This window comes from Streptomyces sp. NPDC051315, assembly GCF_044455165.1.
Taxonomy (GTDB): Bacteria; Actinomycetota; Actinomycetes; order Streptomycetales; family Streptomycetaceae; genus Streptomyces.
The window spans coordinates 1-57,172 of record NZ_JBITEN010000018.1 but is presented as its reverse complement, the minus strand read 5'-3'; the positions used below and the strand labels follow the sequence as shown (position 1 = coordinate 57,172).

General features: G+C 70.6%; 49 protein-coding genes, 4 pseudogenes and 1 riboswitch (1 of these 54 cut by a window edge). Of the genes and pseudogenes, 27 read left to right on the top strand and 26 right to left on the bottom strand.

The genetic code is table 11. The annotated features are described in order from the left end of the window. From ACIBBD_RS29705 to ACIBBD_RS29695, 3 genes are all read left to right on the top strand, one after another. Positions 1-277: the 3' portion of a M16 family metallopeptidase gene (locus tag ACIBBD_RS29705; protein ID WP_399422642.1), read on the top strand. 1,112 nt of this gene lie to the left of the window's left edge; the window shows 277 of its 1,389 coding nt (coding positions 1,113-1,389); its start codon lies beyond the left edge, outside the window; the stop codon is at positions 275-277. A 225-nt stretch (positions 278-502) separates the two neighbouring features. Next, positions 503-670, top strand: a riboswitch (cyclic di-AMP (ydaO/yuaA leader). Positions 671-683: 13 nt separating this feature from the next. Then, positions 684-1,439, top strand: a complete 756-nt coding sequence (locus ACIBBD_RS29700) for a M23 family metallopeptidase (RefSeq protein ID WP_399422641.1) — start codon at positions 684-686, stop codon at positions 1,437-1,439. Between the two features lie 188 nt (positions 1,440-1,627). Continuing rightward, positions 1,628-2,320 (top strand): GntR family transcriptional regulator, encoded by a 693-nt coding sequence (locus ACIBBD_RS29695; RefSeq protein WP_399422640.1) that lies wholly within the window; start codon positions 1,628-1,630, stop codon positions 2,318-2,320. 214 nt (positions 2,321-2,534) lie between these two features. Here the strand turns inward: ACIBBD_RS29695 and ACIBBD_RS29690 are convergent, their stop codons facing one another. After that, positions 2,535-2,816, bottom strand: a complete 282-nt coding sequence (locus ACIBBD_RS29690) for an HPr family phosphocarrier protein (protein ID WP_145866789.1) — start codon at positions 2,814-2,816, stop codon at positions 2,535-2,537. Positions 2,817-2,994: 178 nt separating this feature from the next. Here ACIBBD_RS29690 and ACIBBD_RS29685 point away from each other — a divergent pair, with 178 nt between their 5' ends. From ACIBBD_RS29685 to ACIBBD_RS29670, 4 genes are all read left to right on the top strand, one after another. After that, positions 2,995-5,805, top strand: a complete 2,811-nt coding sequence (locus ACIBBD_RS29685) for a GNAT family N-acetyltransferase (RefSeq protein ID WP_399422639.1) — start codon at positions 2,995-2,997, stop codon at positions 5,803-5,805. Positions 5,806-5,869: 64 nt separating this feature from the next. Further along, positions 5,870-6,466 carry a DUF5998 family protein gene (locus tag ACIBBD_RS29680; protein ID WP_399422726.1) on the top strand — a complete coding sequence of 199 codons (597 nt, stop codon included), beginning with the start codon at positions 5,870-5,872 and terminating at the stop codon, positions 6,464-6,466. Beyond that, positions 6,466-7,713, top strand: coding sequence for an alkaline phosphatase family protein (locus ACIBBD_RS29675; protein ID WP_399422638.1), 1,248 nt, complete (start codon positions 6,466-6,468; stop codon positions 7,711-7,713). Before ACIBBD_RS29680 ends, ACIBBD_RS29675 begins: the two co-directional genes overlap by 1 nt. 43 nt (positions 7,714-7,756) lie before the next feature. Next, entirely contained in the window at positions 7,757-8,404 is a 648-nt protein-coding gene (locus ACIBBD_RS29670; RefSeq protein WP_399422637.1) for a thymidine kinase, read from the top strand. An 83-nt stretch (positions 8,405-8,487) separates the two neighbouring features. On the opposite strand, the pseudogene ACIBBD_RS29665 reads toward ACIBBD_RS29670, so the two are convergent. The 4 genes and pseudogenes from ACIBBD_RS29665 to ACIBBD_RS29650 all read right to left on the bottom strand — a co-directional run. Beyond that, positions 8,488-8,880: pseudogene (locus tag ACIBBD_RS29665) on the bottom strand (PhzF family phenazine biosynthesis protein); the annotation flags it as partial. A gap of 26 nt (positions 8,881-8,906) precedes the next feature. Further along, on the bottom strand, positions 8,907-9,920 hold the full coding sequence (locus ACIBBD_RS29660; protein WP_399422636.1) for an EcsC family protein: 1,014 nt from the start codon (positions 9,918-9,920) through the stop codon (positions 8,907-8,909). Between the two features lie 144 nt (positions 9,921-10,064). Further along, positions 10,065-10,187, bottom strand: coding sequence for a hypothetical protein (locus ACIBBD_RS29655; RefSeq protein ID WP_399422635.1), 123 nt, complete (start codon positions 10,185-10,187; stop codon positions 10,065-10,067). A 572-nt stretch (positions 10,188-10,759) separates the two neighbouring features. Next, positions 10,760-11,563: a VOC family protein gene (locus ACIBBD_RS29650; protein WP_399422634.1), complete on the bottom strand. Its 804-nt coding sequence runs from the start codon at positions 11,561-11,563 to the stop codon at positions 10,760-10,762. 291 nt (positions 11,564-11,854) lie between these two features. Here ACIBBD_RS29650 and ACIBBD_RS29645 point away from each other — a divergent pair, with 291 nt between their 5' ends. Next, positions 11,855-12,706: a sulfurtransferase gene (locus tag ACIBBD_RS29645; RefSeq protein WP_399422632.1), complete on the top strand. Its 852-nt coding sequence runs from the start codon at positions 11,855-11,857 to the stop codon at positions 12,704-12,706. Positions 12,707-12,999: 293 nt separating this feature from the next. Here the strand turns inward: ACIBBD_RS29645 and sepH are convergent, their stop codons facing one another. The 3 genes from sepH to ACIBBD_RS29630 all read right to left on the bottom strand — a co-directional run bounded on the left by sepH (position 13,000) and on the right by ACIBBD_RS29630 (position 16,967). After that, positions 13,000-14,034 carry a septation protein SepH gene (gene sepH / locus ACIBBD_RS29640; RefSeq protein WP_399422631.1) on the bottom strand — a complete coding sequence of 345 codons (1,035 nt, stop codon included), beginning with the start codon at positions 14,032-14,034 and terminating at the stop codon, positions 13,000-13,002. A gap of 415 nt (positions 14,035-14,449) precedes the next feature. Then, positions 14,450-15,769 carry a D-arabinono-1,4-lactone oxidase gene (locus tag ACIBBD_RS29635; RefSeq protein WP_399422630.1) on the bottom strand — a complete coding sequence of 440 codons (1,320 nt, stop codon included), beginning with the start codon at positions 15,767-15,769 and terminating at the stop codon, positions 14,450-14,452. Then, a complete protein-coding gene (locus ACIBBD_RS29630; RefSeq protein WP_399422629.1) occupies positions 15,729-16,967 on the bottom strand; it encodes an MFS transporter in 1,239 nt (412 codons plus the stop codon). The genes ACIBBD_RS29635 and ACIBBD_RS29630 overlap by 41 nt, the downstream gene beginning before the upstream one ends. Positions 16,968-17,224: 257 nt before the next feature. Between ACIBBD_RS29630 and ACIBBD_RS29625 the strand changes: the two genes are divergently transcribed. After that, positions 17,225-18,352, top strand: a complete 1,128-nt coding sequence (locus tag ACIBBD_RS29625; RefSeq protein WP_399422628.1) for a ferrochelatase — start codon at positions 17,225-17,227, stop codon at positions 18,350-18,352. Positions 18,353-18,360: 8 nt separating this feature from the next. Then, positions 18,361-19,176, top strand: coding sequence for an inositol monophosphatase family protein (locus ACIBBD_RS29620; RefSeq protein WP_399422627.1), 816 nt, complete (start codon positions 18,361-18,363; stop codon positions 19,174-19,176). Positions 19,177-19,250: 74 nt separating this feature from the next. Here ACIBBD_RS29620 and ACIBBD_RS29615 read toward each other — a convergent pair whose 3' ends face one another. After that, the gene (locus tag ACIBBD_RS29615; protein ID WP_194039889.1) at positions 19,251-19,424 is read right to left on the bottom strand and encodes a hypothetical protein; all 174 of its coding nucleotides are present in this window, start codon (positions 19,422-19,424) and stop codon (positions 19,251-19,253) included. 416 nt (positions 19,425-19,840) lie between these two features. Between ACIBBD_RS29615 and ACIBBD_RS29610 the strand changes: the two genes are divergently transcribed. From ACIBBD_RS29610 to ACIBBD_RS29595, 4 genes are all read left to right on the top strand, one after another. Further along, positions 19,841-20,494, top strand: coding sequence for a response regulator transcription factor (locus ACIBBD_RS29610; RefSeq protein WP_007387794.1), 654 nt, complete (start codon positions 19,841-19,843; stop codon positions 20,492-20,494). Between the two features lie 6 nt (positions 20,495-20,500). After that, a complete protein-coding gene (locus tag ACIBBD_RS29605) occupies positions 20,501-21,736 on the top strand; it encodes a sensor histidine kinase (RefSeq protein WP_399422626.1) in 1,236 nt (411 codons plus the stop codon). Between the two features lie 396 nt (positions 21,737-22,132). After that, positions 22,133-22,429, top strand: coding sequence for a DUF4193 domain-containing protein (locus ACIBBD_RS29600; RefSeq protein WP_003993510.1), 297 nt, complete (start codon positions 22,133-22,135; stop codon positions 22,427-22,429). Between the two features lie 13 nt (positions 22,430-22,442). Continuing rightward, complete coding sequence (locus ACIBBD_RS29595) at positions 22,443-23,396, top strand: hypothetical protein (RefSeq protein WP_399422625.1); 954 nt, start codon at positions 22,443-22,445, stop codon at positions 23,394-23,396. Between the two features lie 33 nt (positions 23,397-23,429). On the opposite strand, the gene ACIBBD_RS29590 is transcribed toward ACIBBD_RS29595, so the two are convergent. Continuing rightward, on the bottom strand, positions 23,430-23,894 hold the full coding sequence (locus ACIBBD_RS29590; protein WP_399422624.1) for a DUF3093 domain-containing protein: 465 nt from the start codon (positions 23,892-23,894) through the stop codon (positions 23,430-23,432). Between the two features lie 113 nt (positions 23,895-24,007). Here ACIBBD_RS29590 and ACIBBD_RS29585 point away from each other — a divergent pair, with 113 nt between their 5' ends. The 7 genes and pseudogenes from ACIBBD_RS29585 to ACIBBD_RS29555 all read left to right on the top strand — a co-directional run bounded on the left by ACIBBD_RS29585 (position 24,008) and on the right by ACIBBD_RS29555 (position 28,600). Further along, positions 24,008-24,592, top strand: a complete 585-nt coding sequence (locus tag ACIBBD_RS29585; protein ID WP_399422623.1) for a PaaI family thioesterase — start codon at positions 24,008-24,010, stop codon at positions 24,590-24,592. Continuing rightward, the gene (gene dut / locus ACIBBD_RS29580; protein WP_399422622.1) at positions 24,589-25,140 is read left to right on the top strand and encodes a dUTP diphosphatase; all 552 of its coding nucleotides are present in this window, start codon (positions 24,589-24,591) and stop codon (positions 25,138-25,140) included. Before ACIBBD_RS29585 ends, dut begins: the two co-directional genes overlap by 4 nt. 1 nt (position 25,141) lies before the next feature. Beyond that, positions 25,142-25,906, top strand: a complete 765-nt coding sequence (locus ACIBBD_RS29575) for a DUF3710 domain-containing protein (RefSeq protein ID WP_399422621.1) — start codon at positions 25,142-25,144, stop codon at positions 25,904-25,906. 120 nt (positions 25,907-26,026) lie between these two features. Continuing rightward, positions 26,027-27,232, top strand: coding sequence for an alginate lyase family protein (locus ACIBBD_RS29570; protein ID WP_399422620.1), 1,206 nt, complete (start codon positions 26,027-26,029; stop codon positions 27,230-27,232). 58 nt (positions 27,233-27,290) lie between these two features. Continuing rightward, a pseudogene (locus tag ACIBBD_RS29565) lies at positions 27,291-27,383 on the top strand (DNA-binding response regulator); the annotation flags it as partial. Positions 27,384-27,445: 62 nt separating this feature from the next. Continuing rightward, complete coding sequence (locus ACIBBD_RS29560; RefSeq protein WP_360347242.1) at positions 27,446-27,844, top strand: OB-fold nucleic acid binding domain-containing protein; 399 nt, start codon at positions 27,446-27,448, stop codon at positions 27,842-27,844. A 3-nt stretch (positions 27,845-27,847) separates the two neighbouring features. Next, positions 27,848-28,600: a DUF3159 domain-containing protein gene (locus tag ACIBBD_RS29555; RefSeq protein WP_399422619.1), complete on the top strand. Its 753-nt coding sequence runs from the start codon at positions 27,848-27,850 to the stop codon at positions 28,598-28,600. A gap of 135 nt (positions 28,601-28,735) precedes the next feature. Here the strand turns inward: ACIBBD_RS29555 and ACIBBD_RS29550 are convergent, their stop codons facing one another. Continuing rightward, positions 28,736-29,413: a potassium channel family protein gene (locus ACIBBD_RS29550; RefSeq protein WP_399422618.1), complete on the bottom strand. Its 678-nt coding sequence runs from the start codon at positions 29,411-29,413 to the stop codon at positions 28,736-28,738. Further along, positions 29,413-30,081, bottom strand: a complete 669-nt coding sequence (locus tag ACIBBD_RS29545) for a potassium channel family protein (RefSeq protein WP_399422617.1) — start codon at positions 30,079-30,081, stop codon at positions 29,413-29,415. Before ACIBBD_RS29545 ends, ACIBBD_RS29550 begins: the two co-directional genes overlap by 1 nt. 394 nt (positions 30,082-30,475) lie before the next feature. Here ACIBBD_RS29545 and ACIBBD_RS29540 point away from each other — a divergent pair, with 394 nt between their 5' ends. Together ACIBBD_RS29540 and ACIBBD_RS29535 are read left to right on the top strand one after the other, a co-directional pair. Continuing rightward, positions 30,476-32,539, top strand: coding sequence for an APC family permease (locus tag ACIBBD_RS29540; protein ID WP_399422616.1), 2,064 nt, complete (start codon positions 30,476-30,478; stop codon positions 32,537-32,539). 92 nt (positions 32,540-32,631) lie between these two features. Then, the gene (locus ACIBBD_RS29535; protein ID WP_399422615.1) at positions 32,632-33,999 is read left to right on the top strand and encodes a class I SAM-dependent RNA methyltransferase; all 1,368 of its coding nucleotides are present in this window, start codon (positions 32,632-32,634) and stop codon (positions 33,997-33,999) included. A 526-nt stretch (positions 34,000-34,525) separates the two neighbouring features. Here the strand turns inward: ACIBBD_RS29535 and ACIBBD_RS29530 are convergent. Both ACIBBD_RS29530 and ACIBBD_RS29525 read right to left on the bottom strand, forming a co-directional pair. Then, complete coding sequence (locus ACIBBD_RS29530; protein ID WP_399422614.1) at positions 34,526-35,824, bottom strand: RICIN domain-containing protein; 1,299 nt, start codon at positions 35,822-35,824, stop codon at positions 34,526-34,528. A 100-nt stretch (positions 35,825-35,924) separates the two neighbouring features. After that, positions 35,925-37,355, bottom strand: a complete 1,431-nt coding sequence (locus ACIBBD_RS29525; RefSeq protein ID WP_399422613.1) for an endo-1,4-beta-xylanase — start codon at positions 37,353-37,355, stop codon at positions 35,925-35,927. A gap of 1,634 nt (positions 37,356-38,989) precedes the next feature. On the opposite strand from ACIBBD_RS29525, the gene ACIBBD_RS29520 reads away from it, so the two are divergent. Continuing rightward, complete coding sequence (locus ACIBBD_RS29520) at positions 38,990-40,417, top strand: non-reducing end alpha-L-arabinofuranosidase family hydrolase (RefSeq protein ID WP_399422612.1); 1,428 nt, start codon at positions 38,990-38,992, stop codon at positions 40,415-40,417. A gap of 613 nt (positions 40,418-41,030) precedes the next feature. On the opposite strand, the gene ACIBBD_RS29515 is transcribed toward ACIBBD_RS29520, so the two are convergent. From ACIBBD_RS29515 to ACIBBD_RS29475, 9 genes and pseudogenes are all read right to left on the bottom strand, one after another. Further along, positions 41,031-41,495, bottom strand: coding sequence for a hypothetical protein (locus ACIBBD_RS29515; RefSeq protein WP_399422611.1), 465 nt, complete (start codon positions 41,493-41,495; stop codon positions 41,031-41,033). 858 nt (positions 41,496-42,353) lie between these two features. Continuing rightward, a complete protein-coding gene (locus ACIBBD_RS29510) occupies positions 42,354-42,704 on the bottom strand; it encodes a hypothetical protein (protein WP_399422610.1) in 351 nt (116 codons plus the stop codon). A gap of 14 nt (positions 42,705-42,718) precedes the next feature. Next, a pseudogene (locus tag ACIBBD_RS29505) lies at positions 42,719-43,078 on the bottom strand (putative T7SS-secreted protein); the annotation flags it as partial. A 2-nt stretch (positions 43,079-43,080) separates the two neighbouring features. Then, entirely contained in the window at positions 43,081-43,740 is a 660-nt protein-coding gene (locus tag ACIBBD_RS29500; protein WP_399422609.1) for a hypothetical protein, read from the bottom strand. Further along, on the bottom strand, positions 43,730-44,002 hold the full coding sequence (locus ACIBBD_RS29495; RefSeq protein ID WP_399422608.1) for an SseB family protein: 273 nt from the start codon (positions 44,000-44,002) through the stop codon (positions 43,730-43,732). The genes ACIBBD_RS29500 and ACIBBD_RS29495 overlap by 11 nt, the downstream gene beginning before the upstream one ends. A gap of 827 nt (positions 44,003-44,829) precedes the next feature. After that, positions 44,830-44,967, bottom strand: coding sequence for a hypothetical protein (locus ACIBBD_RS29490; protein ID WP_399422607.1), 138 nt, complete (start codon positions 44,965-44,967; stop codon positions 44,830-44,832). A gap of 1,095 nt (positions 44,968-46,062) precedes the next feature. Beyond that, a complete protein-coding gene (locus tag ACIBBD_RS29485; protein ID WP_399422606.1) occupies positions 46,063-46,908 on the bottom strand; it encodes a carbohydrate ABC transporter permease in 846 nt (281 codons plus the stop codon). Then, the gene (locus tag ACIBBD_RS29480) at positions 46,905-47,861 is read right to left on the bottom strand and encodes a carbohydrate ABC transporter permease (protein WP_399422605.1); all 957 of its coding nucleotides are present in this window, start codon (positions 47,859-47,861) and stop codon (positions 46,905-46,907) included. Before ACIBBD_RS29480 ends, ACIBBD_RS29485 begins: the two co-directional genes overlap by 4 nt. A 129-nt stretch (positions 47,862-47,990) precedes the next feature. Further along, positions 47,991-49,310 (bottom strand): ABC transporter substrate-binding protein, encoded by a 1,320-nt coding sequence (locus ACIBBD_RS29475; protein WP_399422604.1) that lies wholly within the window; start codon positions 49,308-49,310, stop codon positions 47,991-47,993. A 270-nt stretch (positions 49,311-49,580) separates the two neighbouring features. Between ACIBBD_RS29475 and ACIBBD_RS29470 the strand changes: the two genes are divergently transcribed. Then, positions 49,581-52,055 carry a glycoside hydrolase family 2 protein gene (locus ACIBBD_RS29470; protein ID WP_399422603.1) on the top strand — a complete coding sequence of 825 codons (2,475 nt, stop codon included), beginning with the start codon at positions 49,581-49,583 and terminating at the stop codon, positions 52,053-52,055. Next, positions 52,052-53,092, top strand: a complete 1,041-nt coding sequence (locus ACIBBD_RS29465; RefSeq protein ID WP_399422602.1) for a LacI family DNA-binding transcriptional regulator — start codon at positions 52,052-52,054, stop codon at positions 53,090-53,092. The genes ACIBBD_RS29470 and ACIBBD_RS29465 overlap by 4 nt, the downstream gene beginning before the upstream one ends. Before the next feature lie 58 nt (positions 53,093-53,150). Here the strand turns inward: ACIBBD_RS29465 and ACIBBD_RS29460 are convergent, their stop codons facing one another. Continuing rightward, complete coding sequence (locus ACIBBD_RS29460; protein WP_399422601.1) at positions 53,151-54,491, bottom strand: cellulase family glycosylhydrolase; 1,341 nt, start codon at positions 54,489-54,491, stop codon at positions 53,151-53,153. Between the two features lie 348 nt (positions 54,492-54,839). After that, positions 54,840-56,060, bottom strand: coding sequence for a mannose-6-phosphate isomerase, class I (gene manA, locus ACIBBD_RS29455; protein WP_399422600.1), 1,221 nt, complete (start codon positions 56,058-56,060; stop codon positions 54,840-54,842). Positions 56,061-56,360: 300 nt separating this feature from the next. Between manA and ACIBBD_RS29450 the strand changes: the two genes are divergently transcribed. Next, on the top strand, positions 56,361-56,657 hold the full coding sequence (locus ACIBBD_RS29450; protein ID WP_399422599.1) for a family 1 glycosylhydrolase: 297 nt from the start codon (positions 56,361-56,363) through the stop codon (positions 56,655-56,657). A 169-nt stretch (positions 56,658-56,826) separates the two neighbouring features. On the opposite strand, the pseudogene ACIBBD_RS29445 reads toward ACIBBD_RS29450, so the two are convergent. After that, a pseudogene (locus ACIBBD_RS29445) lies at positions 56,827-57,077 on the bottom strand (TetR family transcriptional regulator); the annotation flags it as partial. Positions 57,078-57,172 lie beyond the last annotated feature (95 nt).

The window sequence follows — 57,172 nt, the reverse complement described above, 5'->3', positions numbered from 1 at the left end:
GCAGAACCTGGTCGGCGTGGCACCGCTGAAGTACGAGACCGCGGCGGCCGTCGCCGGCACGCTGGCCGACCAGGTCGAGCAGCACCTTCCCGACGACTACCAGGCGACGCTGTACCAGCAGCTGGCCGCGACCGGCACCGTGGAGGCCACCGCGGCCGTCGTGAGCGCCTTCCCGGTCGACCGTCTGGTGACCGTCCTCGTCGGTGACGCCGCCCAGATCAAGGAGCCGGTCGAGGCCCTGGGCATCGGCGAGGTGAAGGTCGTGTCCGCGGAGTAGGCACCGCGACAGCGCGCACGCCCGGCCGCCGGGCCACGCGCGGGTGCGAGGGGCCCTGGTGACCGACGCGTCACCAGGGCCTCCTGATGTCCGAATTGAGGGAGAGGTTGCCTGTCTGCCCTGTGGCATGCGCTACAAAAGCCGCGTTCCGTTTGGGGATTGACAGCGGGCGCGTCTAGTTTCATCCGGGCTGTTCGTCGGGCAGTGCGCCGCATCCGCGGCACCGGACAGCCATCGCCGAGTCCCCGTACGGCGCGAGCCAGGGGAGCCGGGGACCCAAGTACACAGTCCCTGGGGTGAATCGGACGCCCGCGCGTGACGCGAGGGGGCCCGTAGGAGACCTTCCTGCTCCGAACCCGTCAGCTAACCCGGTAGGCGAGAGGGAAGGAAAGGACCACTCGACTTCATGGCGTTCACCTGCGCCACCGGGAAGCACCGTCGTCCCAGCCGGATGAAGCGCACCACCGCCCGCGCGGCGGGCATCGCGGCGCTCACCACCACCGGCGTCATCGGCACCGTGGCCTCCTCGCCGGCGCTCGCCGCCGAGACCTCCGCGGAACAGACCGGGCTGATCCCCGTCGTCACCATCGGCGACTCCGTCGCCGAGCAGATCGACGACCAGGCCGCCGCACAGAAGCAGGCCGCCCAGGAGGAGGCCGCGCGCAAGGAGGCGGCCGCCCGGGCCGCCGCGAAGATCAAGAAGGAGCGCGAGGCCAGGGCCCGCGCCGCCCGTGAGGCCGAGCGCGAGCGCCTGAACACCTTCGTGTCGCCCATCACCGGGTCCTACGTGTCCACCGGCTACAAGTCCGGTGGCTCCCTGTGGTCCTCCGGCAGCCACACCGGCATCGACTTCCACGCCTCGAGCGGCACTCCCGTGCACGCCGTCGGGCTCGGCACCGTCGTCGAGGCCGGCTGGGGCGGTGCCTACGGCAACCAGGTCGTGATCCGGATGAGCGACGGCACGTACACCCAGTACGGTCACCTGTCGTCCATCAGCGTCTCGGTGGGCCAGAAGGTCACTCCGGGCCAGCGGATAGGCCTCTCCGGCGCGACGGGCAACGTCACCGGCCCGCACCTGCACTTCGAGGCCCGTACGAGCACCGAGTACGGCTCGGACATCGACCCGGTCGCCTACCTCCGCAAGCACGGCGTGAACATCTGACGACGTACGGCGACAGATCGTGCAGCCCCGGCCCTTCCGGCCGGGGCTTTCGCCGTTTCCCGCTCCCCGCTGTCCAAAAAATATCCATGGATTCCGACCCGCCGTCGGAAATTGCGGCTCATTGCAATAGAGTCACTGACCACACGTCATTCGTCGACGTTTCACGGGGATTAAGGCGGAGGTCGGTCATGCGTATTCCGGCGCACTCGGTGTGCACGGCCATCCGGGACGACATCGTCGCGGGTGTCTACGAGCGCGGCAGCCGCCTCACCGAGGAACTCCTGGCCCGTCGCTACGGCGTCTCGCGCGTCCCCGTCCGGGAGGCGCTGCGCACGCTGGAGGCGGAGGGCTTCGTCGTGACGCGGCGGCACGCGGGCGCGTGCGTCGCCGAACCGACCGAGCAGGAGGCCGCCGACCTGCTGGAGATGCGCATGCTGCTGGAGCCGCTCGGTGCGGCCCGGGCCGCCCAGCGGCGCACCGAAGCGCATCTGAAGGTGCTGCGCGGCCTCGTCCGGCTGGGGCAGGAGCGCGCCAGGAGGGGCAGCAGCGAGGATCTGCGCTCCCTGGGCGGGTGGTTCCACGAGACGCTGGCCCAGGCCTCCGGCAGCCATGCCCTGACCTCGACGCTCACCCAGCTGCGTCACAAGATCGCCTGGATGTACGCGGTGGACGCGCCCGCCAACCCGGTGGAGTCCTGGGCGGAGCACGGCGCGATCGTGGACGCGGTGGCGCGCGGCGACGGCGAGCGCGCGCGGGCGATCACCGCGCTGCACACCGAGCGCTCGTCCGCCGCACACCGGCTGCGCTTCGCGGGCGGGGACCGCCAGGACCGTGTGAGGACTTCGCAACACGTCGTAAACATGTCGGGCCCGCGTCATTAACACGGGGGCCGTATACAAAGAAGGGAATTCGGCGGAGCTGTATTTCCGCTGCCCTTTTTCTGCCGCGCCCGGAATTTCCGACGGCGCGCTCTTCGTGTGCCCGGACTATTTTCCGTCATGCCTCCCGAGATTTCTCCGCAGCGAGCGCGGGAAAACGGCGGAGCCGCGCCGCCCGTGAAGGGCGACGCGGCTCCGTACGCGCTGCGGGCGAGGCTCAGACGGTCTCGGGAAGCTCCTCGAGCCCCTCGGAGACCAGCTTGGCCAGCCGGTCGAGGGCGACGTCCGCGCCCTCGGCGTCGGAGGCGAGGACGATCTCCTCGCCGCCCTGGGCGCCCAGGCCGAGCACGGCCAGCATGGAGGCCGCGTTGACGGGGTTGCCCCCCGCCTTGGCGATCGTCACCGGGACGCCTGCGGCCGTGGCGGCTCGGACGAAGATGGAGGCGGGGCGGGCGTGAAGGCCCTCGGCCCAGCCGACGTTGACGCGGCGCTCAGCCATGTGATGCTGCCCTTCGGTGTTCAGGGTTGTCTAGACCAGTGTTCCACACGTGAAACGTGCCCGGAACGGTCCTGCGTACCGTTCCGCCGTGGCCGTCGGGTCGCGGCCTCGACCCGACGTTCCGTCCTCCACAGACTGCCCCGCGCCGCTGTCGGACGCGAGCCGTACTCTGGGGCCCATGCAGAGCGCGCCGGACCGGCACGAGTACCCCGCCCACTGGGAAGCCGACGTGGTGCTGCGCGACGGCGGCACCGCACGCGTCCGCCCCATCACCGTTGATGACGCCGAGCGTCTGGTCAGCTTCTACGAGCAGGTCTCGGACGAGTCGAAGTACTACCGCTTCTTCGCGCCCTACCCGCGTCTGTCCGCCAAGGACGTCCACCGCTTCACGCACCACGACTTTGTGGACCGGGTGGGACTCGCGGCCACGGTCGGCGGCGAGTTCATCGCCACCGTACGCTATGACCGCATCGGCGCCGACGGCCTGCCCGCCTCCGCGCCGGCCGACGAGGCCGAGGTCGCCTTCCTCGTGCAGGACGCCCACCAGGGCAGGGGCGTGGCCTCCGCGCTCCTGGAACACATCGCGGCCGTCGCGCGCGAGCGCGGCATCCGCCGGTTCGCCGCCGAGGTGCTCCCCGCCAACAGCAGGATGATCAAGGTGTTCACGGACGCCGGGTACACCCAGAAGCGCAGCTTCGAGGACGGCGTCGTCCGACTGGAGTTCGACCTCGAACCCACCGAGCGCTCCCTGGCCGTGCAGCGCGCGCGGGAGCAGCGCGCCGAGGCCCGCTCCGTACGGCGGCTGCTGACGCCCGGCTCGGTCGCCGTCGTCGGCACCGGCCGCACCCCCGGCGGCGTGGGCCGCAGCATCCTCGGCAACCTGCGGGAGGCCGGCTTCACCGGACACCTGTACGCGGTGAACAAGGCCTTCCCCGAGGGCCTGAAGCAGCTCGACGGGGTGCCCGCCCACCGCTCGGTGCGCGAGATCGACGGTCCCGTCGACGTCGCCGTCGTCGCGGTCCCGGCCGAGCACGTGCCCGAGGTCGTCGCCGAGTGCGGCGAGCACGGCGTGCAGGGACTCGTCGTCCTCGCCGCGGGATACGCCGAGAGCGGCCCCGAGGGACGCGAGCGCCAGCGCGACCTCGTGCGCCGGGCGCGCGCGTACGGAATGCGGATCATCGGCCCCAACGCCTTCGGGATCATCAACACCTCCCCGGAGGTGCGGCTCAACGCGTCCCTGGCGCCGGAGATGCCCCGGCCCGGCCGCATCGGACTGTTCGCCCAGTCCGGCGCCATCGGCATCGCCCTGCTGTCCCGGCTGCACCGGCGCGGCGGAGGCGTCACCGGCGTCACCGGCGTGTCGACGTTCGTCTCCTCCGGCAACCGCGCCGACGTCTCCGGCAACGACGTCCTGCAGTACTGGTACGACGACCCCGACACCGACGTCGCCCTCATGTACCTGGAGTCCATCGGCAACCCCCGCAAGTTCACCCGCCTGGCACGGCGTACGGCGGCGGCGAAGCCGCTCGTGGTGGTGCAGGGCGCGGGATCCGCTCCCCAGGGGCACGCCGTACGGGCCACGCGGCTGCCGCACGCGACGGTGTCGGCGCTGCTGCGGCAGGCCGGCGTGATCCGCGTGGACACGATCACCGAGCTGGTGGACGCGGGCCTCCTGCTCGCCCGCCAGCCGCTGCCGCGAGGCCCGCGGGTGGCCATCCTGGGCAACTCCGAGTCCCTGGGACTGCTGACGTACGACGCGTGCCTCTCCGAGGGGCTGCGCCCGCTGCCGCCGCTGGACCTGACCACCGAGGCGTCCGCGGAGGACTTCCACGCGGCGCTCGTGCGGGCCCTGACCGACGACACCTGCGACGCGGTCGTGGTGACGGCGATCCCGGCGATCGGCGAGGCGTCGCCCGGCGACGCGGAACTGGCGGCGGCGCTGCGCTCGGCCGCGGCCAGGGGCCCCGCCAAGCCGGTGCTCGTCGTGCACGTGGAACTCGGCGGCCTAGCCGAGGCCCTGTCGGCCGCCACGAGCACCGCCCCACGCGCGCGTGCCGCGACGGCGGACGCGGGGACACCGGGCACGGGCCCGGGACCCGCCCCCGTGGCCGAGGCTCCCGAGGGCGCCCACCTCATCCCCGCCTACCCCGCCGCCGAACGCGCGGTCCGCGCCCTCGCCGAGGCCGTGAAGTACGCGCAGTGGCGCCGCGAGGCCGCGGACCCCGGCAAGGTGCCCGAATACGAGGACATCGACGAGAAGGGCGCCGCCCGGCTGATCGGTGGGCTCCTCGCGCGCGGGCAGGGCCTCACCCTCGGCACCGACGAGACCTGCGAGCTGCTCGGCCGGTACGGCATCCCCGTACGCCGGGCCCTCCCCGCCCCCACCCCGGACGAGGCCGCGCGGGCCGCCGGCGCCCTCGGCTACCCCGTCGCCCTCAAGGCCACCGCACCCCACCTGCGCCACCGCGCCGACCTGGGCGGCGTCCGGCTGGACCTCGCGGACGAGGAACAACTGCGCCGCGCGTACGCAGAGTTGACCGAACTCTTCGGCAAGCCGCAGGAGGTGCGCCCGGTCGTCCAGGCGATGGCCCCGCGCGGGGTCGACACCGTCGTCCGCGCGGTCATCGACCCGGCGGCCGGAGCGGTGCTCTCGTTCGGGCTCGCCGGAGCCGCCTCGCAGCTGCTCGGGGACATGGCGCACCGCCTGGTCCCGGTCACCGACCGCGAGGCGACCTCCCTGGTCCGCTCGATCCGGACGGCACCGCTGCTGTTCGGCTGGCGCGGCTCGACGCCCGTCGACACCCCCGCCCTGGAGGAGCTGCTGCTGCGCGTGTCCCGCCTGGTCGACGACCACCCCGAGGTCGTCGCGGTCACCCTGGAGCCGGTCGTCGTGGCCCCGCACGGCCTGAGCGTCCTCGGCGCCTCGGTCCGCCTGGCACCGCCGCCCGCCCGCGACGACCTCGGCCCGCGGACGCTCCCGGCGTACTGAAGCGGCCGCGAGCCGTCCCCGGCCCCCGTGTAGAGGTCCCTCGCAGTCAGTGGGTCCCCGTAGGATGGACGGCATGGCCAAGACCAGTACGACGACCCAGGGGCTGCGTGCGGCGATCGAGCGCAGCGGCTACTACCCGGCCCTCGTGGCCGAGGCGGTGGAGGCCGCCGTGGGCGGCGAGCCCATCCGGTCGTACCTGGTCCACCAGGAGACCACCTTCGACCAGAACGAGGTGCGCCGGCACGTGACCGTGCTGGTCCTCACCGGCAACCGCTTCATCGTCAGCCACACCGACGAGCAGGCCGCCGACACCACCTCCCCGACCCCGTACGCGACCACGTCCACCGAGTCCGTGAAGCTCGACCGGATCTCGTCGGTCGTGGTCAGCCGGGTGGTCGCCAACCCGGAGTCGTACACGCCGGGCACCCTGCCGCGCGAGGTCGTGCTCACCATCGGCTGGGGCGCCGTCTCCCGCATCGACCTGGAGCCCGCCGCCTGCGGCGACCCCAACTGCGACGCCGACCACGGTTACACGGGCAACTCGACGGCGGACGACCTCAGCCTGCGCGTCAGCGAGGCCGGGGACGGCCCGGAGACGGTGCGTCAGGCGCTCGCCTTCGCGCAGTCGCTGTCCGAAGCGACCGCGGACCTCACCCGCTGATGTCGCACCCGTCGCCCCCCTCCGCCCATGACCGCGGGCGCTCCGCGCCCACCCTCTCCGATGCCGACTGGGGCCACCCGGAACCCCTCGCCGTCTCCTCCGCGCCCGCCCCCGCCTACGGCTCCGGCTCCCTCGCCGACCTGCTGCCCACCCTGGCGGCGGGCATGGGCGTACCCGGCATGACCGCGGCGATCCCGGAACTGACCGCGGCCGACCGCAACTGCGTCTTCCTGATCGACGGCCTCGGCTGGGAGCAGATCAAGGCCCATCCGGACGAGGCGCCCTACCTGCACGCGCTCCTCGCCGGATCGCGCGGCGGCACCGGACGCCCGATCACCGCCGGCTTCCCGGCGACCACCGCGACCTCCCTCGCCTCCGTCGGCACCGGCCTCCCGCCCGGCGCCCACGGCCTGCCCGGCTACACCGTGCGCAATCCGGCCACCGGCGAGCTGATGAACCAGCTCCGCTGGCAGCCGTGGACCCCGCCGGACGCCTGGCAGCCGTACCCCACCGTCTTCCAGCTGGCCGACGCGGCGGGGGTGCACGCCGCGCAGGTGTCCTCGCCCACCTTCGAGAACACCCCGCTGACCAAGGTGGCGCTCAGCGGGGGGACCTTCCTCGGACGCCTGACCGGCGAGGAGCGCATGGACCTCGCGGCCGAGCAGCTCGCGGCCGGCGACCGCTCCCTGGTCTACACGTACTACGCCGAACTCGACGGCGCCGGACACCGCTACGGCGTCGCCTCCGACACCTGGCGCGGCCAGCTCATGTACGTCGACCGGCTCGTCCAGCGCCTCGCGGAGCAACTCCCGCCGCGCAGCGCGCTCTACGTCACCGCCGACCACGGCATGGTCGACGTGCCCTTCGACGAGGAGCACCGCATCGACTTCGACGAGGACTGGGAACTGCGCGCCGGGGTCGCCCTGCTGGGCGGCGAGGGCCGCGCCCGCCACGTCTACGCCGTACCGGGCGCCGAGAACGACGTCCTGACCTGCTGGCGCGAGGTGCTCGGCGAGCAGTTCTGGGTGGCCTCGCGGGACGAGGCCCTCGCCGCCGGCTGGTTCGGGCCGCCCGGCGAGGTCGACGAGCGCGTGTACGCCCGCCTCGGCGACGTGATCGCGGCCGCCCGCGACGACGTCCTGCTCATCGCCTCCGAGCGGGAGCCGAAGGAGTCGGCGATGGTCGGCAACCACGGCTCGATGACCCCTGCCGAGCAACTCGTTCCGCTGCTCGAAGTACGCTCCTGAATCCCGCCCTTGTTCTTTCCTGCCGAAAGGTGCTCAACCCCCCATGCCCGAGCTGGTGTTCTTCTCCGGAACCATGGACTGCGGGAAGTCGACGCTGGCTCTGCAGATCGAGCACAACCGCTCCGCGCGCGGCCTGCAGGGCATGATTTTCACCCGCGACGACCGTGCGGGCGAGGGCAAGCTGTCCTCCCGCCTCGGCCTGGTCACCGACGCCGTCGAGGTCAAGGACGGGCAGGACCTGTACGCGTACCTCGTCGACCACCTCTCGCACGGCGGCCGGGCGGACTACGTGATCGCGGACGAGGCGCAGTTCCTCGCTGAGGAGCAGATCGACCAGCTCGCGCGCGTGGTCGACGACCTCGGCGTCGACGTCTACGCCTTCGGCATCACGACCGACTTCCGCTCCAAGCTGTTCCCCGGCTCCCAGCGGCTCGTCGAACTCGCCGACCGCGTCGAGGTCCTCCAGGTCGAGGCCCTGTGCTGGTGCGGCGCCCGCGCCACCCACAACGCCCGCACGGTCGGCGGCGTCATGGTCGTCGAGGGCGCCCAGGTCGTCGTCGGCGACGTCAACCAGGCCGACACCATCGGGTACGAGGTCCTGTGCCGCCGGCACCACCGGCGCCGGATGACGGCGGCCACGGCGCGGGCGGCGGCGCTGTCGCCGGACGTACTGCCCGTCACTTCGGCCTGACCCCGCTCAGGAGGCGAAGCCGTTCGGCGCCGTGCCTCCCCCTGTCGGCGACTGAAAGCCGTCGGCGGCGAGTCCCCGTCGCTTCAGCCGACGTGAGCCCTCGCGTGGCCGCCCCGGACGCGCGGGTCGCCCGCGCGCAGCGTCACCATGAGCGCGCCGGGGCGGCCCAGGCCCTCGCCCTGGTGCAGGGTGAGGACGGCGTCCTCGGGGACCAGGCCCAGCTCACGCGCGTACGCACCGAACGCGGCGGGCCGCCGCGCCGGTCGCCGGCTCCTCGACGCCACTGACGGGGAACGGGTCACCGACGTGGAAGACGATCGAGATCCGCGGCCGGCCAGCCCAGCGCGGCGAGCGCCTCCTCGAGATCGGCATCGGCGATCTCCTCGATGCGGGGACGATGGCGAGCGTGTTCTCAACGTCCCGCCCTCCTCGGTCACCTCCACCGGCACGGTGCCGGCGCGCGGCGCGAACAGCACTGCATCGCGGACCCGGCGGCCATCACTTACGTGGCGTCGGTCCGAGGTTCGTCGTCCCAGTCGGTAGCCAATGCGGTCGGCAGCGGCAGCCCGTACTTGTCGCACAGGAAGCGGGTCTGGCAGTACCGCTGGGCGTCGGCGGCCACCCTGCCGAGGACCGCGGAATTCATGCCGGCACCGATGAGGACCCCCACGAACGGCACGACCTTGGCGACGTTCTTGACCGGCACCCTGGACCCGGCCGGGCCCAGCTGCTTCATCAACTTCTCAAGGGCGGCCAGGAGGCGGTGGTCCTGGCGAAGCTTCTGTGACCAGTTCACGCGTCCCTTGACCGCGTCCGCCGCCCGTGCGACGTCACGCAACGGCTTGGCTTTGGCCGCCTGTGCCATGAAGGACCGCTGTACCAGGCGTTGGATGAAGTCCTGCTCCTTGGGGTCTTTGGCGTCGTAGCCGTAGGAGTACGCGATGCGCGTTGCTATCGACGTGCTGAGGACCTGGACGACCAGGATGTCCGCTGTCATCGCCGCGGGGATACCGGCGACGGGGACCATGGCCAGCAGGCCCATGGCGCCACCTTCGAGCGCGCCGGTGGTCCGCCACTTGAGGGTGTTGCGGGTCAGCAGCCGGTCGCAGACCTTGAGGTCCTGCTGCCGCAGTTCGGTGAAACCGTCGATGTCGAAGCCTCGCTTGCGGGCGAGCTTCTCGACGTTCTTCGGATCGTTGAGATCCATGGCCCAGTCGTTGACCAGTTCGAGCAATGCTGCCGCGCCTGCGAGTGCCGGTCGCATGGCCGTGTCGGCGACCGCATCGCCTGCGCGACGGATCGGTTCCGCGACCGCCTCCGGTACAGCGTCCTTGACCCGTCGCACGGCGTTTCCCGCGACCTCGCCGGTGCGACCGAGCGCGGTGCTCGCCCAGTTCGGCAGACCACGGCGGTTGTTGCGCTGCTCCCAGTGCTCGTTGAGCGTGTCCCACACCTGCCCCTCGTACTCGCTCATCGGGGGTGCACCGTCGACGAGTAGGTCGGCGTAAGTGCTCATCGGGATTCTCCAGTTCGACTGTGATCGCTTGGTCCACGATGCCCTACCGGCGACACGTGGATGAGGTACTTCGTCCAGAGTCCGCTGAAAGAGGTGTCGTGCGCAGGGAAGACACGGAGCAGTCATCCCGAGCCGGTTGGCCGTTCAGTCGCCGAGTGTGAACGCGAGGGTGTCAGCGCGCAGTTCGTCCTCGGTCTGGGTGAGCGCGCCGCGGTGGGAGACCTCGACCGGGTAGAACCTCGAGCCCGGCGTGATGTCGTCGACCATGAAGGGGAACCCGCGGCCCGGTTCCGTCTTCTCGCCGAAGACCAGACTGTCCTTGGCGACGAGGGTTCCGGCGGCGTCGCTGACGCTGACCTGGGTGCCGAAGTCGATGTCGGAGTAGCCGCCCGTTCCGGAGCACAGATCGCCGGGGTCGAGAACCCGCGCCGATCCCGCTGACGGTGAGCGTCCCGTCGGTGCCGAACGTCCCTTCCGTGCCGTCGGCCGGCGACACCCCCGCCCAGCAGGCTCCCACCACGGCGGTCCCGAGACCGGCGCCGTGGACCGTCTCGGGGACCGTGACCGGGGGAGGGGCGTGCGGCTGCTGCTCGGGGGAGGACATCGCGGAACTTCCTCTCGGCGCTCGGCACCGCCGCGCGGCGGCCCGGGCGGACGCCGTCGGCCTGCCTGGCGCGCCGTCGTCGACGTCAGCTGCGTCACCGACATGGGGCTCGCCCTCTACGAGGCCCTCGGTGCCGGCCGAACGTCCCACGCCGACGTCCGCGCGGGGGCGGGCTGGGGGCACAAGAACCGCCGGGGCCACGAGTGGGGAGCAAACCGATTCCTCCCCGTTCGGGTCAACACGGGGTCTGCAGAAGCGCGAACCGGGCGCCCTCCGGATCGGCCGCCATCGCCACCCTGCCGTGCACGGTGTCCCGCGCCGGTGCGAGGACCTGCCCGCCCAGGCCGCTCAGGAGACCGAGCGCCTCGTCCACGTCGGCGACCTCGAAGTACGTCATCCAGTGCGGCCCCCGTTCCCGGCGCAACGGGGCGCCGACCCCGTGGATGCCGGCGACCGGGCGGCCGGCGACTCGCAGGGTGACGTAGTCCAGGTCGGCGGAGTCCACCCGCTCCCGCTCGTAGCCGAAGACCGTCTCGTAGAACTTGGCGACGGTCGCGGACTCGAAGGTCAGCAGTTCGTTCCAGGCGGGGGTGCCGGGCACGCCGGTGACGTCCGTGCCGAGGTGGGCGGCCGCCTGCCAGATGCCGAAGACCGCGCCGGTCGGGTCGGAACCGATGGCCAGACGCCCGGCCTCGTCGGCATCGAGAGGACCGACCCCGATCGTGCCGCCGCACAGGCGCACGGTTTCCGCGGTCCTGTCCACGTCGTGCGAGGCGAGGTAGGGCGTCCAGGCGATGGAGAGGTGGCGGTCCGGGGGCAGTTGGCCGATCCCGGCCACCTCATGGCCGCCGAGCTGGGCCCGTACGTACGGGCCGAGCTGCTGGGGGCCGGGTTGGAACTCCCAGCCGAACAGTTCACCGTAGAACTCCTGAGTGGCGGTCAGGCTGTGCACCATCAGGCTCACCCAGCAGGGTGTGCCGGGCGCGTACCGGGCGTGTGCTTCGCCGTTCGGGTCGGCCGATCCACGTGCCTCGGTCATCGTCACTCTCTCCCCGGCCCCTCGCGGTGGCCGCGTCGCTTCCGCCCTCCGGCTCCCAGTCGATGCTCGCACCACCCGGGGTGCGACGCGCTCCGGGCGCGCCGCACCCCGGTCGTGTCGGGAGGATGCCCGGTGCGCGGAGTCCCGTCCGTATCCGTGCGACTGCCGACAGATGTCGATCGGCCGTACGGCGTGTGCTCGATCCCGTACACCACGTGATCGGACCTGTCCGGCCGAGCAGAGTAGCCGGACATGGACGCCGGAGCCACCCCGTGCGCAAGGATGGTGGCCATGAACGCCATCATCTCCGCATCCGAACTCGCGAGGGACCTCACGGGGCAGAACCCGCCGGTCGTGCTCGACGTCCGCTGGCAGCTCAGCGTGGCGAAGGCGGCCGGGGAACCGCCGTTCGACGGCCGGGCCGCGTACGCGTCCGGGCACGTACCGGGTGCCGTCTACGTCGACCTGGACCGGGAGCTGGCCGGCGCGCCCGGTACGGGCGGCCGCCACCCGCTGCCGGACATCGCGGAGTTCGGCGCCGCGATGCGCCGGGCCGGCGTCTCGGCGACCCGGCCGGTGGTCGCCTATGACGGCGGACAGGGCTGGGCGGCGGCTCGTGCCTGGTGGCTGCTGCGCTGGACGGGTCACCCGGACGTGCGGGTCCTCGACGGCGGGTTGCCGTCCTGGCAGGGGGACCTGTCGGTCGACGTGCCGGAGCCCGTCGAGGGTGACTTCGAGCCGGCACCGGCGGCCGGCGGCCTCCTCGACGCGGACGGGGCCGCGGCGCTGGCCCGCTCCGGTGTGCTGTTCGACGCCCGCGCGGGGGAGCGGTACCGGGGTGAGGTCGAGCCGATCGACCGGGTCGGCGGACATGTCCCGGGAGCCGTCTCCGCGCCGACGACCGAGAACGTGGGCCCGGACGGCCGCTTCCTGCCCGCCGAGGAACTGAAGGCCCGCTTCAAGGCGCTGGGCGCGTCCGACGGCACCGAAGTGGGCGTGTACTGCGGCTCCGGCGTCTCCGGCGCCCACGAGGTACTGGCGCTGGCGGTGGCGGGCATCCCGGCGGCCCTGTACGTCGGCTCCTGGTCGGAGTGGTCGTCGGACCCGTCCCGGCCGGTCGCCACGGGCCCCGATCCCCAGTGACGCGATGACGTGAAGACATGGGGGGAGGGTCGCACCGAACAGATGCGGCCCTCCCGTACGTATCCATCGTCGTGCGAACCGACTTCCGTGAATCCGCGGCCCGATCGGGTGAGTCGTCCCCCGGAGGCTCAGAGCTCCGAACAAAAGGGGGACCCGGCTCGCGACGCCTGGCACGCACGCTCGCCGCGTTGTCGAAAGGCCCTGGTGGCTCCGCTACAAGGACCTTCCGGCGCCTTGCGATCGCACGCACCGGACGCCGCGAGCTGATCGGACTCCCCTTGTGTCCGGGGCTCTTACTCCTGCTTCTTGCGCCGGGTGCCGAACACGATCTCGTCCCAGCTCGGCACCGCCGCGCGGCGGCCCGGGCGGACGCCGTCGGCCTCGGCCTGGCGGTCGGTGGCGCCGATCAGACGGTCGCGATGGCTGCCCACGGACCGCGGCATGAGGACGTCCGCGTAGGCGGAACCGGCGGACGCGGCGGGCGCCGGGGGTTCCTCAGCGGCCGGTTCCTCGACGGGCTCCTCCGGTTCGTCCGCCGGCCGTTCCGGGACGACGAGGTCACCGCGGAAGCTCGGTACCGCCTCCAGCAGGCTGGTCAGCGAGTCCCGCTCGCGTTCGCCGGTGCTCTCCTCGTCGTGTTCCGGCGCCGGCGCGGGCAGGCTCGGCCGCTCGAGGGCGCGGTCCATCGAACGCTCACGCGGCAGCCGGGCGATACGGGGGACGAACGGAAAGCTGGGCTCGGGAGCGGCCAGGTCGTCGGACTCGCCGATCAGCGAGCGCGCCTCGTCGTCGACGGCCTGGACGAGCCGCCGCGGCGGGTCGTACGTCCAGCTCGCCGAGTGCGGTTCACCCGCGACCCGGTAGACGAGGAGAACCTCCCAGGTGCCGTCGTCACGGCGCCAGGAGTCCCACTGGACGGTGTCCTTCTCGGCGCCGCGCAGCAGCAGCCGTTCCTGGACGGCCTCGCCGAGCTGGGGCCCCGCGGCGTTCTCACCGGGCCGGCGGACGGGCGTCTTGCGGGCCCGCTCGGCCATGAAGGCGCGCTCGGCCAGCACGGGCCCCTCGAAGCGGCGTACGCGGTCGACGGGAATGCCCGCCATCTGCGCGACTTCCTCCGCCGTGGCACCTGCTCGTATACGCGCCTGGATGTCGCGGGGGCGGAGATGGCTCTCCACCTCGATCTCGATCTGGCCGAGGCGGGGACGGTCACCGCGGACGGCGGCGCGCAGACGCTCGTCAATGGGAAGCGTGTACTCCGTGCTGTCCGCAGCCTTCAGCACCAGCCGTGTGCCGTCATTCGAGACGGCCACGACACGCAGTTCGGGCATGGGGACCTCCCGGGTGGTGCCTGCCGACGTCACGTGCGTCGCTGCTTCCGCTAGTCGAGTGTGGCCTGCCCGGGTGCAGCCTGCCACAACCTTGCCGAGTTGCCCGGCGTGTCGGGCGCGGGCCCTGGATCGCCGTTATGGCACGGTTACCTATTCGCCACGCTAAGTGACCAACTCCGTCACCCTGTGCAACTAGCCCCCTCCTGGCGGTCCAGCAAGGCTCCGGACACCCTGGCGGGAGACCGGACCCAGGGCTCGCAACAGTACTCCATTTGGGCCACGTGCGTGGATTGGCACGCCGTCCAACTTCTGGCAACGGGCGCGACTCGGCCGTCCGTTGCCCCCTTTCCCCGATCTTGAACGTGGCGTACTTCACGCACGTGTCCGAAACGGCACCGGACGCCCACCGGGACCGCTAGGCCCCCAGGACCCTCCGCAGGTAGTCGTTCTGGAACCGACGGTCGGGATCCAGCCGCTCCCGCAACGCCGTGAACTCCCCGAAGCGCGGGTAGACCCCGGCGAAGTACTCCGCGTCCCGCGTGTGCACCTTGCCCCAGTGCGGCCGGCCCTCGTGCGCGGTGAAGATGCGCTCGGCGGCGGTGAAGTACCCCTGGTAGGGCGTGCCCTTGGCCATGTGGACGGCGATGTACGCGCTGTCGCGGCCGGAGGCGGTGGACAGCGTGATGTCGTCGGCCGGCGCGGTGCGCACCTCGACCGGGAAGCTGACGCGCAGGCGCGAGCGGTCCACCATCGACCTCAGTTCGCGCAGCGTGGCGGTCACGGCCTCGCGCGGCACGGCGTACTCCATCTCCACGAACCGCACCCGGCGCGGGGACGTGAAGACCTTGTAGGGGATGTCCGTGTAGGTGCGTGCGGACAGGGCCCTGCTGGAGACGCGGGCGATCGCCGGGATCGTGGCGGGCACCGCCTGGCCGACCCACTGGGCCGCCTGGAAGACGCCGTTGGAGAGGAACTCGTCCTCGAACCAGCCGGCGAGCCGTCCCACGGGCCTGCGGGGGCCGGCGCTGCGGTTGTTGCGTTTGGTGTTCGTGCTGCTCGTGTGCGGGAACCAGTAGAACTCGAAGTGCTCGTTCTCGGCCCACAGTTCGTCGAAGTCGGCGAGGACCCTGTCGAACGGCATCGGCTCCTCGCGCGCGGTGAGCAGGAAGAGCGGCTCCACGGCGAAGGTGATCGCGGTGACGATGCCGAGGGCGCCGAGGCCGATCCGGGCCGCCGCGAAGACCTCGGGGTTGTCCTTCTCGGAGCAGGTGAGGACCGAGCCGTCGGCCGTGACCAGTTCCAGAGCCCTGATCTGGGCGGCGATGGAGCCCGACTCGCGGCCCGTGCCGTGGGTGCCGGTGCTGGTGGCCCCGGAGGCGGTCTGCTCCATGATGTCGCCCATGTTGGTGAGCGACAGGCCCTCGCGCGCCAGGGCCACGTTGAGTCTCTTGAGCGGGGTGCCCGCCTCGACCGTGACGGTCATGTTCTCGCGGTCGACGTCGCGGATGCCGGTCAACAGTTGAGGACGGATCAACACGCCGTCGGTGGCGGCGATCGACGTGAAGGAGTGACCGCTGCCGACGGCCTTGACCCTCAGCCCGTCCTCGGCGGCCCGGCGCACCGCTGCGGCCAGCTCGTCGACGGAGGCGGGCGTGACCTCCCGTGCGGGGCGGGCGGCGACATTGCCGCCCCAGTTACGCCACGTGCCGTTCTTCCCGCTCGCTGTGCTGCTCAACGGTGCCTCCCCGACCCGGAGCCGGCCTGCTGAGCCGGCGGTACCCCAGGAAACCGACCGCGACCGCGACGGCCCCGGACACCGCCGGAACCCCGTACCCGGCCCGCGCGCCGGCCGCGTCGATGACCCAGCCGGCGAAGGACGAACCGAGCGCGACGCCGACGGCGAGCCCGGTGCTCACCCAGGTCATGCCCTCGGTCAGTTGCGCGCGAGGTACGTGCTCTTCGATGAGGGACATGGTCGTGATCATCGTGGGAGCGATGGCCAGACCCGCAACGAACAGCGCCACGGCCAGGAACGGCAAGTTTCCGACCAGTAGGAGGGGGATCATACTCACGGCCATCATGAACACGCCCAGCAGCCAGCGACGTTCCGGCGACCCCTTGAGGCGCAGCAGACCGAAGACCAGGCCCGCCGCGCAGGAGCCCGCCGCGTAGAGCGCCAGGACGACGCTCGCGGCGCCCTTGTGGCCCCGCTCGTCGGCGAACGCGACGGTGACCACGTCGACCGCGCCGAAGATCGCGCCGGTCGCCACGAAGGTGGCCACCAGGACCTGCAGGCCCGGCGAGCGCAGGGCCGAGCCGCCGCCGCTCCGCTCGCGCGGGTGCGGCTCCGGCTCGGTGGCCCGCTGCGCGGTCAGCCAGAAGACGCCGACGGCCAGGAAGCAGGCCGCCAGCAGCGGCCCCGCCTCGGGAAACCAGGCGGTGGACAGCCCGATGGAGATGATCGGTCCGAAGATGAAGCAGACCTCGTCCACCACGGACTCGAAGGAGTACGCGGTGTGCAGCTGCGGGGTTCCCCGGTACACGGCCGCCCAGCGGGCCCGGATCATCGCGCCGAGACTCGGCACGGAGCCGATCCCGGCCGCGCACACGAACAGCACCCAGTCCGGCCAGTCGAAGTGCGCGGCCAGCAGCAGCCCGGCCGACGCCGCGAGCGCCACCAGGGTCGCCGGGCGCAGCACCCGGCGCTGCCCGTACTGGTCCACCAGGCGCGAGATCTGCGGCCCGATCGCCGCGGCCGCCAGCGCGATGGTCGCCGACAGGGCGCCCGCCAGGCCGTAGCGCCCGGTGAGCTGGGAGACCATCGTGACCACGCCGATGCCCATCATCGACAGCGGCATCCGGCCGAGGAACCCCGCGGCGGAGAAACCCTTGGAGCCGGGGGCGGCGAACAGGGCGCGGTAGGGGCTGGGCACGGAGGTCTCCGGTGGGTCCGGTCACGCGTGCGTAGCGGCTCGGCACGGCGCGAGAGACGGCGGCTCTGGGGGCTCGGTAAGGCGTGCAGGGAGCGCGACAGGACTGGTAAGGCGTGATGGGCGCGCATACAGCTTACGAGTTAGGCAACCCTAACGCACCTCTCGCGCAGCCTTCGGCCCGGTGGGCGCCCCGACACCTTGCCCGTCCGGCACCCTGCGGTTGCCCGGCTGTCAGCGCCGGGTGGCAGGATCGAGACATGCCAGACGCGCTCGATGCCACCCCCTACGACGCCCTGCTCCTGCTCTCCTTCGGCGGCCCGGAAGGCCCGGACGACGTGGTCCCGTTCCTGGAGAACGTGACGCGCGGGCGCGGCATCCCCAAGGAACGCCTGAAGGAAGTCGGTCAGCACTACTTCCTGTTCGGCGGGGTCAGCCCCATCAACGACCAGAACCGCGCCCTGCTGGACGCCCTGCGCAAGGACTTCGCCGATCACGGCCTGAACCTGCCGATCTACTGGGGCAACCGCAACTGGGCCCCCTACCTGACGGACACCCTGCGCGAGATGGTCGCCGACGGCCGCCGCCGCATCCTCGTCCTCGCCACCAGCGCCTACGCCTCGTACTCCGGCTGCCGCCAGTACCGCGAGAACCTCGCCGACTCGCTGGCCGCCCTGGAGGCCGAGGGCCTGCCGCTGCCGAAGATCGACAAGCTGCGGCACTACTTCAACCACCCGGGCTTCCTGGAGCCCATGATCGACGGCGTGGTCCGGTCCCTCGCCGACCTCCCCGAGAACGTCCGCGACGGCGCCCACATCGCGTTCACGACCCACTCGATCCCCACGGCCGCGGCCGACACCTCCGGGCCCGTGACGGACCACGGCGACGGCGGCGCGTACGTCAGGCAGCACCTGGACGTGGCACGGCTGATCGCCGACGCCGTCCGTGAGCGCACCGGCGTCGACCACCCCTGGCAGCTCGTCTACCAGTCCCGCTCCGGCGCACCGCACATCCCGTGGCTGGAGCCCGACATCTGCGACCACCTGGAGGAGCGGCACGCGGCCGGCGTCCCGGCGGTCGTGATGGCGCCCATCGGTTTCGTCTCCGACCACATGGAGGTCCTCTACGACCTCGACACGGAGGCCGCGGCCCGAGCGCAGGAGCTGGGCCTGCCGGTGCGCCGCTCGGCCACCGTCGGCGCCGACCCGCGCTTCGCCGCCGCCGTCCGCGAGCTCGTCCTGGAGCGCGCCGCCACCGAGAGCGGCCGGGAGATCACCCCGTGCGCCCTGGGCACGCTCGGCGCCAGCCACGACCTCTGCCCCGTCGGCTGCTGCCCGGCCCGCGCCCCCCGGCCCGCCGCCGCGGGCGCCGACAGCCCCTACGCGTGAGGAAGTCCGTGACCGACCCCCTGCACACCGACCTGCTCGAGCTCGCCAGGGAAGCCGCCCGCCGGGCCGGCGAGCTGCTGCGGGACGGCCGCCCGGCCGACCTCGCGGTCGCCGCCACCAAGTCCAGCCCCATCGACGTGGTCACCGAGATGGACATCGCGGCCGAGAAGCTGATCACCGGCCTGATCTCCGACCGGCGCCCCGACGACGGCTTCCTCGGCGAGGAGGGCGCCTCCAGCGAGGGCAGCAGCGGCGTCCGCTGGGTGATCGACCCGCTCGACGGCACGGTGAACTACCTCTACGGGCTGCCCACCTGGGCCGTCTCGATAGCCGCCGAGCAGGACGGCGAGACCGTCGTCGGGGTCGTCGAGATCCCGATGCGCGGCGAGACGCACCACGCGGTGCGCGGCGGGGGTGCCTGGGCAACCGGCGCCTGGACGGGCGAACGGGCCCTCACCTGCCGCCCCGCGGCACCCCTCGACCAGGCCCTGGTCTCCACCGGCTTCAACTACGTCACCGAGGTCCGCGCCCACCAGGCCGACGTCGCGCAGAGGCTGATCCCGCTGCTGCGGGACATCCGGCGCAGCGGATCCGCGGCCGTCGACCTGTGCGACGTGGCAGCCGGGCGCCTGGACGGGTACTACGAGCGCGGTCTGCATCCCTGGGACCTCGCCGCGGGCGACCTGATCGCCCGGGAGGCCGGCGCGCTGACCGGTGGACGCCCCGGAGAGCGCCCGTCACGTGACCTGGCGATCGCGGCGACCCCGGGCGTCTTCGAGCCCCTCCAGCGGCTCCTGGAGGACTTGGGCGCCTGGCACGACTGACGCGGGCACCGGCTCACGCGAAGGGGCCCCGGCGCTGGATTCGCCGGGGCCCCTCCGTCGTACGTGCGAACCGCTCAGACGCTGGTCGCGCCGACTTCCACACCGTGCTCGGCGGCGAGGCGGCGCAGGTCGTCGAGCTCGCCCTGCTCCACCTCGACGAGGAAGTCGTCGCCCTCGTCACGAGCCCGCGTCAGGTCGGACTCGGTCGCCTTTATGCGCTGCAGAAGTCCTGCGGTGAATGCGTCCATGCTGCGCCCCCTCGTCCTTGGGTCGTGGATCGGTGGCACGGGGGTGTGCCGGTTGGGAAGGGGCGATCACGTCTCCGGTAGATGCCCGGCACACTGCCCTGCCGGGCGGCGACGGTGCCGGACACCCACGCCCGCTCTGCGGCAAGCGGATCGGATACCACATGGTGTTGCGGCCCATGCAGAGCGTGATCGCGGGGTGTAAAGCCGTCCTCCCCCCACTGTCTTCCGTGGAAACCTCAACCGCACGAGAAAATCTCGCATTCCCGGGCTTCACACCTGTCCTTCATGGGCCGCACACCCGCCTTACCGCCGACTTATGGCCGAAAAGGGCAGGATGGAAGCACACACCCACCAAGACCCCTGCCCGCCTGCGCTCACGGAGCGCTACGCGGGTGGACACAGGAAGGACAAGCGACGTGCGCGTACTCGTCGTCGAGGACGAGCAACTGCTCGCCGATGCGGTGGCCACCGGACTGCGCCGGGAGGCCATGGCCGTCGACGTCGTGTACGACGGTGCGGCCGCCCTGGAGCGCATCGGCGTCAACGACTACGACGTGGTCGTTCTCGACCGCGATCTCCCGCTCGTGCACGGCGACGACGTCTGCCGCAGGATCGTCGAACTCGGCATGCCCACGCGCGTGCTGATGCTCACGGCGTCCGGCGACGTCAGCGACCGTGTCGAGGGCCTGGAGATCGGCGCCGACGACTACCTCCCGAAGCCGTTCGCGTTCAGCGAGCTCATCGCACGCGTGCGTGCCCTCGGCCGGCGCACCAGCGTGCCGCTGCCGCCCGTCCTGGAGCGGGCCGGCATCAAGCTCGATCCCAACCGCCGCGAGGTCTTCCGCGACGGCAAGGAGGTCCAGCTCGCGCCGAAGGAGTTCGCCGTGCTGGAGGTCCTGATGCGCAGCGAGGGCGCCGTCGTCTCCGCGGAGCAGCTCCTGGAGAAGGCCTGGGACGAGAACACCGACCCGTTCACCAACGTCGTGCGCGTCACCGTCATGACCCTGCGCCGCAAGCTCGGCGAACCCCCGGTGATCGTCACGGTTCCCGGCTCCGGCTACCGGATCTGAGCCCCCGTGGCCACGACGCCCGCGCCTCCCCAGGCGCCCCCGAAACCCACCTGGGACCCGAGGCGGCCCCAGGCCCCCTTCCCCTGGCTCCGCCCGACGATCCGCATACGGCTCACGCTGCTGTACGGCGGGATGTTCCTGATCGCCGGCATCCTGCTGCTGTCGATCATCTACCTGCTCGCCGCGAACGCGCTGAACGTGGGCAGCGACCTTCCCTTCAAGATCGTCTCCGGCGGGGTCTCCAGCGACATCTGCAAGCTGCGGAGCGTGGAGCTGCCCGCGGCCGAGCTCAACCAGGCGCTGAACGAGTGCGTCAACGAACAGCGCCAGCACGCCCTGGACGACCTCCTCAGCCGCTCCCTCCTCGCCCTCCTGGGCCTCGCCGTCATCGCCTTCGCCTTCGGTTACGCGATGGCCGGCCGCGTCCTGTCCCCGCTCGGCCGGATCACCCGTACCGCGCGCGCGGTGGCGGGCTCGGACCTGTCCCGCCGTATCGAACTGGACGGGCCGGACGACGAGCTGAAGGAACTGGCCGACACCTTCGACGACATGCTGGAGCGTCTGCAGCGCGCCTTCACCGCCCAGCAGCGCTTCGTGGGCAACGCCTCGCACGAGCTGAGAACGCCGCTCGCGATCAACCGCACGCTCCTCGAGGTGCACCTCTCCGACCCGAACGCGCCCGTGGAGCTGCAACAGCTCGGCAAGACGCTGCTCGCCACGAACGAGCGCAGCGAGCAGCTCGTGGAGGGACTGCTGCTGCTCGCCCGCAGCGACAACCAGATCGTCGAGCGCAAGCCGGTCGATCTCGCCGAGGTCGCCGGGCAGGCCATCGACCAGGTGCACGGTGAGGCCGAGGCCAAGGGCGTGCGGATCCGCGGCAAGCGCGAGTCGGCGGTCGTCCAGGGCAACGGCGTACTGTTGGAGCGGATCGCCCTGAACCTGGTGCAGAACGCCGTGCGGTACAACGTGCCCGAGGACGGCTGGGTCGAGGTGACCACCGAGGTCCAGCACGGCCAGGCGGTTCTGGTCGTGTCCAACACGGGGCCGGTGGTGCCGGCGTACGAGATCGACAACCTCTTCGAGCCCTTCCGACGGCTGCGTACCGAGCGCACGGGGAGCGACAAGGGAGTCGGGCTCGGCCTGTCCATCGTGCGGTCCGTGGCCCGGGCGCACGGCGGGCACATCACGGCCCAGCCGCGTGACGGAGGAGGACTCGTGATGCGAGTGACCCTCCCGCTCTGAGATCATGTCGGCGACACACGGGGGGATGTTCGCTTTGCGCGGAATTTTCAGGGCTGTGATCCAGCTTCCTCGTGTGTGATCGATCACAGGCACGATTTTCCGGCCATCTACTCTCCGTGATCATGAATGCCGTCGGAAAGCCCGGAAACTCCGGGTTTTCGGGGGTCCTGATCACGGGAAGTACACGGTGAGGCGCCTTTGAAGTGCGGCATTCGGACCGTGTACGGTCCCGATCGCCATCCAAGCCGATCACTCATGAGGAGTCCGGTTGGGTGTCGATTGAGTAACAGACCTTGATGTGAGGCAAAATCTCCGCCTCGAGGCGGGCACAAGTCCGGCCTCTCACGCGTTACGTGCGCTGGAGACACCGCAGATACCCAGAGGGGGAGAGGCGAAATGGCAACCGATTACGACACCCCACGCAAGACCGATGACGATGTCGACTCCGACAGCCTTGAAGAGCTGAAGGCCCGGCGGAACGACAAGTCCGCCTCCGCTGTCGACGTCGACGAGTTCGAGGCCGCGGAAGGCCTGGAGCTGCCCGGCGCAGACCTCTCCAACGAGGAACTGGCCGTCCGGGTGCTGCCGAAGCAGCAGGACGAGTTCACTTGCATGAGCTGCTTCCTGGTGCACCACCGCAGCCAGCTGGCCAGGGAGAAGAACGGCCAGCCGATCTGCCGCGACTGCGACTGAGGGAGGGTCGGCCGTGACTGGCTCGACCCCTCCTCGGAAGCGCCGCTTCCCTTTCCCGGGAGCGGACAAGGGGCCGTCCGACGGCTCCCAAGGCGTGCGTGACGACGAGCGAGGCTCATCCGGCAAGGGAGTGGTCCCTGCGGGATCGGCCTCGCTCGAGCCGGACGACCGGGACGCCCTCCCGGCGCCGGCGCCGGGCGCCGCGCCCGTCGCCAGGCGACGGGCGGCGGTGGTCCGGGACAAGGCCGTGGGCATGGCCAGAGCAGGCGTCCGCGCGAGCGGCAGCCGGGCCAGGGCGGCCCTGGCCCAGCTCACCGACCGGATCATCGAGACAGCTCCCAGGATCCCGGTACGGGACCTTCAGACGCTCCGCCGGCAGTTCCCCGGCCTCGGGCCGGAACAGCTCGCCGACAAGCTGGTGGCCGGCGCGGCGACGGCCACGTCCACCGTCGGAGCGGGCATCGGCGCGGCGGCCATGCTGCCCGTACCGCCCGCGATGCCGGCCGAGATCGCCGCCGAGATCACCGGCGTCGCGGCGATCGAACTGAAGCTGATCGCCGAACTGCACGAGGTCTACGGCCTGCGGCCGCAGGGCAACCTCATGGAGCGCAGCACCGCGTACCTGCGCTCGTGGTCCGGCGAGCGCGGGGTGGACGTGCTGAAGCCCGCCTCGATCAACTCGGCCCTGGGCGGCCAGGTGAAGCGCGAACTGCGCCAGCAGATCATGAAGCGCACGGTCCGCGACCTGCCGAACCTGATGCCGTTCCTGGTGGGCGCCGCGGTCGGCGCGGTCATGAACCGACGGGACACCAAGAAGCTGGCCGCGAAGGTCCGGGCCGACCTGCGCAGGATCCAGGTGCCGTGGGACGCCCTGCCCGAGCTGCCGCCGCTGGACAAGCCCGAGAATCCGCTGCCCCTCGGCGGCGACGAGAACCCCGAAGGACCCTCCCGGGAACGCGGGGACTGAGAGCTCTCTGCGCGGCGCGGCCGAACCCTTTGCCTACGCCGTCGTCTCCCGCGCCGTCCGCAGCGCCTCGGCCAGGCGCTCGGGCTCCCGCGTCGACAGGTAGAGGTACGGCGTCGGGTCGTCCGGGTCGGTGACCTCCACCCGCAGTGCGGTGGGGATGTAGGCGCGCAGCAGCAGGAAGGCGCGGGTGTCGGCCTTGTGGGTGCGCCAGGCGCGCGCCTCGTCGGGGGACAGGACCTCCGCCTCACCCAGTGCCGTGACCGGGATCTTCGCCTCGCCCGCGATCAGGGAGTCGCCCACGACCCGGATCCGGACCGAGCCGTAGGAACTGGCCACGACCGCCGCGACGGCGGTGCCGCCGACCAGGCCGCCGAGCAACGGCAGAGTGCCAAAGGGCAGCAGGATCAGGGCGAAGGAGACGCCCACGAGGAACGAGACGAACCACCACGAGCGGGGGGCGGTGAGGCGTTCTTCGTACGGGGTGGCGGAGAGCTGCATGGAGCCAAGCTTGGCACGCTGTCCGGATATGGCCAGGGTCAGGGTCACCGCGCGCGCAGCACCGTCGGTCGGGGTGGCGGCGGGCCGTGGACGGGCGGGTAAGGTCTGCGGCTGTGAGTGGTACTTCCCCAGCTCTTCAGCCTCCGGCCGACGCCCTGAAGCCGGTCCGGCACCCCGACGCTCCCGAACCCGGCGAGGTCCTCGGTGCCCACTACGAACAGTGTTTCGGGTGCGGCGGCGCACAGCCGCACGGGCTGCACCTGGAGGCGCGGGCCGGCGAAGGGGTCACCGTCACCGCCGAGTTCACCGTGCGCCCCGCCCACCAGGGGGCGCCCGGACTGGCTCACGGCGGCGTCCTGGCCAGCGCCCTCGACGAGACGCTCGGCTCGCTGAACTGGCTGCTGCGGACGATCGCCGTGACCGGACGGCTCGAGACCGACTTCGTGCGGCCCGTGCCCGTCGGTACGACGCTGTACCTGGAGGCCGAGGTGACGGCGGTGGCCGGGCGGAAGATCTTCTCCACCGCCACCGGACGGATCGGTGGTCCCGACGGTCCCGTCGCCGTCCGTGCCGACGCGCTCTTCGTCGAGGTCAAGGTCGAGCACTTCGTCCACCACGGCCGTCAGGAGGAGATCGAGGCGGCCATGAACGACCCGGACCAGGTCCGGCGCGCCCGCGCCTTCGAGGTGAACCCGTGAGCCGTCCTCCCGTGAACGTCCTGATCCGGCGCGTCGACCCCGACGTACCGCTTCCGACGTACGAGCATCCCGGTGACGCGGGGGCCGATCTGCGGACCACCGAGAGCCGGGAACTCGCACCGGGGGAACGCGCGGTGCTGCCCTCGGGGGTGTCCATCGCGCTCCCGGAGGGGTACGCGGCCTTCGTGCATCCTCGTTCGGGGCTCGCCGCCCGGTGCGGTGTCGCCCTCGTGAATGCCCCGGGGACGGTTGATGCCGGGTACCGTGGGGAGATCAAGGTGATCGTGGTGAATCTCGACCCGCGCGAGTCCGTGCGGTTCGAGCGCTTCGACCGGATTGCCCAACTGGTCGTCCAGCAGGTCGAGAGGGTCCGCTTCCAGGAGGTCGCGGAGCTTCCCGACTCGGCGCGGGCCGAGGGGGGCTTCGGGTCCACCGGTGGCCACGCCGCGGTGGACGGCGGGGGCGGCACAAGCGGTCAGGCCGCCATGGGCGGCGCGACGGGTGGGAATCGATACGCTTCGGTCGTATCCGACCGGGAAGGACAGTGACGTGTTCGGACGTCGCAAGAAGAAGGGTGCCGCCGAGGACGCGGCCGGCGAGGCCGAGCAGGTCGTCGACAGTGTCGACACTGAGGCGGACGAGGTAGTGGGCGAGCGCGAGCGCGTACGGCTCGAGCCCGAGCCGCGGCCCGACGGGCCGTGGGACAGCTCGGAGGTACGCGACCCCGGTGAGGGCCGGGTGGACCTGGGCGGACTCTTCGTGCCCGGGGTCGACGGCATGGAGCTGCGGGTCGAGGTCGCGGGCGACGCGATCGTCGCGGCCACCGTCGTGCTGCGCGACAGCGCCATCCAGCTGCAGGCCTTCGCCGCGCCCAAGCGCGAGGGCATCTGGGGCGAGGTGCGCGAGGAGATCGGCTCGGGCATCACCCAGCAGGGCGGCATCGTCGACGAGGTCGAGGGCCCGCTGGGCTGGGAGCTGCGGGCCCAGGTGCCGGTGCAGCTGCCGGACGGCACGGGCGGGTTCCATGTCGTGCGGTTCGTCGGCGTGGACGGCCCCCGCTGGTTCCTGCGCGGTGTGATCTCGGGTCAGGGCGCGGTGCAGCCGCAGGCGGCCGGCCTGCTCGAGCAGATCTTCCGGGACACGGTCGTGGTCCGCGGCGACGGCCCCATGGCGCCCCGCGACCCGATCGTCCTCAAGCTGCCGAACGACGCCCAGATGGTCCCCGAGGGCGTCCAGCAGGAGGAGGCGGGCTCCCGCTTCTCCGGTGGAATGGGCCAGCTTCAGCGCGGACCGGAGATCACCGAGGTCCGCTGAACCAGAACCGCGACAAGGGCCGCACCCCCGGGTGCGGCCCTTCTTGCTGCGCGGCCCCTTGACGCCGAATTGGTCTGTACCTACGGTCTCCGCTCAACGCCTGGTTCATAGGGGCGCTCTATGTTCACATACGAGAACGGAGCCGCTGTGCGTAGAACCGCCTTCCTTGTGACCGTCACCGCCCTCCTGCTGGGTGCCCTCACGGCACCGGCCACTCACCGTGCCGAGGCCGCCCCCGCGAGCTTCGTCCACCCCGGCGTCACCGTCTCCCGGGCCCAGCTCGACTTCGCCCGCGGGCAGGTCGACGCCGGCGCCCAGCCCTGGAAGGGCGCCTTCGACCGCATGATCGCCAGCAAGTACGCCGACCTCGACCGCGTCCCCAAGCCCCGCGCGATCGTCGAGTGCGGTTCCTACTCCAACCCGAACAACGGCTGCACGGACGAGCGCGAGGACGCCCTCGCCGCCTACACCCACGCCCTCGCCTGGTACGTCACGCGCGACGACCGGCACGCGCGCAAGGCCATCGAGCTCATGGACGCGTGGTCGGCCGTGATCCGCGACCACACCAACAGCAACGCACCCCTGCAGACCGGCTGGGCCGGTTCCTCCTGGCCCAGGGCGGCCGAGATCATCAAGCACGCGTACACCGGCACCTGGCCGAACTCCGGCCGCTTCGCGACCATGCTCCGGGACGTCTACCTGCCCGAGATCATCAACGGCTCGAACTCCAACGGGAACTGGGAGCTGTCGATGACGGAGGCCGCCGTCGGCATCTCCGTCTTCCTGGAGGACAAGGCGTCGTACGACAAGGCCATGGCGCGCTTCCGGACCCGCACGGCCGCCTACGTCTACCTGGCCTCCGACGGCGAGCTGCCGAAGACCGTGCCGAGCCAGAACCTGAACACCCGGGAGAAGATCGTCGCCTACTGGCAGGGGCAGTCCACCTTCGTCACCGGCCTCAGCCAGGAGACCTGCCGCGACTTCACCCACACCGGGTACGGCATCTCGGCGATCTCGCACGTCGCCGAGACCAGCCGGATCCAGGGGCAGGACCTGTACGGCACCGACGTCGGCGAGCGGCTGCGCCACGCCCTCGGCTTCCACGCCAAGTACCAGCTCGGCACCACCGTCCCCAGCTGGCTGTGCGGGGGATCCCTCACGCTCGGACTCGGCCCGGTGACCGAGGTGGGCTACAACGCGCTGCACAACCGCCTGGGCGCCGCGATGACGAACACCCAGACCCTGACCCTGCAGAACCGCCCGGCCGGCACCAACAACCTCTTCGTCGCCTGGGAGACGCTGACGCACGGGGACAGCACCGCGTGAACCGATCGGGCGTGAACCGATCGGGGGGTCTCGTCCGATGAACCGGTGAGGAGAATCGATGGCGCAGTCGCGAAGGAGGCTGGAGGTGGATCCGTCGCACCCTGAGCACTTCATCACCGAGCCGGGGACGGGGTACCGGTTCGAGAAGTGAGCCGTCCGGGCGGTCCGGCACGCGGCTGCGGTCCTGTCGGTGCGTCCCGGTACGCTTCAGATATGAGTGCTGTTCCTCGTTCCGAGAAGCCGGTGGGCCGGTTCCGGCGCATGCTCGACCGGCTCTCCTCGTCGCAGGAGGACCTGGAGTCCGAGGAGCTGCGGGAGGACGCCGACACCGCCGGCTGCATCCGCATCGGAGACTGCCAGGACCGACAGATAGTGACGGTTACTGGTACCTTGCGCACGGTCACCCTGCGGCCGCGCGCCGGAGTCCCGGCCCTGGAGGCCGAGCTGTTCGACGGTTCCGCCGCGCTGGACGTGGTGTGGCTGGGCAGGCGCTCCATCGTGGGGATAGAACCGGGGCGCCGCCTCATCGCATCGGGCCGGATATCGATGAGCCGGGGCCGCCGCGTGCTGTTCAACCCGAAGTACGAACTGAGACCCCTCGGTAGGGAGTAGCCGGTGACGTCGCTCGACAAGCCGACCGAAGACACTCAGCAGGACGACGCCCGGACGGTGACGGAGGCCGCGCTGTTCGAGGCGTTCGGCGGGGTGCGGGGCATGGTCGAGACGGTGCTGCCCGGCCTGCTCTTCGTCACGATCTACACGATCAACAAGGACCTGCACATGTCGGCGATCGCCGCTCTCGCGGTGTCGCTGATCCTGGTCGTGGTGCGCCTGGCCATGAAGGACACCGTGAAGCACGCCTTCAGCGGTGTCTTCGGCGTCGCCTTCGGTGTCGTGTTCGCGATGATGACCGGCAACGCGAAGGACTTCTACCTGCCCGGCATGCTGTACACGCTCGGGCTGTCGTTGGCGTACATCATCACGACGCTGTGCGGGGTGCCGCTGCTCGGCCTGATCCTCGGGCCCGTCTTCAAGGAGAACCTCTCCTGGCGGACCCGCAACCCCGGGCGGAAGAAGGCGTACGCCAAGGCCAGTTACGCCTGGGGACTGATCCTGCTCGGCAAGTGCGCGATCCTCTTCCCGCTGTACTGGTGGGCCGACACGACGCAGCTGGGCTGGGTGCTGGTCGCGCTGAAGATCCCGCCGTTCCTGCTGGCCGTGTGGCTGACGTGGGTGTTCCTGGCGAAGGCGCCGGCGCCGATCGACGTCTTCGCCGAGATGGAAGCGGCGGAGAAGGCGGAGGCGGAGAAGGAAGCCTCAGGGCAGGAGTCCGCGGAGGCCGGTGGGCGGCACCGCCGGGAGCCCTAGTCTCCGGGGTGGGTGTCGCCCTCGCTGAACGTTGCCGCCCCCAGGACCCGCGTCGGCCCTGACGGGCCTCGTCCTCGAACGCGACGCCGGGCGGGCTGACTCAGCCCGCCCGGCGTCGCGTTCGTCCTGGCGGGCTCAGGTGCCCGTGCCCTCCCGCCGTACCGACAGCAGGTCCTCCAGCTGCTCCTCCCGGGCCTGGGCGGCCACGAACAGGAGCTCGTCGCCCGGTTCCAGGGAGTCCTCGCGCGACGGAGTCAGGACGCGCGTGCCGCGGATGATGGTGACCAGGGAGGTGTCCTCGGGCCACTCGACGTCACCGACCTGGGTGCCGGCCAGGGCCGACTCCTCGGGCAGGGTCAGTTCGACGAGATTGGCGTCGCCGTGGCTGAATCGGAGCAGGCGGACCAGATCGCCGACGCTCACCGCCTCCTCGACCAGCGCGGACATCAGGCGGGGGGTGGAGACGGCGACGTCCACGCCCCAGGACTCGTTGAAGAGCCACTCGTTCTTGGGGTTGTTGACGCGGGCGACGACGCGCGGAACGCCGTACTCGGTCTTGGCGAGGAGCGAGACGACCAGGTTCACCTTGTCGTCGCCCGTCGCGGCGATCACGACGTTGCAGCGCTGGAGCGCCGCCTCGTCCAGGGACGTGATCTCGCAGGCGTCGGCCAGCAGCCACTCCGCCTGCGGGACGCGCTCGACCGAGATGGCGGTCGGCGCCTTGTCGACGAGCAGGACCTCGTGGCCGTTCTCCAGCAGTTCGCCCGCGATCGAACGGCCCACGGCACCGGCTCCGGCGATGGCGACCCTCATCAGTGACCGCCTTCCCTCGGGCCCTCGGCGAACGACGCCTCGATCTTCTCGACCTCGTCGGTGCGCATCATCACGTGCACCAGATCGCCCTCCTGAAGCACCGTCTGCGAGGTGGGCAGGATCGCCTCACCGAGGCGGGTCAGGAACGCCACGCGGACGCCCGTCTCCTCCTGCAGCTTGCTGATCTTGTGTCCGACCCAGGAGGCGGAGGCGTGCACCTCGGCGAGCTGGACGCCGCCGGTGGGGTCGGTCCACAGCGGCTCGGCGCCCGACGGGAGCAGCCGGCGGAGCATCTGGTCGGCGGTCCAGCGGACCGTGGCGACCGTCGGGATGCCCAGGCGCTGGTAGACCTCGGCGCGGCGGGGGTCGTAGATGCGGGCGGCGACGTTCTCGATGCCGAACATCTCGCGGGCCACGCGGGCGGCGATGATGTTGGAGTTGTCGCCGCTGGAGACGGCGGCGAAGGCCCCGGCCTCCTCGATGCCCGCCTCGCGCAGGGTGTCCTGGTCGAAGCCGACTCCGGTGACCCGGCGGCCGCCGAACGAGGAACCGAGGCGTCGGAAGGCGGTGGGGTCCTGGTCGATCACGGCGACCGTGTGCCCCTGTTGCTCCAGGGTCTGGGCGAGAGCGGAGCCCACTCTGCCGCAGCCCATGATGACGATGTGCACAACCGTCCTTCCGAAGTCAAGAGTTGCTGACGTGGCTTGAACAGGGTCTCAGACCGCTGACCAAGCTACACATGCGCGGTCCGTGGCGGGCACCCCCGTGCACGGTCCGCGACGTCAGCGACGGCTGATGCTCCAGAGGCTGAGGAGGGTGAGAATGCCGAGGCCGACGAGGGTGCCGGCGGCGCCGATCAGCTCTGCGGTCGTGTGCATGGAACCTCCAAGGGGCGGCAGCGGGCGGGGGATTGTCATATAGGCATGCCGATCGCCCCGGCCGGGTCATCCGGTGCCGCGGCGAGGCCGAATTCACCCGGGAGGCAGACGCGGCACGGCATCACCCGGCCGGGGCCGGGGCTGAGTGGGCGGCCCCGTGTTCGAAGGCTTACGATCCTCTGTTGTGTCCAAACTGACCGACGTGCCCAAACGGATTCTGATCGGGCGCGCACTGCGCAGTGATCGGCTCGGAGAAACGCTCCTGCCGAAGCGCATCGCCCTACCCGTCTTCGCCTCCGACCCACTCTCCTCCGTGGCCTACGCGCCCGGGGAGGTGCTGCTGGTCCTCTCCATCGCGGGCGTGTCGGCCTACCACTTCAGTCCGTGGATCGCGGTCGCGGTCGTCGTGCTGATGTTCACGGTGGTCGCCTCCTACCGGCAGAACGTCCACGCCTACCCCAGCGGCGGCGGCGACTACGAGGTGGCCAACACCAACCTCGGCGCCAAGGCCGGTCTCACCGTCGCGAGCGCCCTGCTCGTCGACTACGTCCTGACCGTCGCCGTCTCCATCTCCTCCGGCATCGAGAACCTGGGCTCCGCGATCCCGTTCGTCGTCGAGCACAAGGTGGCCTGCGCGCTGGCCGTCGTCGTCCTGCTGACGCTGATGAACCTGCGCGGCGTCAAGGAGTCCGGCAAGCTCTTCGCGATCCCGACGTACGTGTTCGTCGCGGGCGTCTTCCTCATGATCGCGTGGGGCGCGTTCCGCGGAGTGGTCCTGGGCGACACCATGCGGGCGCCCACGGCCGAGTACACGATCAAGCCCGAGCACCAGGGGCTCGCCGGCTTCGCCCTGCTCTTCCTGCTGCTGCGCGCCTTCTCCTCCGGTTGTGCGGCGCTCACCGGCGTGGAGGCGATCTCCAACGGTGTGCCGGCGTTCCGCAGGCCCAAGTCGAAGAACGCGGCGACCACGCTGGCGCTGATGGGCCTGCTGGCCGTCACCATGTTCTGCGGCATCATCGTCCTGGCCCTCGTCACCGACGTCCGCATGGCCGAGAACCCGGCCGCGGACCTGCTGAAGAACGGTGTCGCGGTCGGCTCCGACTACGTCCAGAACCCGGTGATCACCCAGGTCGCCGAGGCCGTCTTCGGCAAGGGCAGCTTCTTCTTCCTCGTGCTCGCGGCGGCCACCGCCCTGGTGCTGTTCCTGGCGGCGAACACCGCCTACAACGGCTTCCCCGTCCTCGGCTCGATCCTCGCCCAGGACCGCTACCTGCCCCGCCAGTTGCACACCCGCGGCGACCGCCTGGCCTTCTCCAACGGCATCGTGCTCCTGGCCGGCGCGGCGATGCTGCTCATCTGGATCTACAGCGCCGACTCCACACGTCTGATCCAGCTGTACATCGTCGGCGTGTTCGTGTCGTTCACGCTCAGCCAGACCGGCATGGTCCGCCACTGGAACCGGCACCTGGCGACCGAGACGGACCCCGTCCAGCGCCGTCACATGATCCGCTCCCGCGCGATCAACACCTTCGGCGCCTTCTTCACCGGCCTGGTCCTGGTCGTCGTCCTCATCACCAAGTTCTCGCACGGCGCCTGGGTCGCCCTGCTCGGCATGGTGATCTTCTACGGGACGATGACCGCGATCCGCCGCCACTACGACAGCGTGGCCGCGGAGCTCGTCGCCCCCGAGGGCCCCAGCGACGACAGCGTCCGCCCGTCGCGCGTCCACTCCGTGCTGCTGATCTCCAAGATCCACCGCCCGACGCTGCGCGCCCTGGCCTACGCCAAGCTGATGCGGTCCGACACCCTGGAGGCGCTCACCGTCAACGTCGACCCGGCCGAGACGAGGGCGCTGCGCGACGAGTGGGAGCGGCGCGGCATCGAGGTACCGCTGAAGGTCCTCGACTCGCCCTACCGCGAGGTCACACGGCCGGTCATCGAGTACGTCAAGAGCCTGCGCCGGGAGTCGCCGCGCGACGCGGTGTCGGTCATCATCCCCGAGTACGTGGTCGGCCACTGGTACGAGCACCTGCTGCACAACCAGAGCGCCCTGCGGCTGAAGGGCCGGCTGCTGTTCACCCCGGGCGTGATGGTGACCTCCGTGCCGTACCAGCTGCAGTCCTCCGAGGTGGCGAAGAAGCGGGCCCGCAGGCGGCAGGAGTGGAACGCTCCCGGTTCGGTGCGGCGCGGTCCCGCGGCGGAGGACCGGACGAAGGAGCCGTCGGGCCCGGGTGGCCCGGAGGCCTGACCGGCTCGTGGTGAACGGCCGGGCGACAGCCACGTAGACTGGTGGGCTGTTGTCCGGCCGTTCCTCGTTCGACGTTGTGGAGTCACCCCGCCATGCAGGCAGAACCGAAGAAGTCGCAGGCGGACTCGCCGGAGGGCCCGTCGACGGGCTCGCTGGTGGGCGAGGAGTACGAGGTCGAGATCGGCCCCGTCGCCCACGGCGGCCACTGCATCGCCCGTACCGACTCGGGCCAGGTGCTGTTCGTCCGGCACGCGCTGCCCGGCGAGCGGGTCGTGGCCCGGGTGACCGAGGGCGAGGAGGGCGCCCGGTTCCTGCGCGCGGACGCGGTGGAGATCCTGTCGGCCTCCAAGGACCGGGTCGAGGCCCCCTGCCCCTTCTCCGGCCCCGGCCGCTGCGGCGGCTGCGACTGGCAGCACGCCAAGCCGGGTGCCCAGCGCCGGATGAAGGGCGAGGTCATCGCCGAGCAGCTCCAGCGGCTCGCGGGCCTCACACCCGAGGAGGCCGGCTGGGACGGCACCGTGATGCCGGCCGAGGGCGACAAGCTGCCGGCGGGCCAGGTTCCGCAGTGGCGGACGCGCGTGCAGTACGCGGTGGACGCGGAGACCGGCCGCGCCGGGCTGCGCCGCCACCGTTCGCACGAGGTCGAACCGATCGACCACTGCATGATCGCCGCGGAGGGCGTCAGCGAGCTGGGCATCGAGAAGCGGGACTGGAGCGGGATGGCCTCGATCGAGGCGATCGCGGCGACGGGCTCGCAGGACCGCCAGGTCATCCTCACGCCCCGGCCGGGCGCGCGGCTGCCGATCGTGGAGCTGGACAAGCCGGTGTCGGTGATGCGGGTCGGCGAGAAGGACGGCGGGGTCCACCGCGTCCACGGCCGCCCCTTCGTCCGCGAGCGCGCGGACGGCCGTACCCACCGCGTCGGCAGCGGCGGCTTCTGGCAGGTCCACCCGAAGGCGGCGGACACCCTGGTGACCGCGGTGATGCAGGGCCTGCTGCCGCGCAAGGGCGAGATGGCGCTGGACCTGTACTGCGGAGTCGGTCTCTTCGCGGGCGCGCTCGCCGACCGGCTCGGCGACAAGGGCGCGGTGCTCGGCATCGAGTCCGGCAAGCGCGCCGTCGAGGACGCCCGCCACAACCTCGCGGGCTTCGACCGGGTGCGGATCGAGCAGGGCAAGGTCGAGAGCGTCCTGCCGCAGACGGGGATCACCGAGGTCGACCTCATCGTCCTGGACCCGCCGCGGGCGGGCGCGGGACGCAAGACGGTCGAGCACCTGAGCTCCCTGGGAGCCCGCAGGATCGCGTACGTGGCCTGCGACCCGGCGGCGCTGGCGCGGGACCTGGGGTACTTCCGGGACGGGGGGTACCGGGTGCGGACGTTGCGGGCGTTCGATCTGTTTCCGATGACGCATCATGTGGAGTGCGTGGCGATTCTGGAGCCTGTGCAAAAGGGCTCCTGACCTGCTGCTTCGTGGGCGAGGTCGATTGATGACGAGTCGAGTCGATCTGTTTGGGAGTCCACCGAGTGGAGCGTGTAGCAGTCCCCGCCACGTGTCCCACCTGCGGCTTCGCGCGCCGGGCACAGGGTGGGAGCGCTCCGTCTCACCTTCGTGAGAGGCGGCTGGGGAACGTCTTGACGCTCGTTCGACGCTGACTTCGACGAGGCGTCATGACGCTCGCTCGGTCGGTTGCCGGCCCAAGTCGAGCACCTCGCCGATGCCTAGGCCGAGCGAGGCATCGGGGGTTGCCGAACGGGTCTCCAGCGCGCTCACCCGCGGCGTCGCAGAAGGCCCGCGTGGCCGACATCCTGAGTGCCGAGAGCCCGCCGGTCCGGCTACAGGCGGGCGTGGCGGCCGGGTCGACCCCCGACCCTGGCTTCCTGGAGATGCTCATCGAGCGGTGCGCGGTCGAGCCAACACCTTCCAACTGGGATAGACGCCACGGAGTGGAGCCAGGATCCTCCTGGCTCCACTCATGATGCGGGTGTTACTGGAACTGTGCGAAGAACCTCCAGATCTCTGCTTTGGTCCAGGTGGCGACGCCGCTTTCGTTGGGGGAGCCGTCGACCGGACCGGGTATGTGGCCTCCGTCGAACGCGGCCCATTGGACCGGGTACCCGGCGCGGCAGCCCGAGTAGGTGGTGGTGATGTGCGTACGGCTGCCCGGGGCGGGCTCGCGCGGGCTTTGGGCAGTGCAGCCGTTGTTGGTGACGAACTTGTCGCGCAGGGACCGTCCTTGCCCGATGTTGAGGACGTTGTCGCTGATGCCGTGGATTCCGAAGTAGGCGATGGGCTGGGTGCCGCCGCTGCACCCGCTGATCTGGGCGCCGGAAATGACCGCGACGGCCCTGAAGACGGTGGCCCGGCTGCATGCGAGTGCGTAGCTCATACCGCCGCCCCAGCTGAATCCCGTGGCGAAACGCTGTGCCGGGTTGACGCAGAGGCCGCCCTCGATGCGCCGGATCATGTCGTCGACGAAGGTGACGTCCTCACCGCCGGAATTGGCCCAGCCGTTGCCGAGGCCCTGGGGGGCCACGAGGATCGCGCCGTCGTTCGACTGTTCCTGTTGGCCGTAGTAGGACCAGGCGTTCCCGCTCGTGCCGCCCGAGGCGACGTCGCCGGCGGTTCCGCCCCGCCAGTGGAACGCGAAGATCAGCCGGTAGGGGCGGCTGTTGTCGTAGTTGGCGGGAACCCTGAGGATGAAGCTGCGGCTCTTACCGCCGCTCTGAATCGTGTGCGTACCGCTCGCCAGAGTCGGGGCGCTGCCGCATCCGCCGCCACCGGGCGACAGCTTGATCATCTGCCACTGCTGGTTGGCGCCACCCCAGTCGGTGTACTGGACGACGTTGCCGCCGTCGGCGGTGGAGGCGCCCTGCACCTCCACCGCCTTGCTGCTGGTGCGGTTGATCAGCCGGACGTGGCCCGCGTCGGAGTCCGCCAGGCGGAACTGCTGGTTGGCCCCGTTGTGGTCGGCCCACTGCTGGATCACGGCACCGTCTGCGGTCGAGGCGCCGGCCACGTCGAGAACCTTGCCCGAATGCCGGGCCTTGAGGCGGTAGAAGCCGCCGCCGGAGTCCAAGAACTGCCACTGCTGGTTGGCTCCGTCGTTGCGCGTCCACTGGCTGACCCGCGCGCCGTCGGCGGTGGACGCGCCGGAGACGTCCAGCGCCTTTCCGCTGTTGCGATTGACCAGGACGTACCAGGCATCGGTGTCCACCGTCGCCGCCTCGGCGGGCGCCGGACTCACCGCGGTGAGCATGCCGATCGCGAGGGTCGCCGCCACCACGGCGGCGACCCGGGACCACCAACGATGTCTTCCTGGAGGGGCGGGAGAAGCCGCACCGTAGGCCGTCATCGATTCACCCTTTCGTCTGTGTCAGGCCCCATCAGGTGCGGGTCCAGCGTTGGTTGCCGGCGTTCGAGCAGGAGTAGAGCTGGATCAGGGTGCCGTTGGTGGTGCCGCCCGCGACGGCGTCGAGGCAGAGGCCGGACTGGACGCCGACGATGGATCCGTCAGAGTTGAGGCGCCACTTCTGGTTGTCGCCCCCCCAGCAGCTGTAGATCTGGACCTTGGTGCCGGTGCCGGTGCCGGCGGCGTCCAGGCACTTGTTGCCGTACACCCTGAGCTCGCCGGCGGCGGTGTACGTCCACTGCTGGTTGGTGCCGCTGTGGCAGTCCCACAGCTGGAGCTGGGTGCCGTCGGTGGTGCTGGTGCCGGGCACGTCCAGGCACCGGCCCGACCCCACGCCCTTGATCTGTCCGGAATCCGCCGGGGGCGTGGAGGAACCGCCGTTGAGTGCGTTGAGGACGGCGGTGTAGGCGGGCTTCTTGCTTCCGTCGCCGTTGAACAGCAGCGGCGTGTGCTCCGGCCGCCAGGAGTCGGTGTCGCGCACGCCCCAGACGGTGATGCCGAGGCAGCGCGGGACGGCCAGGCAGTCGTTGGTCACGTTGGCGTAGGTGGTGGCCGGGGCGCCCTGGATGTCGAGTTCGGTGATGGCGACGTCGACGCCGAGGGCGGCGAAGTTCTGCAGTGTGGTGCGGAAGTTGCTGTTGTAGGGGCTGCCGCTGTTGAAGTGCGACTGGAAGCCGACACAGTCGATCGGCACGCCGCGCTGCTTGAAGTCCCGGACCATGGCGTACATGGCCTGGGTCTTGGCCCAGGTCCAGTTCTCGACGTTGTAGTCGTTGTAGCAGAGCTTGGCGGCCGGGTCCGCGGCGCGCGCGGTGCGGAAGGCGACCTCGATCCAGTCGTTGCCGGTGCGCTGCAGGTTGGAGTCGCGCCGGGCTCCCGTGCTGCCGTCGGCGAAGGCCTCGTTCACGACGTCCCACTGGGCGATCTTGCCCTTGTAGTGGCCCATCACGCCGTTGATGTGGTCGATCATCGCTTGGCGCAGTGTGCTGCCGCTGAGGCTCTGCATCCAGCCGGGCTGCTGGGAGTGCCAGGCCAGGGTGTGACCACGCACCTGCTTGCCGTTCTGCACCGCCCAGTTGTAGACGCGGTCACCGGCGGTGAAGTTGAACTGGCCCCGCTGTGGTTCGGTGGCGTCGATCTTCATCTCGTTCTCGGCCGTCACCGAGTTGAACTCACGGCTCGCGATCGCCGTGTACGCCGAGTCGCCCAGCCTGCCCGAGGCGATGGCGGTGCCGAAGTAGCGGCCGCTCTGCGCCGCCGCGGCGCCGAGCGTGCTCTCGGCGGCGTGTGCGTTCGGCGGCGCGACCAGTGCGGCGACCGCACCGAGGACGCCGACGACCAGCGCCAAGAGCAGGCCGCGGATCTTCCGGCGGACAACGGGTCTGGGAAGGGCATACGAACCCATCACTGTGCCTCCAAGGTAGAGATCACGGAAGGACTGAAGCGCAGGGGATTGCGTCGTCCGCTCCCCTTCGGCAGACGGACGGGGCGGGCCGGAGTCCGGGCAGCACGGAATCACCGGACACCGCGGTCACGGGACGGGACGATCTCAACCGGCACGCGTCGCACCCGGTCGGCCGTCGGGTGACGTACGGCGGGCGGTGGCGGTGTTTCGACACAGGCATGGGGGAACTCCATCGCGGCTCAGCCGGGGGACCGCCACGCGGCGTCGCGCACCTCTCCCACTGCGCGAAGAGCCAGGATGCGCTGGTGCGAACCTCACCGGAACGAAACGGGGTGGCGCGGGTGCTTCTGGTGCCGTGGATCTGTCGTGCAGCTGTGCGTGGATCTGCCGGGCAGCACGGCTCGCCCAGGGGCGAGGCGGTTCGAAATATCGAGCTGGGGCCGGTTCTCCGACAGGGATGATTGAGGTGTTGATGACGAGTCGTCAACACTCCTTGCAGAAAAAGTTTCCGTTTCACGGGCGAAAGTTTCGGAATCCTGGTCTGCGGGCGGCGGTCGCTCGGGGCCGCCGGGGTCGTTGTCCTCGGCGTTCTCCAAGATGGTCGCCCGGGTGATCTCCAGTCGCTCCAGGCGGCGCTCCACCCCAATGAGTTGCTCGGTCAGCTGGGCGATCTGCTCGCACGGGCGATCTGCTAGCACGGGCGGACTGCTTCCTCGCGGCCTGCGGCCTGCCGTTCGGCGATCTGGGCCAGGAGCTCACGAATGCGTCGCCCCGCACGTCGGCGCCCTGGTCCCGAAGGGCGGTGGATCCCGCCGGGTCCGCGCGGCGCGGTCGGTGAGCCGGCGGGTCGTCACGTCGGCCGTCGATCAGCGGATCCGCGATGCCGGCAGTCGCCCGCCGAGGTCGTCGGGTCCCGTGACTCGTTTCCCGTCACCTGAAGAGGGGGGCGAACAGCTGCCGCCGTTCGGAGAATCGGCGTGTCGCGGACGCTGAAGACACAGCCGACCGGGTTTCGGCACTGTCCGCGAGATCGCTGCACTCCGGCGCCAAGTGCGGGGCGACTCGGTCATTTGCCGGTGTGACGTGCGACGTTTCGCGCACAGCCTCCTTCGAATGTTTCGGTCTTGGTCGCGACACATGCGAGAGGTATTGACGCCGTTCATCGGTTCCCTATCATTCAGGTTGCTCGAAACTTCGACCCGTCTTCGATATCGCGAACGTCGAAGTAGCTCCATCGCGCAGCAGGGCAGATCCGCGTCGCACCGCCCGAAACGCAGAGTCGCAAGGAGCCGCGCTGCATGCGTATGTCATGGCCTCGCCAATGCATGAACCCGCTCCAACGCTTCGGACGTCGCCGAGCCCCGGTCTCGGGCCTGCCGGCCGCGGCAGTCCTGATGACGCCCGGGACTGCGACGGTCTCACCCGACGCCGTCCAAGCCTCCACCCCCTGGTGCCCATGCCGCCCGAAGGCGCCGGGCGCCACCCCGGCCTTTCGGAAGGCCGCGAAGGGCCGGGACGTCACAAGCGGTCTGCCGTCGCGCTCACAGGCCGCTGCACACCGCACTGCACCGACAGTCCGGACAACCTCTGACGAGGCCGACCGGAACCGCCTACTGAAGGTTGAGGAAGTCCCCATGCACAGAGGAAGTTTCAGCAGCAGGCATCCGTCTGCGGTGCTCGCCGCCGCGGTGGCGGTGCTGGCCGCGTTGGCAGCGATGCTCGCCGCCACCCCGGCTCAGGCGGCTTCCACCGGCGCCCTGCGCGGTGTTGGCTCGAACCGGTGTCTCGACGTGCCGGGCGCCAGCCAGACCAACGGCACGTATCTGCAGATTTATGACTGCTGGGGCGGGACCAACCAGCAGTGGACGCTGACGGACGGCAACCAGATCACCGTGTACGGCAACAAGTGCCTGGATGTTCCGGGCCACGCCACCGCGGCCGGTACCCGGGTGCAGATCTGGACCTGTTCCGGCGGTGCGAACCAGCAGTGGCGGGTCAACTCCGACGGCACGGTACTCGGCGTGGAGTCCGGGCTGTGCCTGGAGGTTGCGGGCGCCGGTACGACCAACGGCACAGCGGTGCAGATCGGGACGTGCAACGGCGGCAGCAACCAGAAGTGGAGCGGCCTGTCCGGGACCCCGACCCCGCCGGACGGCACGTGTTCCCTTCCGTCGACGTACCGGTGGACGTCGACGGGTGTGCTGGCGCAGCCGGCGAACGGGTGGGCGGCGGTGAAGGACTTCACCACCGTGACGCACAACGGCAAGCACCTGGTCTACGCGTCGAACTTCTCGGGATCGTCGTACGGCTCGATGATGTTCAGTCCCTTCACGAACTGGTCGGACATGGCATCGGCCGGCCAGACCGGCATGAGCCAGGCCGCGGTGGCGCCCACACTGTTCTACTTCGCGCCCAAGAACATATGGGTGCTGGCGTACCAGTGGGGTGCGTGGCCCTTCATCTACCGCACGTCGAGCGACCCCACCAACCCCAACGGCTGGTCCTCCCCGCAGCCGCTGTTCACCGGGAGCATCTCCGGCTCCGACACCGGCCCGATCGACCAGACCCTGATCGCCGACGGGCAGAACATGTACCTGTTCTTCGCCGGTGACAACGGCAAGATCTACCGAGCGAGCATGCCGATCGGGAACTTCCCGGGCAACTTCGGCTCGTCGTACACGACGATCATGAGCGACACGAAGGCCAACCTCTTCGAGGGCGTACAGGTCTACAAGGTTCAGGGCCAGAACCAGTACCTCATGATCGTCGAGGCGATGGGCGCGAACGGGCGCTACTTCCGCTCCTTCACGGCCTCCAGCCTGAGCGGCTCGTGGACCCCGCAGGCCGCCACCGAGAGCAACCCCTTCGCGGGCAAGGCCAACAGTGGTGCCACCTGGACCAACGACATCAGCCACGGTGACCTGGTCCGCAACAACCCCGACCAGACCATGACCATCGACCCCTGCAACCTGCAGTTCCTCTACCAGGGCAAGTCGCCCACCGCGGGCGGAGACTACAACCGACTGCCGTGGCGGCCGGGCGTCCTCACCCTGCGGCGCTGACCGCCCCGATTCACGGTGACCGTGATGTGGTGCGGTCTGCGGGTGGGTGGGCGAGCGGTTCACGGCGTGAGCGGTTCCGCCTGCTGACCGGCCTCACCGCCTCGAGGAACCCCAGCCGTGCGGCGGCCGGGGTTCCTCTCGCCCCCGACACCGACGTCGCCGAGACCGTCGGTGCCCTCTCCGTTCTCGTGCACCAGGGCAAGGTGCGCTACATCGGCTCGTCTTCATACTCCGGCTTTCCCGTCTTCGAGGCCCAGAGGGCCACGCGGGAGTACCACCTGGAGCGGTTCGTGACCGAGCAGCCGCCGTACTCGATCCTGGTCCGCGGCATCGAGGGGGGCGTGCTGCCCACCGCGCTGCCACGGCATGGGCACCCCACCTGCGGCCCGCTCTCCGGGGGCCGGCTTTGCGCTGGTTGGCGGTGCTGCTCATGTCGAAGCAGCCTGGAGGCGTGCCGCGGAGGCGGAGCTCTCAGTGACGTTTTTGCGGTAGTGACCGACAACGATTCCTGAACCCGCCGGAAAAGATCGCTGACCGACTCTCATAGGTGTGCAGGATGTGCGTCAGGGCGCTGTCCTGGCGTTGAGATGACGCTCGTGACACTCATTCGACCTCAGAATTCGTGCACTACCACCCAGTAGTCGGATTCTTCGACCGAGGCGGCACACAGGTGGCGGCCGTCAACCGAAACGGCGACGAATTCGGGTGAGCCCGTCACCCCGGAGATACGAGACGGGAGGTTCTTCCCGACCGGGTCTTTCACGCGCACCCAGCCGACCTCGCTCCCGCCGGGTAGGGGCGGGAGGATGAGGAACTCCCCGTTCTCCCCGTAGAGCGAAGCTTGTGAAGCATGGTGATGCCATGCCTCGTCCAGTTGGTCGGCGGCGTGGGTGGTGGAGGCGGGGATCGCGGCGACCGGCTCCACCTCGAATCCGCTGACCACATAGATGGCGGCGTTCACGGGTGGGCCGTCAGGTGCTGCTTTACCCTTCACCTCGAGTCCGCAGCGCCCAAGGGCGTCCAGCCACTCCGGTGCCTGCCGGTCCTTCATCATCCCTGACCTTTCATCGATCCCCACGGCATTCAGCCGCCTTCGTAGAACAGGTGATGGTCGCCACCTGATCGCATATCTCTCCATGGACTCCGGATAGCCGAGGCTACCGTCGGGTCGCTGCACCCTCGCATTGTCCCAGCCGAAGTTGACGAAGTTCCGGGTGTCATCGATCTTCGGTTTGCCGGCATGGAAGTGTGGATTTGCAGTCGCCTTCCGAGGGATCGGACCGGGCATGAAAGGCACTGCCGCCCGCACCGCGCGACGATTCCGAGAGCCGAATATGTGTTGAGCGATGCCGTCACGAAATCCCCCGGGTCCCAAGCCAAGCTTTGGGTGCTTTACTCAGTGCGTCCGTACATGTAGGGGATGGCGCGGCCGTCGACGAGTTGGGTCTTGAGCAGGCCGCGCCGGTCCTACCGGTGGATCAGGTCGCGGTCCGGGCCGGAGGCCTGCAAGAGGCGTCCCGACGCGTAGTAGGCGTAGGTGGTGGTCCTGCCTCCGGCGTCCTCCCTGTGAGCCTCGCCGACACCCCCGGTGCGACATCCCGGCTCCCGCCGACGCGGACTGCGCGTGCGCGGGCTGCGCCGGTGCCCTCGTTGACGGCCGAGGTCATGAAAGCGGGGGCTCCCGCGACCAGTGCGTAGCCCTCTTCGCGTGGCGAGGATGTGCGCGGCCCCGACAGCACGGCGGCCGGCAGTGATCCGGCGGGCCGGCGCCGAGTCGATCTGCCGCGCTCGTCACCGCTCAGCGCGCGGCGCACGGTCCGGATGTTTGGACCATGGAGCGGCGCAGGTTCCGCATGGGGCACCAGGAGGCGGTCCGGGCACTCACGAGACTCGGCGACCTTCGGGCTGCGCCCAGTCCGGCAGGGGCAGCGCTTCGTTATTGGAACAGGAGGCGGTCACGTACCGACAGGCGGGGCGTCACCTGAATCTCCATGGTTCCCGTGCACTCGCCCGTGCTGAATTCGATGGAAATATGCTTGGTTGATTGCCCTGAGGTGAAGGAAAGGCGCGTTGCGCTTTCACGGAAGGAATCCAGCATTTCGATTCCCTGATCATTCACCCAGCGGATCCTCACTGACCTCGCCAGCGCATCATAGGAAAAAATGAGCGATTGTCCGGAATTATCCTGCAGAGTGAGAACCCGTGCGCCACTCTCGTCCGAATCCGGCCATTCGCCGATAGCCTCGTAGACCTCTTCGTCGTCGGGGGTGAGGAATTCTTGGTACACGTCCGCCTTCACCTCTTGAGCTGGGAGGAGTCCAGGCCCTTGAGACCCTCACCGGCGCTGTCGAAAGCCGTCTGGAAAGCGCGGAGCTTCTGCGCGGTGGAACGGAGCTTGTCCGAGCTGCCGTAGATCAGCTTGGTCTTGTCCTCGGTCTGCCCGAGGTCCATCTCGTCGACCTCGGCGCCCATCCGGTTGGCGAGTGAACGGGACTGCACGCGCACCCAGTCCGCACCGGACTCCCAGCCGACGTCGTCCAGCCGGTCGGCGGTCCACTTCCCCGCGTCCTCGACCCGGTTGCCGACCCACTCGACGCCGTCCTCGACCGCGTTCTCGACCGAGTCGGGCGTGATGTCACTGATGAAGTCGCCGATACCCACCGTCAGTTCCCCCCGGACTCACCCTGCTGTTGCTCTGCCTGCTGGGCGCGCTCCTGCGGCGACGGGCCGAACGTGTCGTCCAGCGCCTGGTTCCACTGATCGTCGGAGATGCCCAACGCGTCGTTGAGCAGCTCCGACCGCTGCCCGCCCTGGCCCTCGGTGAGCACCGTGCGGCCGGTGTCCTTCCACGTCTGCTCGATGTCCTGACCGGCCTTGTCGAACGACTCGGCGCTCCAGTCGGGGTTCAGCGCGTCCGGCGTGAACACGTCGCCCCAGTCCTGCTGTGTGATCTCCTCCTCACTGGCGTGCGGATTGCCGCCCATCAGGGCGTTGACGCCCACCTTCAGCGAGCCCGCCACGTACTGGTCGTGCTCCCACTGCGTGCCCGCCGCCAGACCCAGCAGGTTCGCGATGGCACTGGCGTCACTCACCAGCGCGCGCACGCCCCACTCCCAGCGCTCGCAGAAGTCCTCGAAATCGACCGAGAGACCGTGGTGCCCGGCCTCCATCCCGGTCATCGCCAGCTCCGAGAAACCCTTCCCCATCACCGACCCGGTGGCACCGCCCAGTTCACCGAGCTGGTCGATGGTCGCACCCACGCCCTGCGTGAACTTCGCGACGGCCGCCTTGCCCAGCCGCAGGTCCTGTGCGTCACCGCCCATGACCGTCCCCCTCTCCCGCCCGGCCGGCGTCGACCGCGACCGCGTCCGGGACGATGCCGGCGGCCGTCGGGAAGAACTTCGAGGCGTCCTCGGTGGCGATGTCGCCGGCGAGACCGGCGGGCTCGTTCAGGGTCGGCACGATCTCGTCGACGATGCGTGCGCCCAGCAGCGCCGCGTAGCCCATGGGCTGATCACCGGATCCGTGGCGCAGGGCGACCTGCGCCAGTGGGGCCTCGTCGGTGAACCCGCGGATCCACCGCACCCCGCCCGAACGCACCGACCAATAGCCCCCCGTCGGCCGCCGGCACCAGCGGGACCGAGCGTCGCATCTCACCGACAGGGCCCGAGGATCACCAACACCCGCACCCTGCTCGGCGATCCGCTCGGCCGGCGCTGTCCTTGCCCGCTCCACGATCCCTCCCTCGCCCACGGTGACTGGTGGCTCTGTAGGGCAGGACGTGCGTGCAGGTGCCGGTGGTTCTCCTGGCGATCGTCCAAGCCCCGCGTGTCGCCCACAGGACGATACGCCGTGGGCGGGGCCCGTCCTCGCGGTGCGGGTCCGAGCAGTCCGATGCCACCGAGGGGCGCGCTCCCGACTCGCCATCGGGCCGGACCGCGGACCGCCGCCTCCTCCAAGCACGTCGCTCCGACGACGAGTTGATCGGACGTACGGTCGCTGTGAAGGAGTTACGGGCTCCGCGCGGTTCGTCCGTTCAGGAGCGAGAAGTCCTCAGTGAGAGAGCGCGGCGGGAGGCGCGCACTGCGGGGAGGCTCAACCACCCTGCTGTCGTGGCCATCCGTGACCTCGTCCCCATCACGCCGGATGACGAAGCGGTCCATGTCGTCGACCGGTGATCCTCGGCCCTTCCCGCTGAGCCGGCTGACATCGCCGACGTCTCGCACCTCCGGCGCGCATCCACCGTCCTGTCCGGACAACGGCGCGTTCCCGGAGGGACAACGGCTTTCGTCCGAACTCTCCCGGGCTGTCATCCGCGCGCCTATCCTGCTGCCCACCAAGGCATCACCATCCGGGGGGATCGTGTCAGACGCGTCCAGGTCCAAGCCCGCGCTCAAGCGCTGTGCCGTATGTCACCTGCCGGTGGCCAGGAAGAAGCTCGCCTTCGCCAGGGGCGGACAGCCGGTGCACCGCGCCTGTCGGTCGACCACGGACCGCTCATCGACCCGCTCGGCGGCTCCGCCCGGTTCCACCCGGGCGCCGAAGGACATCAGCCGCGCCGAACTCCTCAGGAGGATCGAAGCGTTGCGCAAGCGCGACGCGAAGACGAAGCCGGGCGCCGAGAAGGTGCGGGCAGGGGCTGCGGCTGACGATCGCGGTCGGCCGCGCGGAGGTGCTGGGCGCCCGGCTGACGTCCGCCGACCCACCGACCGCCCCAAGCCGCCGGCAGCGCCGCACCGCGGCAAGCGGCCGGTCCCCCCGCCCCAGCCTTACTACGGCGTGGAGATGAAGTTCATCGACGGCCGGTGGGTACAGATGCACCCTGACTCCGAATAGTGGCCGCCGCGCCGGCCCGGTCCCAGGCATGCCCCGCATGGTCGCAGTGAGCGCCGGGCCACGTGGCGCAGGAAGCCGTGCGAGGTATGACAGGTGCTTCTCCGAGTTACTGCCCGGAGCACGCAGCTCGTCTGCGAGGAAGGCGCGCCGGCGATGACGACGGCCGGGAAGTGCTCGGCTGTGAGCTTGTAGTGCCTGTGCGGGGGGCGGCGGCATCCCTCGACTGTCTCTGTCCGCTCCGTGCCCGCCCTTGAGGGCCGGACGGCACGCTAGACCTTCGGGGTTCCTGAGGAGTGGGTGCGGTTGTCGGCCGGCCTGTACGCGTACGTCCGTTCAGGCGGCCTGACCTCGCTCAGCGACGGCGTCCAGCGGGCGCCGGGCCGGGCTCCCCGGGACTTCTCCCAGTACGCGGACACCGCCGCCCGACGGGGGGATCCGGAACATCTGCCGAGAGCCTCGGGTTCGATGACGGCCCGGACTGGCCCTGCGGACCGGCGACGCGGACCCCCGGTGACCCGGCCCGGCCGCTCGACGACCCCGGCGTACGAGCCGCTCCCACCGACGCTCACCCCTGGACGAGCCCGCTCCTCCCCTTGGACGAGCCCGCTCCGACCGCGGCTCGCCCCTGGAAGCGGTCGCCGACCGGTGACGGGCACACGGGTGGTGACAGGGCACGGGCGCGCGGGCGGTGACAGGTGACGGGCACAGGCGCAGGGCGTCGGCTGACCGCCGGACGGGGTGCGTCGCGCACCGTCCCGCGTCTCGTATCACCCCGGCTCCGCGGGCGGGGACCGCGGAGCCGCACGGTGTCACTTGGTCGCGCCCTGTGCGAAGCCGTTGTAGATGTAGCGCTGGAGGAAGAGGAAGACGAGCAGGGTCGGGGCGATCACCAGGATGGTGCCGGCCGAGATGTTCTCCCAGTGCGCGCCGAAGGGCCCTTTGAAGCGGAAGAGCGCGGTGGAGATCGTGCCCAGGTCCTCCGAGGGCATGTAGAGGAAGGGGATGTAGAAGTCGTTGTAGACGGTGATCCCCTTGATGATCACCACGGTGGCGATGGCCGGCTTCAGCAGCGGCAGGATGATCTTCCAGTAGATGGTGAGGGAGTTGGCGCCGTCGAGGCGCGCGGCCTCGTCCAGGGAGACGGGGATGCCCCGGATGAACTGCAGGAAGATGTAGATCGAGACGATGTCCGTCCCCATGTAGAGCAGGATCGGCGCCGAGAGGCTGTTGAACAGGCCGAAGCTGTTGACCACCTGGAAGGTCGCGACCTGGGTGGTGACCCCGGGGACCAGGGTGGCGATCAGGAAGAGCGCCATGACCGGTTTCTTCGCCCGGAAGTCGAAGCGGTCGATGGCGTACGCGGTCATCGAGCCGATGACGACCGTGCCGGTGATGGAGAACAGCAGGATGACGGCGGTGTTGCCGAAGGCGGACAGCATCTTGCCGTCGGTGAACGCCGTCCCGTAGTTGTCGAAGTTGAGCCAGTCGCCCGGCAGCGACAGGGCGCCGCCGTCGGCCACCTCCTTCGAGGTCTTCAGGGAGGTGAGGAAGACGACGACGAGCGGGATCAGGACGACCAGCGACGCGAGGATCAGCGACAGGTAGGTCAGGGCGGGCGCGAGCCGGCGGCGCCGTGCGGGCAGGGGCGTGGTCATACGAGGTCCACCTTCTCGTCGGGCACGAGGCGGCGCTGGATCCAGGTGATCAGCAGGATGATCAGGAGCAGGACGATGGCGGCGGCCGAGGCCAGGCCCGTCTTGTTGAACTGGAAGGCGAGCTTGACCGTCTGGATGACGAAGGTCGAGGTGCCGGTCGCGCCGCCGGTCATGATGTAGGGGATCTCGAAGACCGACAGGGACCCGGAGATCGCCAGGATGACGCTCAGGCTGACCACCGGGCGGATGCTCGGGGCGATGATGTGCCGGAACTGCTGCCAGCGGGTGGCCCCGTCCAACTGGGCCGCCTCGTACAGCTCGGCGGGGATCGACTGGATCGCGCCCAGGAAGAGCACGAAGCTCAGTCCGGTGAAACGCCAGACGGACACTCCGGCCAGCGAGGTGTTCGCCGACGTGGGGTCGCCGAGCCACGCGTGGTCGGAGCCGGCGCCGAACCACGACAGCACCGAGTCGAGCGTGCCGCCGTCCTGGAAGAAGTACAGGAAGACGAAGCCGATCGCCACGCCGTTGATCAGGTAGGGGAAGAACAGGATCCCCTTGAACAGGTTGCGGAAGCGCAGATCGAAGCTGAGCACGGTCGCGAAGTACAGGGCGATCACGATCTGCACGGCGGAGGCGGCGAGGTAGTAGAAGCTGACGAAGAACACCCGGAACAGCTCGGGCCGGGTGAAGATCCGCTGGTAGTTGTCGAAGCCCGTGACGTTCCGGTCGGGGCTGACGCCGTCCCAGTCGGTGAAGCTGAAGTAGATCATGTTCCCCACGGGCACGTAGGTGAACGTGACCAGCAGGGCCAGGGGAGCGGCGAGGAAGAGCCACGGGGTGAGGCGGCGCAGCAGACTGCCGCGCGGGGGCGAGGAGTGGCGCGCCGTCCCGGGAGGCGGGGCGGCGGCGCGCGGCACCTTCGCGGGTGCCGTGTGGGTCGTCTCGGTCATGTCGGGCCTTTCGTCGTCCGCTGATCTGCGACGGGCGTTCGGCCCCGCCCGCTGGTCCGGGCGGGGCCGGTGACGGCTGGTGGTCCTGGCGGGGCCGGTGACGGCTGGGGCAGGAGGAACCGGCCGGGGTCAGGAGCCGACGGTTGCGGCCGCCTCGTTCCACCTCTTGTCGAGGTCCGCGAAGAAGTCCGCGAGGCTGCCCTTCTGCGCACCGCGCGCGGTGTCGACGAGCTTCTGCCGGTAGTCCGGCTTGTTCAGGCCGATCTCGGCCGCGTTGTCGATCGCGTTCACCGGGCCGGTCTTCGCCTCGGAGCGCTCCAGGAAGGTGACATCGTTGTCAGTGAAGTCCTCGAGGGTGTCGGGCAGGGGAGCGGTCTTCAGCGCGGGCACCGCGCCCTCCTTCGCCGAGAAGCCGGACTTCTCCGCGAACCAGTCGATCCAGGCCCGCGCGGCCGACTTGTGGTCAGAGTGGATGTTGACCGCCTGCTGGTAGTCGGAGGCGAGGACGGCGCAGTACGTGCCGTCCTTCTGCACCGGGAAGGGCATGAAGCCGATGTCGTCGGGGTCGGCGCCGCCCTTGCGGGCCGCGTCGCGCATCTGGGTGATGGCCCAGGAACCGAGCTGCATGGTGGCGACCTCGCCCCGGGCGATCATGCCCTTGGACGCCTCCCAGTTGGTGGTGTTGGGGTCCTTCTCGGACAGGCCGCCCTTGACGATGTCGTAGAGGACCGAGTCGATCGTGTGCAGCTCGCCGCCCTGCTTCCACGGGGACACCGGGCCGGCGAGCTTGTCGTTGGCCTTGGCGTCACAGGTGACCGAGCCGATGTTGTTGCTCCACGCGGTCAGCGGCCAGCCGTCCTTGAAGTTCGTGTAGTACGGCACCGCGTCCGTCCGGGACTTGATCGCCTTCAGGTCGGCGACGAACTCCTCCGGCGTGGTGGGCCACTCGGTGATGCCGGCCTTCTTCCAGACCGCCTTGTTGTAGAGGAAGCCGTTGGCGGTGCCGAAGGTGCTGATGCCGTAGACCTTGCCGCCGACCTCGGCCTTGTCGCTGAAGCGGTACCTGTCGCCCAGCTCCCCGGCGCTGCCCAGCGGGGCGAAGAACTTCGGGTAGTCGTCCTTGGCGACGGCGGCCGGGATCATCAGGACGTCACCGTAGTCGTCGGTGTTCATCCGGATCTTGACCTCCCCCTCGTAGTCGGTGAGGGCCTCGAACTTCACCTTCACCTCGGGGTAGGTCTTGTTGAACTCGGCGGCGTACTTGGCCATCGTCCCGTTCTGGACGAGGTCGGTGCGGTGGGTCAGCACCTTGATGGTGCCCGAGGCGTCGGTGGGGTCGGCGGGTGCCTTCGCCGTCTCACCGGACGCCGTGCCCTGGCCACTGCATCCCGCGACGGTCATGATCGCGGCGGCCAGAAGCGCTCCCGTGAGCGTCTTCTTCTTCCCCATGTGCCCAGCTCCTTCAGGATTGCGGCTCAAGCTCTGCGGGTGGGATGTCGGCACTATGTCAGTCACGAGTTAACCGGTAAAGCTCCGGTTTCGAGCGCGATGCCTAATCGTTACCAGAGGGGAAGCGGTGATGGGCGTCCACGTGCGGAGACTGGTGAATGGTGACCGAAGACGGGGACTAGACCGGTTTATGGACAGGGGGTGGTCAGCAGGTTAGGTTGTCCGCCGTTGTCCATCCACCTGCCTGAGTCAGGCGATTGGAGCCGCACCATGAAGGACGTCACCCAGCTCGCCGAGGGCTGGAGCCTGCGCCATGGAGAGGAACTGCTGGAGGCCACGGTGCCCGGCTGCGTCCACACCGATCTGCTGACCGCCGGGGCCATCCCCGATCCGTTCCTGGGCCGCAACGAGACGGACGTCGCCTGGGTGGGCCACCGCGCCTGGACGTACGTCCGTCACCTCCGACACGACAGCGGGCACGAGCGCACCGATCTGGTCTTCGACGGTCTGGACACCGCCGCGTCCATCACCCTGGGGGGCCGCCCGGTCGGCAGGACCCGCAACATGCACCGCCGCTACCGGTTCGACGTCACGGGCCGCACCGGGCGGTTGGAGGTCCGCTTCGCCTCCGCCTACGACGAGGCCGCGGCCGTCCGTGCCGTCACCGGGGACCGGCCCAACGTCTACCCGGAGCCGTCGCAGTACATCCGCAAGATGGCCTGCAACTTCGGCTGGGACTGGGGGCCGACGCTGGTGACCGCCGGCATCTGGCGGCCGGTGCGGCTGGAGCACTGGTCCACCGCCCGCATCGCCGACGTCCGCCCGCTGGTCACCGTCGACGAGGCCGCCGGCCGGGTGGAGGTACGCCTGGAGATCGAACGCACCGCGCAGGGGAGGGGGCGGGCGCTGCGCGCGGAGGCCCGGGTGGCCGGCGCCCGCGCCGAGGCCGTCCTGACCGGCGACGAGGCGGTGCTGCGCCTCGACGTGCCCGACGTCCGCCTGTGGTGGCCGCGCGGCTACGGCGAACAGCCCCTGTACGACCTCCAGCTCACCCTGAGCGACGACCAGGGCGACCCGCTGGACACCTGGCACCGACGGATCGGCTTCCGCACCGTCGAGCTGGACCGCTCGGCCGACGAGCACGGCACCGGCTTCACCCTCGTCGTCAACGGCGTCCGCGTCTTCGCCCGTGGCGTCAACTGGATCCCCGACGACGCCTTCCCCTCCCGCGTCACCCCCGAGCGCTACCGCACCCGGCTGACCCAGGCCGCCGAGGCCAACATCGACCTCGTACGGGTGTGGGGCGGCGGCATCTACGAGGACCACGCCTTCTACGACGCCTGCGACGAACTCGGCCTCATGGTCTGGCAGGACTTCCTCTTCGCCTGCTCCGCCTACCCGGAGGAACAGCCGCTGCGCGGCGAGGTCGAGGCCGAGGCCCGCGACAACGTTGTCCGACTGATGCCGCACCCCTCGCTCGTGCTGTGGAACGGCAACAACGAGAACCTCTGGGGCTTCCGTGACTGGGACTGGGAGCCCGCCCTCGCCGGCGACTCGTGGGGCGAGGGCTACTACCTCGGCCTGCTGCCCCGTGTCGTCGCCGAACTCGACCCCACCCGCCCCTACACCGCGGGCAGCCCCTGGTCCGGCTCCTGGGACCACCACCCCAACGACCCGGCACACGGCACCCATCACTCCTGGGAGGTGTGGAACCGCCAGGACTACGCCGAGTACCGGGCGAGCGTGCCCCGCTTCGTCGCCGAGTTCGGCTGGCAGGCACCGCCCGCACTGGCCACCCTGCGCCGCGCGCTGCCCGGCGAGCGCCTCGCCCCCGCCTCCCCGGGCATGCTCCACCACCAGAAGGCCGAGGACGGCAACGGCAAGCTGGACCGCGGTGTCGCCCGCCACTTCCCGCTGCCCGAGGACGACTTCGACCGCTGGCACTACCTGACCCAGCTCGTGCAGGCGCGTGCGGTCGCCGCGGGCATCGAGCACTGGCGCTCGCACTGGCCCGTCTGCGCCGGCACGATCGTCTGGCAGCTCAACGACTGCTGGCCCGTCACCTCCTGGGCCGCCATCGACGGTGACGGCCGCCCGAAGCCCCTCTACCACGAGCTGCGCCGCGTGTACGCGGACCGTCTCCTCACCCTGCAGCCGGACGCCGACGGCCTCGTGCTCGCCGCGGTGAACCAGTCCGCCGAGCCCTGGCGTACGACGGTGACGCTGCGGCGGGTGGAAGCGGACGGGACCACGGTCGGTGAGGCCAGCCTCGAGGTGACCGCGGACCCCCGTGCCGTCGCCAGGATCGCGGTGCCCGAAGGGCTCGTACCGGACGCGCGGTCCGCGAAGGAGTTCCTGGTCGCCGACGCGTCGGGGTCGCCCCGGTCGAGTCGGGCCGGGAGCGGGGGAGACGCCGGGAGCGGACGCGGGGCCGGGAGCGGGGAAGGGCCGCGCGCCCTGCACTTCCCCGTCCCCGACAAGGACTTCGCCTACCCCCGGCCCCGCTTCGACGTCACCCTGGAGCCCGTACCCGGGCAGGGGGATAGAGTCGACGTCGTGGTGAGCGCCCAAACTCTCGTCAGAGACCTCCTGCTCCAGCCCGACCGGCTCGGCCCGGCCGCCGCCTGCGACCGCGGCCCGCAGACCCTGCTGCCCGGTGAGCGGACACGCATCCGTGTGCAGGGCTGCGGCACCGTCACCGCCGGCGACGTCAGGGCCGCCCTGTTCTGTGTGGACCTGATGTGAGCGCCCCCACGGAGCGCGTCACCATCAAGGACGTCGCGGCGCGGGCCGGGGTGTCCAAGGGCGCGGTGTCGCTCGCCTTCAACCACAAGCCCGGCGTCTCCCAGGCCACCCGTGAGCGGATCTTCGCGGTGGCCCGGGAGCTGGGCTGGACCCCGAGCGCCACCGCCCGCAGCCTGTCCAGCCGACGGGTCGACATCATCGGGCTGGCCCTGTGCCGGCCGGCCCGGCTGCTCGGCCTGGAGCCGTTCTACATGGACTTCGTCTCGGGCATCGAGAGCGTCCTCGCGGAGCGGTCCTGCTCGCTGCTGCTGCGGCTGGTGCGCGACCTCGACGAGGAGGTCGCGGTCTACAAGGAGTGGTGGCGCGGCCGGATGATCGCCGGCGCGATCCTGGTGGACTTCCGCGAGGACGATCCCCGGGTGCCCGCCCTGCGAAGTCTCGGCCTGCCCGCGGTCGCCGTCGGCCACCCCTCCCTCACCGGCCCCTTCCCGGCGGTGTGGACGGACGACGCGTCCGCGGTCGCCGAGGCCGTCCGCTACCTGGCGGCTCTGGGCCACCGGCGCATCGCGCGCGTCGGCGGGCCGACCGACCTCGGGCACAGTGCCATCCGGGCCCGCGCCTTCGCCGCCACCACCCGGGAGCTGGGCCTGGAGGAGGCGCGGCAGATCGCCACCGGCTTCGACGAGAAAGAGGGGGCCCGCGCCACCCGCACCCTGCTGCTCGCCGCCGAACGGCCCACCGCGATCGTCTACGACAACGACATCATGGCGGTCGCGGGGGCGGGCGTCGCGGCGGAGATGGGCTTCACCGTCCCCGACGATCTGTCGCTGCTGGCGTGGGACGACTCCCAACTGTGCCGGATCACCCACCCGACGATGTCGGCCATGAGTCACGACGTGCACCACTTCGGTGCCGAGGTGGCGCGTGTGCTCTTCGATGTGATCGGCGGCGTGCACACCGCCGGCCATCAGGTGCCGACGCCGTCGCTGACCCCGCGCGGTTCCACCGCCCCGGCGCCGGGGACGCAGTCCCCCTGACACGGGAAGGGCCGCGTCCGGCGCGGACGCGGCCCTCTGGCGTGCCGGGAGACGGGTGTCACCCCTTCGCGCAGGTGCTGCCGTTGAGAGCGAAGGCGGCCGGGACGCCGTTGGTGCCGGTGGAGGAACCGTTGAAGCCGAAGCTCACGGTGCCGCCGGCCGGGATGGTCTCCGTCCAGGACTCGTTGGTGGCCCGGACCTCGCTGCCCTGCTGGACGGCCCTGGCGTTCCAGGCCTGGTGGAGTTTCTGCCCGCCGGGGAAGACGAACGTGAGCTGCCAGCCCCTGACGGCCGTCGTGCCGGTGTTGCGGATGGTGACGTCCGCGTTGAACCAGTTGCCCCAGTCGCTGATGCGGTAGCTGACCGAGCAACTCCCGGGGACCGGACCGCTGTCGGAGAAGACGCCGGCTTCCTCGGCCGTCTGCTGGATGCCGTCGGCGCCGGAGAAGATGCGCTGTCCCCAGGCGGTGAGGCGCGCGGCGTCGAAACCGGTGGCCATGTCCAGGTACTCGACACCGCCGCCGTTGCCGCTCCACGACCAGCCGAGGTACCCCACCCCGAGCTGCCGCGCGGTGGACATGATGGCGCCCTCGTCCGGATCACCGTCCGAGTGCATGTCGCCGAATTCGCCGACGACGATGGGTAGACGCTGTGAGATAAACCGGTTGATGTAGTCCTTCACCTTGTCGGCCGTGTTGAACACCCCGTACATGTGGACGGAGAACACGATGTTCTTGGCGGGGTCCGCGGCGAACACCTCCGCCGCGTGGTCGCGCATCGTGAAGGACCAGTCCTGGCCCCAGTTGGGGGCGTCGACCATGAGTGTGTGGTCGAATCCGGCAGCCCGCATGCGGCCGATCGCGTTGCTGGTGTCGGCGGTCCACGCTGTGGCCCCGGAACCGCCGTTGCCGTAGGGCTCGTTCCCGATGTTCAGGATGACGTACTTCTCCTGGCCCTTCACCGCGTCCTTGATGCTGATCCAGTAGTCGACGGCGCGGGAGAGCGGGACGGCTCCGGCCTGCTCGCCGTAGCCGGTGGTGTCGTGCGCCTCGAGGACGCAGACGAGCCGGTTCTGCTTGCACTGCGCCACGACGGCCGCGACGTCGGCGGTGTCGTTCCTGGTCCAGCGGTCGCCCGTGGCGAGCACCACGCGCACGGAGTTGGCGCCCAGCGCCTTGACGTCCTTCAGGGCCTGCGCGGTCCTGGTGGGGTACCAGGCGTGGGCGTGGTTGACGCCGCCCAGGACGAAGTCCTCGCCGTTCGCGTCCACAAGCCGGCCGTCGGCGACGTGGAAGCCCGGTGCGGCCCGCGTCTCGGCCTGCGCGGGGGACGGGGCGGCCAGGACCGCGGCGGCCAGGGCCAGCAACGCTCCCGCTGCGGTGGCCAGTCTCTTCCTCATGCTGCTCCCAGGGTGGTGGCTCGTGCGGCCGGACGCCGGATGCCGGACGGGCCCGGGCGGCACGGCACTGCCGATGGTTGTGGGGTCGTGCGTCCGGCCCGTCCGTTCTGTCCCGGCGGGGCGCCGGCAGGCCGGAAAGGCAAATGTCGAGCCGGTTGGATATCCCGCTGCCCGGGATTCGACAGCGGCTCACGCCGGGCAGCGGGACGTCGGGTCACCGACGAAAGAGCGGCGTTGATCTCCCCGCTCAGGAAGAGGTGAGGGAAAACGCCCTTCGGTCGGCGGCTGGCAGAGAGGCTAGAACGAGACTTCGGCGCGTTACAACCGTTCGAGCAAAACCGGTTAAGTTTAGTCCCGGTTCAGTTGCCGTTCCTCCACCGCGGTGGTGGCCCGGAAAACCGTTCCCGCGCCGGAGACGGCGACCTCCTCCCCGGCCGGCACATAGGCGGACCCGCCCGCTCGGAGCGGGAGCTCGTCCCCGGAGCCGGTGACGCGGACCGTGCCGCCGGTGCACACCAGGATCTGCGGCCGGAGTCCGGGCAGTGCGCGGGCGCCGTCCCCTGCTCGCAGCACGAGACGCGACAGCCGGAAGTCGTCGACGGGCGCCGGGTACACCTCCTCACCGTTCCCTTCGCCGTCCCCTTCGCGCACCGGGCGCACCAGCGGCGTCGGGAGCGCGGTGAAGCGGACGACGCGCAGCAGCTCCGGCACATCCACGTGTTTGTCCGTCAGGCCGCAGCGCAGGACGTTGTCCGAGGCGGCCATGATCTCCACGCCCAGCCCCCGCAGATAGGCGTGCGGTACGCCCGCCCCGAGGAACAGGGCCTCACCGGGCGCCAGTCGGACATGTCTGACCAGCAGGGCGGCCGGCACGCCGGGATCGCCCGGGTGGGCCCGGGAGAGCCCGTCGTACACCGCGAACTCCTCCCGCAACGGGCCCGGCCGCCGGGTGGCGGACGCCAGTGCCCCGCCGACCTCGGCCAGCCGGTCCGGGGAGAGGGAGAGGAACGCGGAGAAGACCTCCCGCAGCGCCGCTTCCTCCGGGGCCGAGCGGAGCGTCCGGGCGTACGGGGCCAGCCAGTTCAGGCGCAGGCCGTCCAGCAGCTCGGCGCTCTCGTGCGGCGGCCGGAATCCGCAGAGACCCTCGAACGGGGTGAGGGCGACGATCATCTCCGGCTTGTGCTGGGGATCCCGGTAGGTACGGTGCGGGGCGTCGAGGGGGATGCCCCGGGCGTTCTCCCGTTCGTGTCCGGCGGCTGCCCGGGCCGGGTCGGGGTGCACTTGCAGGGACAGGGGGGCGTCGGCCGCCAGCAGCTTGACGAGGAACGGCAGCCGCGGCCCGAAGCGACGTACGACCGCGTCGCCCAGCTCGCCCCGCGGGTTCTCCTCGATGACCTGGTCCAGCCCCCGCAGGCGCCCGTCGCGCTCCACTCGGGAGGGGGCGCCGGGATGTGCGCCCATCCACAGCTCGGCCTGCGGGGAGCCGTCCGGGGTGGTGCCCATCAGGGCGGGCAGCGCGGTGGCCGAGCCCCAGGGGTAGGGGCGGACGGTGTTGACGAGGCGGTCCACGCGGGGTGTTTCCTTTCGAACTGCGGCGGAGTGCCCGTGCGGGCGGTGGGCTGGGGGAGCGGCGGCCGGACGTCCACAGCCAAGCGGTCAGAGCGGGAGTGAAGCGCTCGTGGCGGGTGCGGTGCGGGCGTCGTTCCTTCCTTGCGGACGGCGGGATCAGGCCTCCCGAGGACGGACACTCTGCCCACTGCTGACAACGTTGTCCAGCCTGCTGCCTCGTTAAGTCCGGGTTTGGTGAATCCCTTGTGGCGTGAGGTCGCCCTAACTCTACAGAACCGGTTTAGTTCCCGAGGGTCTTAAATGTACCGTCAGCGACAGGACACGGACATCTCGGCCGCGGTCCCTCCGTCTGGGAAAAGTTCGCCCGGGCGCCCCGGGGCCGTCCTCGGGGGCGGCACCGATGGCGTCGCGTGCGACCACCACCACCCTCGTCGCGAGGTCATCGCCCTGCTGAAGGAGCTCGGCGTACGGTCCTACCGGTTCCCCGTCAGCCGGCCACCGGTGCAGCCCACGGGCTCCGGCTCGGTCAGGACGGCGCGACCGGGACGCGGTCCCGGCATGTCACCGTCACGTTTCCGGAAGTCCTTCGTACGGTGAGCGTCACCGAGGGTAGACGCGGTGGTGTTCAGGACCGCCGCCGCGTGGGGGCGTGCGGGCCGCGCCCGCACCGCGGGCGAGGAGCACCCCGGGGCTCGAGGAGCCGCCGTGCGGTCCCGCCCCCGCCGGACGTACCGGCGCGGCGGTCAGGTCCGTGCCGCGCGGGCGGTCAGGGGACCCGCCTGTCGGTGGTGGTGATGCGCGTGATCGCCTCCAGCGTCAGGGCGCGGTCGTGGGGCTACGGGAGAGGGCGCGGTGGAGGGTCAGGCCCTCGATGAGGGCGTCGAGCTGGCGTGCGGTGTCGGGGTCGAAGTGCCTCTCCAGGTGGACGCGGCTGCGGCGCATCCACGCGTGGGTGAGTTCCCGGTAGGCGGGCCGGCGGGCGGCGAGGGTGTACAGCTCCTGGGTGAGCACGAGGTCTGTATTGACCCGCAGGGTTGTTCACGCGGGTGATCGGTGGCTGGCCGCCGAGTGCGGTGTGGCTGCGGTGGTGGTTGTAGGTGTGCAGGAAGTCT

Excerpts from the sequence above, each read along its gene's own strand:
- ACIBBD_RS29700 (WP_399422641.1), top strand. The coding sequence starts at position 684 with ATGGCGTTCACCTGCGCCACCGGGAAGCACCGTCGTCCCAGCCGGATG.
- ACIBBD_RS29695 (WP_399422640.1), top strand. The coding sequence starts at position 1,628 with ATGCGTATTCCGGCGCACTCGGTGTGCACGGCCATCCGGGACGACATC.
- ACIBBD_RS29690 (WP_145866789.1), bottom strand. The coding sequence starts at position 2,816 with ATGGCTGAGCGCCGCGTCAACGTCGGCTGGGCCGAGGGCCTTCACGCC.
- ACIBBD_RS29685 (WP_399422639.1), top strand. The coding sequence starts at position 2,995 with ATGCAGAGCGCGCCGGACCGGCACGAGTACCCCGCCCACTGGGAAGCC.
- ACIBBD_RS29680 (WP_399422726.1), top strand. The coding sequence starts at position 5,870 with ATGGACGGCATGGCCAAGACCAGTACGACGACCCAGGGGCTGCGTGCG.
- ACIBBD_RS29675 (WP_399422638.1), top strand. The coding sequence starts at position 6,466 with ATGTCGCACCCGTCGCCCCCCTCCGCCCATGACCGCGGGCGCTCCGCG.
- ACIBBD_RS29670 (WP_399422637.1), top strand. The coding sequence starts at position 7,757 with ATGCCCGAGCTGGTGTTCTTCTCCGGAACCATGGACTGCGGGAAGTCG.
- ACIBBD_RS29660 (WP_399422636.1), bottom strand. The coding sequence starts at position 9,920 with ATGAGCACTTACGCCGACCTACTCGTCGACGGTGCACCCCCGATGAGC.
- ACIBBD_RS29655 (WP_399422635.1), bottom strand. The coding sequence starts at position 10,187 with ATGGTCGACGACATCACGCCGGGCTCGAGGTTCTACCCGGTCGAGGTC.
- ACIBBD_RS29650 (WP_399422634.1), bottom strand. The coding sequence starts at position 11,563 with ATGACCGAGGCACGTGGATCGGCCGACCCGAACGGCGAAGCACACGCC.
- ACIBBD_RS29645 (WP_399422632.1), top strand. The coding sequence starts at position 11,855 with ATGAACGCCATCATCTCCGCATCCGAACTCGCGAGGGACCTCACGGGG.
- sepH (WP_399422631.1), bottom strand. The coding sequence starts at position 14,034 with ATGCCCGAACTGCGTGTCGTGGCCGTCTCGAATGACGGCACACGGCTG.
- ACIBBD_RS29625 (WP_399422628.1), top strand. The coding sequence starts at position 17,225 with ATGCCAGACGCGCTCGATGCCACCCCCTACGACGCCCTGCTCCTGCTC.
- ACIBBD_RS29615 (WP_194039889.1), bottom strand. The coding sequence starts at position 19,424 with ATGGACGCATTCACCGCAGGACTTCTGCAGCGCATAAAGGCGACCGAG.
- ACIBBD_RS29600 (WP_003993510.1), top strand. The coding sequence starts at position 22,133 with ATGGCAACCGATTACGACACCCCACGCAAGACCGATGACGATGTCGAC.
- ACIBBD_RS29590 (WP_399422624.1), bottom strand. The coding sequence starts at position 23,894 with ATGCAGCTCTCCGCCACCCCGTACGAAGAACGCCTCACCGCCCCCCGC.
- ACIBBD_RS29570 (WP_399422620.1), top strand. The coding sequence starts at position 26,027 with ATGTTCACATACGAGAACGGAGCCGCTGTGCGTAGAACCGCCTTCCTT.
- ACIBBD_RS29560 (WP_360347242.1), top strand. The coding sequence starts at position 27,446 with ATGAGTGCTGTTCCTCGTTCCGAGAAGCCGGTGGGCCGGTTCCGGCGC.
- ACIBBD_RS29550 (WP_399422618.1), bottom strand. The coding sequence starts at position 29,413 with ATGAGGGTCGCCATCGCCGGAGCCGGTGCCGTGGGCCGTTCGATCGCG.
- ACIBBD_RS29535 (WP_399422615.1), top strand. The coding sequence starts at position 32,632 with ATGCAGGCAGAACCGAAGAAGTCGCAGGCGGACTCGCCGGAGGGCCCG.
- ACIBBD_RS29525 (WP_399422613.1), bottom strand. The coding sequence starts at position 37,355 with ATGGGTTCGTATGCCCTTCCCAGACCCGTTGTCCGCCGGAAGATCCGC.
- ACIBBD_RS29520 (WP_399422612.1), top strand. The coding sequence starts at position 38,990 with ATGCACAGAGGAAGTTTCAGCAGCAGGCATCCGTCTGCGGTGCTCGCC.
- ACIBBD_RS29500 (WP_399422609.1), bottom strand. The coding sequence starts at position 43,740 with ATGGGCGGTGACGCACAGGACCTGCGGCTGGGCAAGGCGGCCGTCGCG.
- ACIBBD_RS29490 (WP_399422607.1), bottom strand. The coding sequence starts at position 44,967 with ATGTCCTTCGGCGCCCGGGTGGAACCGGGCGGAGCCGCCGAGCGGGTC.
- ACIBBD_RS29485 (WP_399422606.1), bottom strand. The coding sequence starts at position 46,908 with ATGACCACGCCCCTGCCCGCACGGCGCCGCCGGCTCGCGCCCGCCCTG.
- ACIBBD_RS29480 (WP_399422605.1), bottom strand. The coding sequence starts at position 47,861 with ATGACCGAGACGACCCACACGGCACCCGCGAAGGTGCCGCGCGCCGCC.
- ACIBBD_RS29475 (WP_399422604.1), bottom strand. The coding sequence starts at position 49,310 with ATGGGGAAGAAGAAGACGCTCACGGGAGCGCTTCTGGCCGCCGCGATC.
- ACIBBD_RS29470 (WP_399422603.1), top strand. The coding sequence starts at position 49,581 with ATGAAGGACGTCACCCAGCTCGCCGAGGGCTGGAGCCTGCGCCATGGA.
- ACIBBD_RS29460 (WP_399422601.1), bottom strand. The coding sequence starts at position 54,491 with ATGAGGAAGAGACTGGCCACCGCAGCGGGAGCGTTGCTGGCCCTGGCC.
- ACIBBD_RS29450 (WP_399422599.1), top strand. The coding sequence starts at position 56,361 with ATGTACCGTCAGCGACAGGACACGGACATCTCGGCCGCGGTCCCTCCG.